41 protein-coding genes and 1 pseudogene (1 of these 42 running past the window's edge) are annotated in these 57,671 nt (G+C 39.4%); 21 read left to right on the forward strand and 21 right to left on the reverse strand.

Annotated elements, in window-relative coordinates:
• A pseudogene (locus tag HC176_RS19970) lies at positions 1 to 103 on the forward strand (ISAon1 family transposase); the annotation flags it as partial.
• Between the two features lie 27 nt (positions 104 to 130).
• Here HC176_RS19970 and HC176_RS07805 read toward each other — a convergent pair.
• The 8 genes from HC176_RS07805 to uvrA form a co-directional block, all read right to left on the reverse strand.
• On the reverse strand, positions 131 to 1,075 hold the full coding sequence (locus HC176_RS07805) for a hypothetical protein (RefSeq protein WP_167917637.1): 945 nt from the start codon (positions 1,073 to 1,075) through the stop codon (positions 131 to 133).
• 169 nt (positions 1,076 to 1,244) lie between these two features.
• The gene (locus tag HC176_RS07810) at positions 1,245 to 1,715 is read right to left on the reverse strand and encodes a hypothetical protein (protein WP_167917638.1); all 471 of its coding nucleotides are present in this window, start codon (positions 1,713 to 1,715) and stop codon (positions 1,245 to 1,247) included.
• The gene (locus tag HC176_RS07815) at positions 1,712 to 2,113 is read right to left on the reverse strand and encodes a DoxX family protein (RefSeq protein ID WP_167917639.1); all 402 of its coding nucleotides are present in this window, start codon (positions 2,111 to 2,113) and stop codon (positions 1,712 to 1,714) included. The genes HC176_RS07810 and HC176_RS07815 overlap by 4 nt, the downstream gene beginning before the upstream one ends.
• 5 nt (positions 2,114 to 2,118) lie before the next feature.
• Complete coding sequence (locus HC176_RS07820; protein WP_167917756.1) at positions 2,119 to 4,530, reverse strand: alpha-ketoacid dehydrogenase subunit alpha/beta; 2,412 nt, start codon at positions 4,528 to 4,530, stop codon at positions 2,119 to 2,121.
• A gap of 164 nt (positions 4,531 to 4,694) precedes the next feature.
• Positions 4,695 to 7,433 carry a gluzincin family metallopeptidase gene (locus HC176_RS07825; protein ID WP_342448675.1) on the reverse strand — a complete coding sequence of 913 codons (2,739 nt, stop codon included), beginning with the start codon at positions 7,431 to 7,433 and terminating at the stop codon, positions 4,695 to 4,697.
• A gap of 226 nt (positions 7,434 to 7,659) precedes the next feature.
• The gene (locus HC176_RS07830) at positions 7,660 to 8,349 is read right to left on the reverse strand and encodes an LOG family protein (RefSeq protein WP_167917641.1); all 690 of its coding nucleotides are present in this window, start codon (positions 8,347 to 8,349) and stop codon (positions 7,660 to 7,662) included.
• A 160-nt stretch (positions 8,350 to 8,509) separates the two neighbouring features.
• Positions 8,510 to 8,677, reverse strand: coding sequence for a lmo0937 family membrane protein (locus tag HC176_RS07835; RefSeq protein WP_167917642.1), 168 nt, complete (start codon positions 8,675 to 8,677; stop codon positions 8,510 to 8,512).
• Positions 8,678 to 8,801: 124 nt separating this feature from the next.
• A complete protein-coding gene (gene uvrA, locus HC176_RS07840; RefSeq protein WP_167917643.1) occupies positions 8,802 to 11,633 on the reverse strand; it encodes an excinuclease ABC subunit UvrA in 2,832 nt (943 codons plus the stop codon).
• A gap of 112 nt (positions 11,634 to 11,745) precedes the next feature.
• Between uvrA and HC176_RS07845 the strand changes: the two genes are divergently transcribed.
• The 3 genes from HC176_RS07845 to HC176_RS07855 all read left to right on the forward strand — a co-directional run bounded on the left by HC176_RS07845 (position 11,746) and on the right by HC176_RS07855 (position 12,926).
• Positions 11,746 to 12,270 (forward strand): hypothetical protein, encoded by a 525-nt coding sequence (locus tag HC176_RS07845; protein ID WP_167917644.1) that lies wholly within the window; start codon positions 11,746 to 11,748, stop codon positions 12,268 to 12,270.
• 144 nt (positions 12,271 to 12,414) lie between these two features.
• Positions 12,415 to 12,642 (forward strand): hypothetical protein, encoded by a 228-nt coding sequence (locus tag HC176_RS07850; RefSeq protein ID WP_167917645.1) that lies wholly within the window; start codon positions 12,415 to 12,417, stop codon positions 12,640 to 12,642.
• Positions 12,633 to 12,926: a type II toxin-antitoxin system RelE/ParE family toxin gene (locus HC176_RS07855; RefSeq protein ID WP_167917646.1), complete on the forward strand. Its 294-nt coding sequence runs from the start codon at positions 12,633 to 12,635 to the stop codon at positions 12,924 to 12,926. Before HC176_RS07850 ends, HC176_RS07855 begins: the two co-directional genes overlap by 10 nt.
• Before the next feature lie 5 nt (positions 12,927 to 12,931).
• Here HC176_RS07855 and HC176_RS07860 read toward each other — a convergent pair whose 3' ends face one another.
• From HC176_RS07860 to HC176_RS07870, 3 genes are all read right to left on the reverse strand, one after another.
• A complete protein-coding gene (locus HC176_RS07860; RefSeq protein WP_167917647.1) occupies positions 12,932 to 13,654 on the reverse strand; it encodes a hypothetical protein in 723 nt (240 codons plus the stop codon).
• Between the two features lie 72 nt (positions 13,655 to 13,726).
• Positions 13,727 to 15,421 carry a gamma-glutamyltransferase gene (ggt, locus tag HC176_RS07865; protein ID WP_167917648.1) on the reverse strand — a complete coding sequence of 565 codons (1,695 nt, stop codon included), beginning with the start codon at positions 15,419 to 15,421 and terminating at the stop codon, positions 13,727 to 13,729.
• Complete coding sequence (locus HC176_RS07870) at positions 15,418 to 16,014, reverse strand: acyl carrier protein phosphodiesterase (protein ID WP_167917649.1); 597 nt, start codon at positions 16,012 to 16,014, stop codon at positions 15,418 to 15,420. Before HC176_RS07870 ends, ggt begins: the two co-directional genes overlap by 4 nt.
• 86 nt (positions 16,015 to 16,100) lie before the next feature.
• On the opposite strand from HC176_RS07870, the gene glmM reads away from it, so the two are divergent.
• From glmM to HC176_RS07890, 4 genes are all read left to right on the forward strand, one after another.
• On the forward strand, positions 16,101 to 17,489 hold the full coding sequence (gene glmM, locus HC176_RS07875) for a phosphoglucosamine mutase (RefSeq protein WP_167917650.1): 1,389 nt from the start codon (positions 16,101 to 16,103) through the stop codon (positions 17,487 to 17,489).
• A gap of 191 nt (positions 17,490 to 17,680) precedes the next feature.
• Positions 17,681 to 19,006 (forward strand): dicarboxylate/amino acid:cation symporter, encoded by a 1,326-nt coding sequence (locus HC176_RS07880; protein WP_167917651.1) that lies wholly within the window; start codon positions 17,681 to 17,683, stop codon positions 19,004 to 19,006.
• Between the two features lie 138 nt (positions 19,007 to 19,144).
• Entirely contained in the window at positions 19,145 to 19,957 is an 813-nt protein-coding gene (locus tag HC176_RS07885; RefSeq protein ID WP_167917652.1) for a sulfurtransferase, read from the forward strand.
• 21 nt (positions 19,958 to 19,978) lie between these two features.
• Positions 19,979 to 20,596: a YiiX/YebB-like N1pC/P60 family cysteine hydrolase gene (locus tag HC176_RS07890; RefSeq protein WP_167917653.1), complete on the forward strand. Its 618-nt coding sequence runs from the start codon at positions 19,979 to 19,981 to the stop codon at positions 20,594 to 20,596.
• A gap of 2 nt (positions 20,597 to 20,598) precedes the next feature.
• Here the strand turns inward: HC176_RS07890 and HC176_RS07895 are convergent, their stop codons facing one another.
• Together HC176_RS07895 and HC176_RS07900 are read right to left on the reverse strand one after the other, a co-directional pair.
• Positions 20,599 to 21,015: a thiol-disulfide oxidoreductase DCC family protein gene (locus HC176_RS07895; RefSeq protein ID WP_167917654.1), complete on the reverse strand. Its 417-nt coding sequence runs from the start codon at positions 21,013 to 21,015 to the stop codon at positions 20,599 to 20,601.
• A gap of 114 nt (positions 21,016 to 21,129) precedes the next feature.
• Positions 21,130 to 23,010 (reverse strand): tetratricopeptide repeat protein, encoded by a 1,881-nt coding sequence (locus tag HC176_RS07900; protein ID WP_167917655.1) that lies wholly within the window; start codon positions 23,008 to 23,010, stop codon positions 21,130 to 21,132.
• A gap of 309 nt (positions 23,011 to 23,319) precedes the next feature.
• Between HC176_RS07900 and HC176_RS07905 the strand changes: the two genes are divergently transcribed.
• Positions 23,320 to 24,861, forward strand: a complete 1,542-nt coding sequence (locus tag HC176_RS07905; protein ID WP_167917656.1) for a thiol-activated cytolysin family protein — start codon at positions 23,320 to 23,322, stop codon at positions 24,859 to 24,861.
• A 73-nt stretch (positions 24,862 to 24,934) separates the two neighbouring features.
• Here the strand turns inward: HC176_RS07905 and HC176_RS07910 are convergent, their stop codons facing one another.
• Together HC176_RS07910 and HC176_RS07915 are read right to left on the reverse strand one after the other, a co-directional pair.
• Positions 24,935 to 27,109, reverse strand: a complete 2,175-nt coding sequence (locus HC176_RS07910; RefSeq protein ID WP_167917657.1) for an endonuclease MutS2 — start codon at positions 27,107 to 27,109, stop codon at positions 24,935 to 24,937.
• Between the two features lie 228 nt (positions 27,110 to 27,337).
• Positions 27,338 to 29,890 (reverse strand): DUF559 domain-containing protein, encoded by a 2,553-nt coding sequence (locus tag HC176_RS07915; RefSeq protein ID WP_167917658.1) that lies wholly within the window; start codon positions 29,888 to 29,890, stop codon positions 27,338 to 27,340.
• Between the two features lie 153 nt (positions 29,891 to 30,043).
• On the opposite strand from HC176_RS07915, the gene HC176_RS07920 reads away from it, so the two are divergent.
• Both HC176_RS07920 and HC176_RS07925 read left to right on the forward strand, forming a co-directional pair.
• Positions 30,044 to 31,732 carry a histidinol-phosphatase HisJ family protein gene (locus HC176_RS07920; protein ID WP_167917659.1) on the forward strand — a complete coding sequence of 563 codons (1,689 nt, stop codon included), beginning with the start codon at positions 30,044 to 30,046 and terminating at the stop codon, positions 31,730 to 31,732.
• 46 nt (positions 31,733 to 31,778) lie between these two features.
• Entirely contained in the window at positions 31,779 to 33,749 is a 1,971-nt protein-coding gene (locus HC176_RS07925; RefSeq protein ID WP_167917660.1) for a M1 family metallopeptidase, read from the forward strand.
• A gap of 31 nt (positions 33,750 to 33,780) precedes the next feature.
• Here the strand turns inward: HC176_RS07925 and HC176_RS07930 are convergent, their stop codons facing one another.
• Positions 33,781 to 34,776 (reverse strand): PorP/SprF family type IX secretion system membrane protein, encoded by a 996-nt coding sequence (locus tag HC176_RS07930; RefSeq protein ID WP_167917661.1) that lies wholly within the window; start codon positions 34,774 to 34,776, stop codon positions 33,781 to 33,783.
• Positions 34,777 to 34,786: 10 nt separating this feature from the next.
• A complete protein-coding gene (locus tag HC176_RS07935; RefSeq protein WP_167917662.1) occupies positions 34,787 to 40,603 on the reverse strand; it encodes a PKD domain-containing protein in 5,817 nt (1,938 codons plus the stop codon).
• Between the two features lie 210 nt (positions 40,604 to 40,813).
• On the opposite strand from HC176_RS07935, the gene HC176_RS07940 reads away from it, so the two are divergent.
• Complete coding sequence (locus HC176_RS07940; protein WP_167917663.1) at positions 40,814 to 41,725, forward strand: patatin-like phospholipase family protein; 912 nt, start codon at positions 40,814 to 40,816, stop codon at positions 41,723 to 41,725.
• A gap of 3 nt (positions 41,726 to 41,728) precedes the next feature.
• On the opposite strand, the gene HC176_RS07945 is transcribed toward HC176_RS07940, so the two are convergent.
• Positions 41,729 to 42,250: a DUF7935 family protein gene (locus tag HC176_RS07945; protein WP_167917664.1), complete on the reverse strand. Its 522-nt coding sequence runs from the start codon at positions 42,248 to 42,250 to the stop codon at positions 41,729 to 41,731.
• A gap of 6 nt (positions 42,251 to 42,256) precedes the next feature.
• On the reverse strand, positions 42,257 to 43,837 hold the full coding sequence (locus HC176_RS07950) for an FMN-binding glutamate synthase family protein (protein WP_167917665.1): 1,581 nt from the start codon (positions 43,835 to 43,837) through the stop codon (positions 42,257 to 42,259).
• A gap of 83 nt (positions 43,838 to 43,920) precedes the next feature.
• On the opposite strand from HC176_RS07950, the gene HC176_RS07955 reads away from it, so the two are divergent.
• The 4 genes from HC176_RS07955 to HC176_RS07970 all read left to right on the forward strand — a co-directional run bounded on the left by HC176_RS07955 (position 43,921) and on the right by HC176_RS07970 (position 49,890).
• Positions 43,921 to 45,480: an AsmA family protein gene (locus HC176_RS07955; RefSeq protein WP_167917666.1), complete on the forward strand. Its 1,560-nt coding sequence runs from the start codon at positions 43,921 to 43,923 to the stop codon at positions 45,478 to 45,480.
• A gap of 114 nt (positions 45,481 to 45,594) precedes the next feature.
• Positions 45,595 to 47,958 (forward strand): ATP-dependent helicase, encoded by a 2,364-nt coding sequence (locus HC176_RS07960; protein ID WP_167917667.1) that lies wholly within the window; start codon positions 45,595 to 45,597, stop codon positions 47,956 to 47,958.
• A gap of 582 nt (positions 47,959 to 48,540) precedes the next feature.
• Complete coding sequence (locus HC176_RS07965; RefSeq protein WP_167917668.1) at positions 48,541 to 48,996, forward strand: pyridoxamine 5'-phosphate oxidase family protein; 456 nt, start codon at positions 48,541 to 48,543, stop codon at positions 48,994 to 48,996.
• A 15-nt stretch (positions 48,997 to 49,011) separates the two neighbouring features.
• A complete protein-coding gene (locus tag HC176_RS07970; protein WP_167917669.1) occupies positions 49,012 to 49,890 on the forward strand; it encodes an RsiV family protein in 879 nt (292 codons plus the stop codon).
• A gap of 45 nt (positions 49,891 to 49,935) precedes the next feature.
• Here the strand turns inward: HC176_RS07970 and HC176_RS07975 are convergent, their stop codons facing one another.
• Together HC176_RS07975 and HC176_RS07980 are read right to left on the reverse strand one after the other, a co-directional pair.
• Positions 49,936 to 50,316 (reverse strand): RidA family protein, encoded by a 381-nt coding sequence (locus HC176_RS07975; RefSeq protein ID WP_167917670.1) that lies wholly within the window; start codon positions 50,314 to 50,316, stop codon positions 49,936 to 49,938.
• A 30-nt stretch (positions 50,317 to 50,346) separates the two neighbouring features.
• A complete protein-coding gene (locus HC176_RS07980; RefSeq protein WP_167917671.1) occupies positions 50,347 to 53,106 on the reverse strand; it encodes a putative LPS assembly protein LptD in 2,760 nt (919 codons plus the stop codon).
• Positions 53,107 to 53,269: 163 nt separating this feature from the next.
• Between HC176_RS07980 and HC176_RS07985 the strand changes: the two genes are divergently transcribed.
• The 5 genes in view from HC176_RS07985 to HC176_RS08005 are tightly spaced (at most 51 nt apart) and all read left to right on the forward strand, a layout consistent with a single transcriptional unit that may run on beyond the window.
• Entirely contained in the window at positions 53,270 to 54,367 is a 1,098-nt protein-coding gene (locus HC176_RS07985) for an N-acetylmuramoyl-L-alanine amidase (RefSeq protein ID WP_167917757.1), read from the forward strand.
• A 51-nt stretch (positions 54,368 to 54,418) separates the two neighbouring features.
• Positions 54,419 to 55,381, forward strand: a complete 963-nt coding sequence (locus HC176_RS07990) for an MlaD family protein (protein WP_167917672.1) — start codon at positions 54,419 to 54,421, stop codon at positions 55,379 to 55,381.
• Positions 55,382 to 55,393: 12 nt separating this feature from the next.
• On the forward strand, positions 55,394 to 56,707 hold the full coding sequence (locus HC176_RS07995; RefSeq protein ID WP_167917673.1) for a 4Fe-4S dicluster domain-containing protein: 1,314 nt from the start codon (positions 55,394 to 55,396) through the stop codon (positions 56,705 to 56,707).
• 45 nt (positions 56,708 to 56,752) lie between these two features.
• The gene (locus HC176_RS08000) at positions 56,753 to 57,547 is read left to right on the forward strand and encodes a (Fe-S)-binding protein (RefSeq protein ID WP_167917674.1); all 795 of its coding nucleotides are present in this window, start codon (positions 56,753 to 56,755) and stop codon (positions 57,545 to 57,547) included.
• 25 nt (positions 57,548 to 57,572) lie between these two features.
• A protein-coding gene (locus HC176_RS08005) for an ABC transporter ATPase (protein WP_167917675.1) crosses the window boundary here: on the forward strand, positions 57,573 to 57,671 show its start. It continues 387 nt past the right edge of the window; the window shows 99 of its 486 coding nt (coding positions 1–99); it begins with the start codon at positions 57,573 to 57,575; its stop codon lies beyond the right edge, outside the window.

The following is a 57,671-nucleotide window of genomic DNA, read 5'->3' on the forward strand; positions in this document are numbered from 1 at the left end:
AGCGGAATCCTTTAATGCCAAAATTAAAGCGTTTAGAATGCAACTTAGAGGTGTAAGAAATAAAGAGTTCTTCCTGTTCAGATTAACTCAAGTTTATGCTTAGTCCCCAACTTTTGTACTTGATCCTTTGTTAGCATAAGCTGCTCCCTTTTATTAATTTTGAGTTAAAATTCAAATCTTGTATTTTCACGTTATGTTTAATTGAGTCTTCTATATTCTCTTTGTTAAACATCACAATTGCTATTTTTTCATTAGGTGTTTTTTGTCTACGGTCTCCAAAAACAATACTTCTTAATTCAAACATGTTGAAAATTAAACGGCTGCATATTTCAGTCATTTTGAAGTCTCTTTCGGGGGCAAACAATTTAGTTTTAACAATCGTTTCTTTTTCTTTGTCATTATAGATTTGGTAGGAAGCAGAATTAGATATGTCAAAGCTTAATTCTTCTTTTAATTTTTTTGAATTTAAAATATGAATTGATTCAAAAGTGGGGAAAACTCTCATGGTATGTTTGTAGGCGTTATACTCATCTCTTTTTGAAAAATCAATCGCTAAAGTCTTTATTAATTTTTTTATAGATTCAATGCTATCTCTAACAGACTTTTGATATTTTTCGTTGAATTTATCTTTTGAAGAAGTTCCCAAATAAATTAGATATTGTCCCGTACTCACTTCAAAATTAAGAAAGTCAATTATTTCGTCAAGTAGGCTTAGTTTTAATTTTCCATTTGCTATATATTCTATCTTTTTGTAGTTCTGCCTCCAGTTTGATTTTACTAATATTCTTAAAATTTCTGTGTTGTCCGGAACTTTTCCATTTTTTGGAAGAAAGGCGAAGAATAATTCAAAAAAGGTTTCAATCGAATGAAAATAATTCTGTCTTAAGTCAGCCTGAAGTATAAATTTTGTATTTTTTGTCAAAGAAATATTTACATCTTTAGTTCTAAGTTCGTTCTTTTGGATTGTCGAATTAATACTATCAATATTTGAAAGTAAATGTTTTAGGTAAATTGCCCGAACTTCATGATACTCTTTTAGATATGAACTGTAAAAAGTTTTGTAATCAGTTTCCAATATTGTAGATTTTTAAAGGATGAAGTCAACTTTAATGAAGTCAATCGTTTTAATACTAAAATAACTGCAGTAAAGGTGACTTATATTTATCACAAATTAAATTCAGCAGAAAAAAACTTCAAATTTAAACGAGAAGACAGAAAAGTTGTTAAAAAATTATCAATAGAAACTACAATTCTTCAACTATCAAATTAAAGTCATACTGCAAGTCTTCGTGCAGTTTTTCAATGGTTTTTTTAGCCAAAAGGAGTTGGCGGTCGTAAGTGTTTTGTAGTTGGGTGCTGCGTTTAATACTGGGTTTAAAATCGCGTAGTTTTTGGCAAAAGTAGAGGAGGAGTTCTACTTCGGTTTCTTTTTTTAAGGAGTAACGGATGTATTTTTTAACGTTGCGTAAAATTTTACGAACGCTCTTTCTAATATAAAAAATGCTTTTGGTGTTAATTAGCTCGAATTCGGCATCCATGTAGGTTTTTATGCTTTCCACATAGCCGGTTTCGTCTTCCGATTCAAACAATAAATAGGTAAGGAGTTCTTTGTTTTCCTTCTTGAATTTAGCTAGCCGCAGGCAAATATCGAGCAGTTCTTCCCTCGATTTGTATTTCAGTTCTTTTTTTATGCTTACTACCGATGCTGTTTTCAATTGAGGTGCTTTTTAATACCGTCGTATGAGTAGTGGCCGGGGCCAGCAATAAGAATGGCCAAAAATGCGAATAGGTACAGCAGGGCTTTTTCCTTTGTGCCGAAGGGGTCGCTTAAATGCACCACAAAAGCTGCGACCAACATAGTAATAATTACAGGAATGGTGGCCCATTTGGTTTTAAAGCCCACAAGAACCAAGATAGGGGCAAGCACTTCGCCAATTAAAGTGAGGATAAGCGATGTGGTTTCGCCCAACCCGATGGGGTCGGCAAATTTTATGGGACTTTGAAAAAACATGTTTATTTTTGGAATGCCATGGCTAAGCATCATACCCGAAAAGCCCACACGCAAAATGAGCAGGCCTAAATCGGTAGGTTTTTTTATGAGATTCAATGCCATTAATCTTATCTTAATTTAGGGAATTCTGAAGGGGTGTATTCGTGCATTACAGCGTAAACGGCTTCGAAAATATCTTCGGCCGAGGGTTTTGAAAAATAATCGCCATCGTTGCCGTAGGCCGGACGGTGCGGTTTTGCCGATAGGGTTTTCGGTGCGCTGTCCAAATATTGGAAAGCATTTTGTTCATTCAAAATATGGTCTAAAATGTATGCCGAAGCACCGCCAGGAACATCTTCATCAATCACCATTACTTTATTGGTTTTAGCAATGCTTTTAACAATGTCGTGGTTTAAATCGAATGGCATTAATGATTGCACATCGATAATTTCGACATTTATACCAACAGCCAATAAATCTTTGGCCGTTTGTTCCACAATACGCAACGTAGAACCGTAAGACACTAAAGTGATATCGGTACCTTCTTTTAAGGTTTCTACCACGCCAATTGGGGTTTTTAGAGCACCCAAATTGTTTGGCATTTTTTCTTTTAATCGGTAGCCGTTTAGGCATTCTACCACAATGGCCGGGTCGTCGCCCAACAACAGGGTGTTGTAAAATCCAGCGGCTTTTGTCATGTTTCGTGGTACGAGTAAATTAACACCTTTTGCCAAGTTTAGAATGCCGCCCATTTGCGAACCAGAGTGCCAAATACCTTCCAAACGGTGACCACGCGTTCTTATAATCAATGGGGCTTTTTGTTTCCCTTTGGTGCGGTAATGGGTGGTGGCCAAATCGTCACTGATAATTTGCAGGGCATACAGAATATAATCCAAATACTGAATTTCGGCAATGGGACGCAAGCCGCGCAATGCCATACCAATTCCTTGGCCAACAATAGTAGCTTCGCGAATACCAGCATCGGCAACGCGCAGTTCGCCGTGCTTTTCCTGCAAACCTTCCAAGCCTTGATTTACATCGCCAATATTACCGGTATCTTCACCAAAAACAAGCGCTTCGGGGTATCGGGTAAAAATGGCATCAAAATTATCACGAAGGATGATTCGGCCATCAACTTGCGGAGCATCATCGTTATATGTGGGTTTTATTTCTTGAATTCTGGTGTTCGACCCTTGGGTTTCAGAATATAAATGCGAACTGAATTTGGGTTGTACATTTTCAAAAACCGTATTGATCCAATCGGTGAGTTGGCGTTTTTCGGGGGTGGTTTCACCTAAAGTGTAACGCAGCGCCCTACGTCCATGCGATAAAATATCCTTGCGGGTGGGTTCGCTAATGTTCGATAGGTTTTCACGTATTTTTTGAATGAAAACACCGTTAGGACTTGTAGCTTCTGTTTGTTTTAACAAGGAAACCATTTCGTCCTGTTCGTTCTTTATGGGTTTTAAAAAGGTATTCCAAGCATTGTTTTTTGCTTGGCGTACATCGCGCTTTGCAGCACGTTCTATGTCTAAAAGGGTTTCGTTGGCGGCAATACCGTTTTCAATAATCCATTGGCGCATTTTGGCGTTGCAATCGCGCTGGGTTTCCCATTCCAATCTCTCAGGCGATTTGTATCTTTCGTGCGATCCAGAAGTGGAATGCCCTTGCGGTTGGGTGAGTTCGGTAACATGGATTAACACCGGTACATGTTCCTCGCGGGCAATAGCGCCGGCCTCTTGGTAGGTTTCCATTAAATTGGCATAATCCCATCCTTTTACGCGTAATATTTCGTAGCCTTGGCTGTTATCGTCGCGCTGAAAACCTTTTAAGATTTCTGAAATATTTTCTTTTGTGGTTTGGTGCTTGGCGTGTACCGAAATACCGTATTCATCGTCCCAGATGCTAATTACCATTGGCACCTGTAAAACACCGGCGGCATTTATAGTTTCAAAAAATAGGCCTTCACTGGTACTGGCATTGCCTATGGTACCCCAAGCCACTTCGTTTCCGTTTTCTGAAAACTTGGAGCTGTTTATCCCTTTTACATTCCTGAAAATTTTCGATGCCTGTGCTAAGCCCAAAAGCCTTGGCATTTGCCCAGCAGTGGGCGAAATATCGGCACTAGAGTTGTACTGCTTGGTGAGGTCTTTCCAACTGCCGTTGTCGTTTAAACTGTGCGTAACAAAGTGCCCGCCCATTTGGCGCCCGGCCGACATAGGTTCCAATTCAATATTGGTGTTGGCGTAAAGTCCTGCAAAAAACTGCTCTGGAGTCAATTCGCCCAAAGCCATCATAAAGGTTTGGTCGCGGTAATAGCCCGAGCGCCAATCGCCTTTTTTAAAGGCCTTAGCCATGGCCAATTGTGGAACTTCTTTGCCATCGCCAAAAATACCAAACTTTGCTTTTCCCGTTAATACTTCCCGACGGCCTAACAAACTACATTCTCTACTGATTACCGCTGTTTTATAGTCGTTGATGACTTCGGTTTTAAAATCTTCGAATGATAGGTTGTTTTCCAAATCGGTTAGCGTATGCATAGGGTCTAAGTTTAGCTTGCGCAAAAGTAGGCAAATTTTACCTTTTTTGCAATTTTAGAGGCTGTTAAACCTATGTGAAATATATAAAAAAAATGCTGATTCGATGTTTGTATTATTGAAAATTCATTTAAATCAATTAAAAAATAAGAATAATTCAAAATAATTTAAAACCAACGTCGCCTAAACAGCCCTAAAAGCGATTGTGGATCGAGCGTGAATTTGAAGCGTATTTTCTGACTATAATGCGGTTGACCAATTTCCCAACCCAAATTGGAGTAAATGGGAAAATAGATTTCGAAATAATCGGTCACTAAATTAACACGGATGCCCGAGTCGTACACAAATGTGGTGGGATTGTGCCTGCTTTTTACCAAACCTATGTCTCCATAGGCTAGAATGTAATTCCAAATGGTTGTACTGGCGTTTAGCGTAGTCATCCATTGGTTGGCAAACGGGGTTTCCAGTTTCGATTTAAAACCTCCTTCAGCAGTAATGTATTGTTGACTGAAAATACCCGTGGCTTCCGATCGCCCCAAATAATTATAATCGAACAAATAATCCGTTGGACGATCTAATGCGAAACTAAAATAATTAGAACTCGGGTCGGTATTATTCTTTAAAAATGCTCCGGCAAACACTCGTAAATTTAGCTGCCTATTGCTTTCAAACAGTTTTCGGTATTCGTAATTAAACGACACTTTACTGAACTTTTTTCCCAATTGGAAATCGGTGTACCAACTACTGAAATTGATAAGGTTGTCGTTAGAATTGATGTAGCGCGCGTTAAAAACACTATAGTTGGGTTCGGTGGAAGTAAAAATGTTGTTTTCGTCTTTATCCCTTTTGATGTTTACATACCTAAACCGTAGCATATCGCGTTTGTTGGAGCGCAGATCATCGCTTTCGCGGAACATAAATGTAAGCGACGGTGTAACCCGGGTAACGAATAAGTCTTCGGCATACGACGAATATCCGCCCACAATACCGTAATTCATATAATATAAATCGCTGTTTTCGAAATAATGGGTTTTTGATATCGAAGCCGAACCCGTCAACGATTTGGACCCAAAGGAATACACCGGAGTGATTTTATAGTTGAAAAGCTTTCTTAAAACGGTGGTGTTGTAGGCTTTTGCGCCCAAAGTAACTCCATCGTAAATGTTATTGAATTCCACAATAGGCATGAGAAACACCTGGTTGTAATACGGGTCTTCAATATCCTTAAACAACCTAAATTGTAAAGGTTTGTTGTTGAAAAAGAAGCCTTTTAGCGATTTCCAATTGTCACGTTGGTTAATTTCGGGTATGGTATTATCGTAATTTAAAACAAGTTTGTTGGCGCCCTCTCTGGGAAGGGTAATGGTTTTTTCTCCATCAATATTTTCAACCCAGGTTTTGTTTACTATTTGGTCGTTGTACAGGCTGTAAAGCGATACGGGCATATTGTTGTCCCGTTTGTTTTTGATAGTTACCGTAATGGAATCTTCGGTTTTTATAACATCCTTGATTTTGAAATCTATCTTTTTACGCGTTTTTAAATAATCGTTGAAAAACCAATCGATATTTTTATCGGTTTTCGATTTCATGTAACTTTCGAAAGCTTCAGCGGAAGTGTGTTCCAATTTGTTTTCAGCCAAAAAGGATTCTACACTTTGTTTTACAATATCTTGATTTACAAAATCGTCGAGGTATTTCAGTCCAACGCCGGCCTTGTACTTATTCGCGATATTATGGTTGAATTTTAACAGCGAATCTTTTTGCATGGCCAAAGGTTGGTCGCGATTGGTGCGCGCCATAAGCATAAAGGCCAGTATGTATTTGTCGTTGTACTTCATGTCGGCAGCATGAAAGGACCGAATACCCCAAATGTCAGCTATGTTACCTAAAAACTTCATATTTGGGTAGTGTTGATCTACATAATTCATTAAATAATAAATCTGGATGCCGTCGAGTAACCACTGTTCTTTTCTGGGGTTTATCAACAAAGTGTTTTCCAAATAATTATGCAATACAATTTTTAAAAGCTTTAGTTCGTATTGAAAATGGCTAGGATAGGATTTTATAAAACTGGGAAGAAAATTGAGTCCGTAAATGGGGTCTTTATCGTTGTCTATTTTTGTTGCCAAAAGCCGTTTGTGCGGGTATTTTCCAAAATTATCGAAAATAAAATTCTTTATTTTTTCTGTAATCAAAACCTTATCGATAACCTCTAGGTCGTTGTCTTCAAGGTTTGAAACGATAGCATAATCGTCGGCTTGGATGGTTTTAAATGTTGAATTCCGACTTAAAAACAGTTTGTTGTTCACCCAATCCTTACCTTCCAAAGATACAATTTGTCTGTTGGGCAGTTGTTCTATATGGCTGGTGTTGAGTTCGGTAGTTAAAACATAGCCGTTTGGGTGTTCAATTTCCAAAAACACATCCGCTTTCGGAATGTATAAATCATCCAAATCTTTGTTGCTATAATATTGCCATTCACCATCATAAATTGCTGGTGTTATGTACCAATACCTTAAATTAAAATCGCCATCATCCGTAACGCCATAACTGGTGAATTTTGAGCTGGGCACTTGTACGGTATATTCCAACTTGATGGTATACGAACCATCGGGTTTTAAGGGGTCGTTGAGTGCAACTTTTATAACGTCTATTTGATTTTTTAAGGGGTGAAAATGTAATTCTTCTCCATTTTGTTTAATAGATGCGAGCATCGAAAACCCCCGATCTTCATTTTTTGCTAAATGAAAATCGTTTTTGTATTCATCGGCCATCCTAATGGCTAACTGGGTCTTTTTTGTGGAATAGCTGTTGCTCCAGTCGTTCAGGTAAATGGTATCCAACGTTTGGTTGGTGGTATTGTGATAAACGATGGTTTGGGAAATCTTAATTTGCTTGTTGTCCACATCAAATACGGCTTTTAGGTCAATTTTATTTTGACTGAAAAAAATAAAGGGCATCAGCAAAAAAGAAACAAGACAAAAAAAGTGTATTTTCAATTTTTAAATAGCGTTAAAGGTTAGCAAATTCGCGCAAGGCGTTGCAAGATAATAAAATATATGTGGGCATAAGCAGTCCTATGTATTTATTATGCACGCATAAGTAAATAGTTCGGTAAAATTACTTTTAGGTTTAAAAATTCGGACTTAATCCCGAATGTTTGTAGAAATTATCAAGAATTTCAATCACTTCGTCTTCGGTATCCACTAAATGAACAAGGTCTAAATCTGTATCGCTAATATTAGCGAAGGTGTCTAACAGGGTGTTTTTAACCCAATCCATCAGCCCTTCCCAAAAATCGGTGCCGACCAAAATAATAGGAAACTTTCCAATTTTATGGGTTTGGATGAGCGTTAAGGCTTCAAAAAACTCATCTAAAGTGCCAAAACCACCTGGCATAACCACAAAACCTTGCGAGTATTTCACGAACATTACTTTCCTAACAAAAAAGTAATCGAAATCTAAACTTTTATCAGGGTCTATATAGGGATTGTCGTGCTGCTCAAAAGGGAGGTCGATGTTCAGCCCCACCGAGGTACCGCCGCCTAAATGAGCACCTTTGTTACCCGCCTCCATAATGCCAGGACCACCACCTGTTATTACGCCATAACCAGCTTCAACAATTTTTTTGGCAATGCTTTCGGCCAATTGGTAATATTTGTGGTCGGGTTTGGTTCGTGCCGAACCAAAAATAGATACACAGGGGCCTATTTTGCTCATTTTTTCGAATCCGTTAACGAATTCACCCATTATTTTAAAAATGGCCCAAGAGTCGTTTGTTTTTATTTCATTCCAACCTTTATGATGGTGTTCTTTTCTCATGTTTCTATTTTAAATAATTTCTTCTGAAAGGTGCAAAATAATATTAAAATATGAAACTTTTATTGTTGCGGTACTAATCAAATCGCTAAAAATGAGCGCAAATAAAAAAGGCAAACCATTTGGTTTGCCCGTTAGAACGTTTATTTTTTGAGTAAATACTTTATAAAGGTTTTCTGCCGCTTATAATATTATATAGAATAACAATGATTGCTATTACCAGCAAAATATGTATCAAACTACTGGTGCCAATGCCCGGAACAATGCCCAATAGGCCCAGTAACCAAGCTATAATACAAATTACAGCTACTAACCAAAGAATACCTTTCATAATTAAAAAAATTTATGGTTTATATATTTCTAAAGATACAAAAAAGCGCACAAATTTTTAAGAATAATATTAATCGGGTTAAAGTCTTTATGTTTTGAGCACATGGCACATTTTACCATTTTAGCTACTTTAATTCCTTTTTTAAGAATTTGGCCGTATAGCTTTTTTTGTTTTTAATAATTTCTTCGGGAGTGCCTTCTGCAACTACTTTTCCGCCACCTTTTCCGCCTTCATAGCCAATATCGATAATGTGGTCAACGGTTTTAATAACATCGAGGTTGTGCTCAATTATTAGAACCGTATTGCCTTTGTTTACCAGTTTGTTCAATACTTGCATGAGCACCCTGATATCTTCAAAATGGAGTCCAGTAGTAGGTTCGTCCAGAATATAAAACGTGTTTCCGGTATCGCGTTTGGAGAGTTCGGTGGCAAGCTTAATACGTTGGGCTTCACCACCTGAAAGCGTGGTGCTTTGTTGCCCCAATGTGATATACCCCAAACCAACGTCCTTGATGGTTTTTAGTTTTTTATGGATTTTCGGGATGTGCTCAAAAAAGTCAACCGCCTCATTAATGGTCATATCCAAAACATCACTAATGGATTTGCCTTTGTAGCGTATTTCTAGCGTTTCTCGATTAAAACGTTTGCCTTGGCAGGTTTCGCAATCCACATAAACATCGGGCAGAAAATTCATTTCAATAACCCGTAAACCTGCCCCTTGACAAGTTTCACACCGACCACCTTTTACGTTAAAACTAAAGCGCCCAGGTTTGTAGCCGCGAATCATGGCCTCGGGTATTTTGGCGAATAGGCTACGGATTTCATCAAAAGTTTTGGTGTAAGTAGCCGGATTGCTTCGCGGCGTCCTGCCAATGGGCGATTGGTTAATGTCAATCACTTTGTCGATATGCTCTAAACCTTTTATGCTTTTGTAGGGCATCGGTTTTTTAACGCCATTGAAATAATGGGCGTTTAAAATGGGGTAGAGGGTTTCGTTGATTAATGTGGATTTACCACTGCCCGAAACGCCAGTAACACCAATCATTTTGCCCAAAGGGAATTTTACCGACACATTTTTTAGGTTATTCCCCGTACAGCCTTTCAGTTCCAAAAACTTGCCGTTGCCTTCGCGTCGCTTTTTGGGCACTTCAATTTCTTTGTTGCCGTTTAAATAATCGGCCGTAAGGGTGTTGTGTTTTTTTAGCTCGTCTGGATTTCCGATACTGATAATATCGCCACCGTGCTTTCCGGCTTTGGGGCCGATATCAATCACGTAATCGGCACGTTCAATCATGTCTTTGTCGTGCTCCACAACAATTACCGAATTGCCAATATCGCGAAGCGACACCAACGAATTTATCAGCTTTTCATTGTCGCGTTGGTGCAAGCCAATACTCGGTTCATCCAAAATATAAAGTACACCAACCAATTGCGAACCAATTTGGGTGGCCAACCGAATGCGCTGTGCCTCACCACCCGAAAGGGATTTGGAGCTTCGGTTTAAGGATAGGTAGTCCAAGCCTACGTCCAATAAAAACTGTAAACGTGCTTTGATTTCTTTTAAAATTTCTTCGGCAATTTTAAGTTGCTTTTCCGAAAGGTGCTGGTGTAAATTATTGAACCAATCGGCTAGTTCAACAACATCGGTATTGGCCAATTCGGCAATATTTTTTTCGTTGACTTTAAAGTACAACGATTCTTTTCTTAAGCGGGAACCTTGACATACAGGGCATTTCACCTTATCCATGTAATCTTTTGCCCAACGCTTAAGTGAGGTGGATTCTGCCGTTTTATATTGGTTTTCAATAAAGTTGGCTACGCCTTCAAAGTCTATTTTATAATCGCGCGTAACGCCCAAGGTTTTGCTTTCTACAGAAAATTTTTCGTTCCCGCCATAAAGAATCATCTGTTTGGCTTCTTTGGGAATATCTTTGTAAGCATCCGAAAGACTGAAGTTAAAACGCTGTGCAATGGTGTTTAATTGCTTGAAAATCCAACTATTCTTTTCTGGCCCGTGGGGTGCCAAAGCACCATTTTTTATAGATAAGTTTTCGTTCGGAACAATTTTGCTTTCGTTGATTTGATAAAGTGTACCAATGCCGTTACAATTGGGGCAAGCACCTTTTGGTGAGTTGAACGAAAAGTTGTTTGGCTCTGGATTGGGGTATGAAATTCCGCTTGACGGACACATCAAATTCCGGCTGAAATAACGTGCTTCGTTCGTATCTTGATCAATTACTAACAGCACATCGTCGCCGTGGTACATGGCTGTGTTGATGGTTTCGGTAAGGCGTTTGTCGTTATCTACGTCGTCGTTGATTACCAAACGGTCAATTACAATTTCTATGTCGTGGGTTTTGTAACGGTCCAGCTTCATGCCCTTAACAATATCACGGATTTCGCCATCGGTACGCACCTTTACAAAGCCTTGTTTGCCGATTTGCTCGAACATTTCGCGGTAATGCCCTTTACGCGAGCGCACAACAGGCGCCAAAACATTTATGCGTTTACCCTTAAAATCGCTTATTATGAGTTCCTTTATTTGCTCATCGCTGTAGCTTACCATTTTTTCGCCAGTATTGTAACTATAAGCATCGCTGGCACGGGCAAAGAGCAGGCGCATAAAATCGTAAATCTCGGTAATGGTGCCTACCGTGGAGCGTGGCGATTTACTGGTGGTTTTTTGCTCGATGGCAATTACGGGCGAAAGTCCGTCGATTTTATCCACATCTGGGCGTTCCAATCCGCCCAAAAATTGTCGCGCATAGGCCGAAAACGTTTCAATGTAACGGCGCTGCCCTTCAGCATAAATGGTATCGAAGGCCAATGATGATTTTCCGCTGCCCGAAAGCCCCGTTATCACCACCAGTTTCTCACGCGGAATAGATACATCAATGTTTTTTAAGTTGTGCGCCCGTGCACCCTTAACTTCAATAAAATCGGTAAATTCACTCATAAAATGGCAAAAGTGCAAAGGTACAATATTAGTTGTTAAATTGTTGTGAAGTTTTATTTCTGATTTCTTATAATTGTAGAAGAAACAACCATTTGAACTAAAAAGAATAAAGATGAAAATATTAGGCATAGGCTCAAGAATTAACCATCCAGAATACGGAAAAGGTGTAGTAACCAATGTAACTTCACAGCATTATTGGGTCACTTTTATAGAAAGTGGATTGGAAACTATTGATTTAGATAGCGACTTTGAAGTTATTGAAGCGGCCGATGGCGATGTGGATACCATTAGTTTTGCTGAAGTAGAAAGTAGTTTAGTGCAAATTCTAAAGCGATGGAGCGATGTAAGCGAGGTGGTACCTATTGCTGATAAATATAAAGGCGGGAAGCTTATCCTTCAGCCAGCAGATGAAAGTTTAAAACCTTACGAATTGCCCATTGATAAGTTTTTCAATAAAATTATTATGGTGCGTGACCGACTGCGTGTTATGGAACAACGCATAAACACCAGTGATTTGGATGAGCAGCAAAAGGTAGATTTGCAGCAATACATCACCCGAATTTATGGCAGTTTAACCAGTTTTAATGTACTGTTTAAATCGAAAAGCCATCAGTTTGTGGGGCAACGAGGAAAATAGATTTGTTTTGGGATTTTCTTTGTAAAATTTTGAAAGCCCAAAAGATGCCAAAACTTTACAAGTGAAAACACATTATTGGTGAGTTCAGTTAGTAACAAAGTTTGTGTATAAAAAGTTATCTTTGTTATAGTAAAAGTTAATATTATGAATATTGAAGCCACAAAATTAGAGTTGATGCATCTTTTACTGCAAACGCAAAAAGAAAGCCTGCTAAAAAAGCTAAAAGCCGTTTTTGAAGAAGAACAAGTGGATTGGTGGAATGATTTGTCCGAGCATGAACAAAAAGAAGTTGAAACAGGTTTGAAGCAAGCAGAAAAAGGTAATTATGCCAAAAACGAAACTGTAATGAAACGGTTCGAGAAATGGCGATAAGAATTGTTTGGACACCCCAAGCAGAAAAAGGGTTGGACACTGTATTAGAATATTTGGAAGAAGAATGGACAATAAATGAAATTCTAAATTTAGAGAAAAATTTAAAGGATCTTTTAGACCGAATAAGCAAATATCCTAAAATTTGTCCGCAAACATCAAAGTTTCAAAATGTACATAAAGGGTTGGTCGATAAGAATAATTATATCGTTTATAGAATTCAGCCACAAAAACAATTGATAGAAATTATCAATTTTAGAGGAACAAAACAAAAACCTTTAGAGTAGGTGTTCTATTCTTTCCCCTTAACCCCATCAAGCTCCAACCCAAAAAACAAAAACTTATGGAACGTTGGGAGTTGCGCACCGCTTTCGGTGGTAATCCAATCGCTCCAAGTAGCGCTAAGGCCGTCAATGGGCAAGATATCTACCCACATTTGAAAATGGGTGGGCATACCGTTGTCATCCAAATGCCATAAATACGAATCACCAGGTGTGGAGCCGCCCGAAGTGTAGGTGACTAACAATGCTTCTTTGTTGTTTTCGGTTTTTACAATGGCGCGTTTGGTGCCTTTATCGAAGACTTTGTAAGGTGCCACAAGCCAAAACGAATCGTTTTCAAAATAGCCAATGGCTTTATTGCGTAGGTCGGCCACCATATCGTTTTCACTTCTAAAATTATGGATAAAAACTTCGCTTTTAAAGTAGTCGCTCAAATTAAGAACTACTTTATATTCTTTCCAAAACACAGTACAGGTGTTTTTTTCTTTGTTCCATTCGTAGTGCCTCCGTTTTTTAAAAGTCCATTCCAAATAGTTGGTGTTTTGGTAAGCTTCAGAATTTAAGGCATCCAGCATTTTGTTTGCTAAGGCATCAGCTTGCGGTCCTTCAATTCCATTTGGTAAAGGTTCGTTGTATTTAAAGTATAAAAAGCCAAAAAGCAACATACTGGGCAGTGTGAAAAAGATAACAACGCCAGTAATAATTTTAAATATTTTTTTGGTTTTTTTTCCCATTAAAATTATGAAGTGATACAAAGACTGAACGCCTAAATTATTAAATATGATACGTTAAGAAAAAGAAAATCGTTAAAAACCGATGGCTGTATCATCCCCTCGATAATCGGCACCCCCCTCATACGTATCGTCCTCTAAAACCAGTATTCCATCGACACGGCCAATTACGGGTGCGTGTTCTTCTTTAATGGAATACCCTCTTTCTTTGAGTTGTTCAATGATATTTTTGCTGAACGAATAGGGCTCCATCCGAATATAATAGGGCAGCCATTGGTGATGGAATCGCGGTGCATTAACGGCCTCCTGCATGCCCATGCCAAATTCGTGGACATTTAAAATGGTCTGCAACACCGAAGTGATGATGGTGGAGCCTCCAGGTGTGCCTACCGACATGTAAAACTTTCCGTTTTTTTCAACTATTGTGGGTGTCATCGCGCTGAGCATGCGCTTTTCGGGAGCAATACTATTGGCTTCGGCACCAATTAACCCAAACATATTGGGGTGGCCCGGCTTGCTGCTAAAATCGTCCATTTCGTTATTGAGAAAAAAACCGAGTTTGGGGCAATAGAGTTTCGAACCGTAGGCTCCATTTAGGGTTGTGGTTGCAGCTATGGCGTTTCCAAAGGGGTCAACGATGGAGTAATGGGTGGTTTCATCACTTTCAATAATTTCGATGTTTCCATGTGAAATCGCTTTGGAATCGGTTGCCTTTTCAAATGAAAAATTAGCCATACGATTTCTTAAATACGTTTGGTCTATCAAAGTTTTTTCTGGAATATCAACAAAATCGGGGTCGCCCAAATAAAAGCTACGGTCGGCAAATGCGCGTCTTTCCGCTTCGGTAATAACTTGAATGTATTTTAGTGAATTGTGACCGTATTCATCCAAGGGAAAAGGTTCAACCATTTTCATAATTTGGCCTAAACAAATCCCGCCACTGGAGGGCGGGGGCACCGAATAAATGGTTAAATCGTAATAAGTAAAACGAATACAGTTCCGCCATTTGGCTTCATATTTTTCTAGGTCATCTAAGGTGATGATACCTCCGTTTTTTTTAATAAAACGGACTAAAGTTTTGGCCGTTTCTCCTTTATAGAATTCATCCCGACCGTTTTTTAAAATCCGTTTTAAAGTTTGAGCTAAAATTGGATACTTGATGGTGTCGTTAACTTTCCAATGGATATCAAACGGAATGGAATCTTTATTTACTTTTCTAAAAAACGGTTGGTATTTTTTTATTCTTTTGGATTGTTTCAAGGTAACCACAACGCCTTTATATGCAAGGTCGATAACAGGTTTTAATATGGTTTCCATGGGTAGTGACCCGAATTTTTCATGAACGGCAAACACTCCAGCTACCGTCCCGGGAACCCCGATTGCCGTAGCGCCCAAAGTACTTTTTTCGGGAATAACATTGCCGTCTTTATCTAAGTACATATCTTTTGTAGCAGCCAAAGGTGCTTTTTCGCGATAGTCTAAAACGCCTGTTTCTCCATTGGCCTTGCGGTACACCAAAAAACCACCACCACCTAGGTTGCCAGCGTAGGGGTATGCTACTGCTAAGGCCAGCTCGGTGGCTATCATGGCATCAAAAGCATTGCCGCCTTGCCGTAAAATTTCAATACCAATTTTAGAAGCTTCAGCCCGTGCCGATACCACCATAGCTTGTTTCGCAATGACTCCTTTTTGGGGCAGGGTTTTAGGTTTGTTTTTACAGGAAAGTAAACAGCCTAAAATGAACAGAATCAGAAAATAATGTCTGGTCATAACAACTGGTTTAATTCTAGTAGTTTTTCGTTTGAAAAAAGAATGAGTTCTTCAAAAAATGTAGAGAATTCGCATTCAAATTCATTGTAAAATTCTTCCAGCTCTACCACCGCTTCATTCATGCCCGAACGGTGTTTGGTGCGTCTGTTCATACCGTCTAAAACTGTTGCTATGCCTTCAATAGACCTATAATTCAGTAGCCAATTATCGGCCAGCATGTACGGCATCATTTTTTGGATTCGAAGCGGAAGGATTTCATAATAGGTTTCCAAAGATTCGTAAAACGTATCCACATATTCTGCCAATGGAACGGACGAATATTTATGCCAATTTTTGGCCAAAAAATGGTCGTACAGAATGTCTACAATAATCCCCGAGTAATGTCCGTATTTACTGTGCAATCGCTTGGTGCTCAGTCTTACCGTTTCGTGGGCATCGGTGTAAGTGTCTATAAAACGGTGCAGCAAAATGCCCACTTGAATGTTTTTGGGGTACTTTTTGTATTTTTTTCCTTTTATGCCATCTGCCATAAAATTTCCAATAGTCACTAAATCATTGTCACCAGAAAGATAAATGTGGGCGAGGTAATTCATGGTTGAAATTTACGAATTCCATTTTAAGAAAACCCGTTTTGAAATACTATATTTGTCTGCAAATTTTATAAACTAAAACTGACTTTATGACTCTTATAAAATCTATTTCGGGAATTCGAGGTACTATTGGCGGACTGGCCGGAGAAAACTTAACGCCCATTGATGCGGTAAAATTTGCTTCGGCGTATGGCGTTTGGCTGAAACAGCAGCGCGAAAAGGACAACCATAAAGTGGTGGTAGGCCGCGATGCCCGTATTTCAGGAAAAATGATTCAAAACTTGGTGATGAACACTTTGGTGGGAATGGGCATTGATGTGGTGGATGTAGGTCTTTCTACAACCCCAACCGTTGAAGTGGCCGTACCTATGGAGCATGCCGATGGCGGAATTATTCTAACGGCCAGTCACAACCCAAAACAGTGGAACGCCCTGAAACTTTTAAATGCAAAGGGGGAGTTTTTGGATGCGGTTGAAGGTGGAAAAATCCTTGAAATAGCTGAAAGTGGTGCTATAGATTTTGCCGATGTGGATAGTTTAGGAAAGATTACCAAAAATAAAGCTTACATCGATTTGCATATTATTGAAGTGCTCGATTTGGATTTGGTAAGCGTAAAGGCTATTGAAGAAGCCAATTTCAGAGTGGTGGTTGATGGTGTAAATTCTACAGGAGGCATCGCTATTCCGTTATTATTGGAGCGTTTAGGTGTGGAAGTGGTTAAAATCCACTGCGAGCCCAATGGGCACTTTCCACATAATCCAGAGCCTTTAAAGGAACATCTAACGGATTTATCGGAAGCCGTGAAAAAACATAAAGCCGATTTCGGTATTGTGGTCGATCCCGATGTAGACCGTTTGGCTTTTATGGATGAAAATGGTGAAATGTTTGGCGAAGAATATACCTTAGTGGCCTGTGCCGATTATGTTTTAAGCCGTACACCGGGCAATACGGTCAGCAATATGAGCTCCACGCGTGCCCTTCGCGACGTTACAGAAAAGCACGGTGGCACTTACGAAGCTAGTGCCGTTGGGGAGGTTAACGTAGTTAAGTTGATGAAGAAAAACAATGTGGTTATTGGTGGTGAAGGCAATGGTGGCATCATATATCCAGCATCCCACTATGGGCGAGATGCCTTGGTAGGCGTGGCTTTGTTTTTAAGCCTTTTGGCCGAAAAAAATATGAGTGTTAGCGAACTTAGAAAAACCTACCCAAGCTATTTTATGGGTAAAAAGAAGATTGAGCTGACTCCTGGTTTGGATGTTGACGGTATTTTAAAAACCATTGAAGAACGTTACCAAAACGAAAAACTCACCACAATTGACGGCGTAAAAATCGATTTTGCCGAAAGTTGGGTGCATCTGCGAAAAAGTAACACCGAGCCCATCATTAGAATTTATACTGAAGCGAAATCGCAAGACGAGGCCGATGCTTTAGCAGATAAATTTATTGCAGAGCTTGGAGAAATAGCCAATATTTAGAATAATATCTACAAGACTTGTTTAAAACAATATCTATAAAATCTGTTATTGTTTTTTGAAAATTAATGTCATCCCGAAGTTCTGTTTTATGGAATTCGGGATGATTTTTTTTACCAATTAGAAAAACTTATCTTCACAATCATAAAATGTGAAATTAAAAACTTCATTCTTTTTTGAAGTTGAATATGCCTATGAAAAAACTAGCTTTACACTGGAAAATTATTATAGGAATGGTTCTCGGAATCATTTTTGGTTTTATCATGAATACCGTTGATGGAGGGAAAGGTTTTGTAACCGATTGGATATCACCTTTCGGAACCATTTTTATCAACCTTTTAAAGCTCATCGCCGTGCCATTGATATTGGCCTCATTAATTAAAGGAATCTCAGATTTAAAAGATATTTCAAAAATAAAATCTATGGGATTACGTACCATAGGAATTTATGTTTGTACTACAGTTGTGGCTATAATTATAGGGCTCGGTATTGTAAATTTCATAAAACCGGGAGTGGGGATGCCCCAAGATACCATCGAAAAAATAAAACTCAAATACGAAAATGATGCTGGGGTTACCGACAAATTGGTCAAGGCTACCGCACAAAAGGATGCCGGACCACTTCAGGCACTGGTAGATATTTTCCCGAGTAACATATTCCAATCGTTTGCAGATGCTTCTATGCTCCAGGTGATATTTTTTGCTTTATTTGTGGGGATTTCTTTGTTGTTGATTGGCGAAAAGAAAGCCAAACCCTTAATCGATTTTTTCGATTCACTTAATGAAGTGGTTATGAAAATGGTCGATTTAATTATGCTTTTTGCGCCTTATGCTGTTTTCGCTCTGTTGGCCAACGTTATTATAGCGTTTGACGATACCGAAATTTTAATCAAACTGCTTTATTATGCGTTGTGCGTTTTTGGCGGACTCATTTTAATGATTTGCTTTTACTTGGTTATGGTGAGTGTTTACACGAAAAAATCGCCATTATGGTTTTTACAACAGTTAAGTCCTGCTCAATTATTGGCGTTTTCAACCAGTAGTAGTGCGGCCACATTGCCCGTTACCATGGAGCGCGTTGAGGAACATATTGGTGTCGATAAAGAAGTGTCTGGTTTTGTGTTGCCCGTAGGCGCTACGGTAAATATGGACGGTACTAGTTTGTATCAAGCTATTGCTGCGGTTTTTATTATGCAGGTTATTTGGCCAGAAGGTTTAACTTTTACTAATCAAATGGTTATTGTTCTAACCGCGTTATTGGCCTCTATTGGTAGTGCGGCGGTACCGAGTGCGGGTATGGTGATGCTCGTTATCGTGTTGGAATCGATTGGTTTTCCGGCGGAATTGTTGCCGATAGGCTTGGCACTTATTTTTGCCGTCGATAGGCCGTTGGATATGTGCCGCACCGTAGTAAATGTAACCGGTGATGCCACTGTATCGATGATGGTGGCCAAATCGTTGGATAAATTGCACGAACCAAAACCCAAGGAATGGGACGATAATTACGAGGAAGTGAAATAAACAGAGAACAAGTTTTTATAGAAAACTTTGTGAATCTTGTACCCTAAGCATTGATTAAAAGGGAACTATGTTTTCTTTGATACCAGTTTGTAAAGCAAATCCAATCCAAGGGTCTCTTAAACTATTAATTTTTGAAATATGAAATTAAAATCGCCCATAGTTTCCGTTGAATGGCTGAAAGAAAATTTGGAGGCCGAAAATTTGATTGTCTTGGACGGCACCATCAACAAAACCTTTGATGCTTCTCAAAAACAGATTTTGAATGCTCGTTTTTTTGACATCAAACAAAAGTTCAGTAATACAAACGATCCGTTTCCAAGCGCGTTTCCTTCTACCGAACAATTTCAAAAGGAAGCTAGAAAGTTGGGGATAAACAATAACAGTGCGATTGTGGTTTATGACGACAAAGGAATTTATTCGAGTGCACGGGTTTGGTGGTTGTTCAAAGCTTTTGGTTTTGAGAATATAGCCGTGCTTAATGGCGGGTTTCCGGCTTGGAAGGAAGCGAACGGGCCTGTTGAAAGTATGAGTGCCTATAAAGGTGAAAATGGCGATTTTACATCCAGTCTTCAGCCAGAAAAGATGCTGTTTTTTGAAGGTATGAAACAAGTAGCAAAAGCAAAAACGCATACAATAATAGATGCACGCTCAGCGGGACGATTTAACTGTGTGGAACCCGAACCTCGCGAAGGCTTGCGTATGGGAACCATTCCTAATTCGGTAAACCTTCCATATACAGATTTGTTAGACAACGGATTGTTAAAACCCAAAAAAGACTTGGAAAAAGCCTTCTCTAATTTGGCCAAAGGAAAAGAAACGGCTATTGTTTTTTCCTGCGGTTCGGGTATTACGGCTTGCGTTTTGGCTTTGGGCGCGGAAGTTGCCGGTTATAAAAATAAAGCTGTATATGATGGCTCATGGACCGAATGGGGCAGCTTAATTCCCGAATAGATTCCAATTAACTTTTTATTGATGAAATTTTCAATTTTACCACTTGTATTACTTTTAGCGCTTCAAATTCATGCACAAGATTTTGAATTGAAACCGGGCGATTTAATTTTTCAAACCATAGATTGCGGTCCGTTGTGTAATGCTATTAATGAAGTGACGGAAGGCTACAAAGGTAACGATTTTAACCATGTAGGTATGGTAGTGGGCCAAAGCGGCAAACTTTTAATTTTGGAGGCTAGTGGAGCTGAAGTAAAGCTCACTGAGTTTAATGATTTTGCAAAAAAGAGCCATGCGCCTATGTATTTGGGGAGGTTAAAAAAACGGTTTCGGAAATTCATTCCAGCGGCCATATCATTTGGATTGGAGCAGCTAGGAACGCCCTATGATGATGCCTATGTTTACAACAATGGGAAGTATTATTGCTCAGAGCTCATTTACGATTGTTTTCTGGATGCCAAAGGAAAACCGTTGTTTAAGTTGTATCCTATGACGTATAAAAGTCCAGATTCTGATGAGTTTTTTCAGGTATGGGAAGATTATTTCAATGACAGAAACTTAGAAATCCCGGAAGGACAACCGGGATGCAATCCCGGTGGCATGTCGTTGTCCAATAAAATTAAAATTTTAGGAACAATTTAGGCTTAATCTAAAAATTTGCTTTTCAATTCTGGGGTCGGGATCATGCAGGCTTCTTGTTTGCCATACCATTTGTATCGGTTTTTGGCAATAAAATCGTAAACCCAATTTCTAATAAAGGTAGGTACAATGAAAAATACACCCATTAAATTTCTGGGGAAGCCTAATTTCAAGGCAATTATTAATGCTGCAGTGCTTTTGTAGTCAATGCCTTTTTCGGGACTGTAAAGTAAAACAGAATCGGTTTTTGAGGTATCGATGTTGAATTTTTTAATAATTTCTTTACCGGTATCGCTTTGTAATGCTGTAAACAAAAATAAATTGTTTTTGTCGTATTTTATAACATACTGAACACTGCTGTTGCACAGGTTGCAAACACCATCAAAAAGGATTAGGTTCTTGTTTTTTGGGATGTTTATCATAGTAATATGTCATTTACGAGGGATGAATGACCGAAATGTTTTTTTGAATTATAACTGAAATTAAACAGATTGTCACGCCTATAAGGCTCGCAATGAACATACAAATATACAGCATTACAAATTATTTAAAAAGCTCGTTAAGTCGGTTTTCTTGTCGAGTTTAAGTTTCTTCTTCAATCGGTATTTGCTTTTTAAAACACTGTCGGGCAGTACGTTTAGCATTGATGCGATTTCCTTTGTGGATAGGTTCATCCGTAAAAAGGAGGCCAGCCTGATTTCCTTTTCAGAAATTTCGGGATAAACCTCTTTTAGCTTCATGTCGAAATTATTGTGCACCTCGGTAAAGTACGATTTGAAAACTTCCCAATCTTTGTCCTCGGCACTTTCCTTTTTCAGAAGCATTACCAGTCGCTTAAATTCAATTTTGAACAGTTCGGGCGATTTTTTAATTTTTTCGAGATTGTCTTTCAGTTCTTGGATAAAGGTGTTCTTTTGCACCAAATGAAGCGTCTGTGAGGCCAATTCCTTCTTTTTGAAGGCTATTTCCTGTTTGTAGATTTCTTCCTGTTTTTCACGTTCAACCTGGTTCTTTTTAATACGTTGTTTAAAGCCGAAAAACAAGAGTGCCGATACGGTCACAAAGGTGAACATGCCGCCAGCATAAAGCCCTTTTCTTAAATTTTCGATTTTTATGTTTTGGTTCAGGGTCTTGATTTCCTCTTTCTGCAAAGCGATTTCTGCTTCTTTTTTTTCAGTTTCGTAAATGGTTTTTAGTTCTTCAATTTGTAAAGCTTTTTGTTTTGTAAAAATGCTGTCATTAATTTCGTTGTAGTTTTTGGTATCTAACAGTGCGTTTTTATAGTTTCTTTGTTTTTCGAAGGTTTCAGCTCTGTAGGCTAATGCCATGGATTTTAAACTTATCAACCCTGTAGAATCAGCTAGTTTTATAGCTTGATTAAAGTAGGACATGGCTTTGTTGAAGTCGCCTTTTGCACTGTAAGCATTACCCATTTCGCCTAATGATGATACTAAGTTAGATATTGAATTGTTGGTTTTGTTCAGGGCAATTGCTTTTTTTAAATGGGTTATAGCTTGATTATAATTTCCAAGTTTGGTGTGGCTCATACCCATATTGGAGAGTGCGTTGGCTTGCATGTCTATGACGCCGATTTCTAAGCCAATATCATAAGATTTTTGATAGAGTTCTAAGGCCTTTTTATGATTTTTTAGCTCGTGATGTACATTACCTATATCGACAATAGTATGGCCTTGGTAAATTTTGTCGTTGGTGATATTATATGTTTCGAGAGCTTTTTCTAGAAATTTTAAAGCTTCATTATAATTACCACGATTGGTTTCTATATTTCCTATTTGACGTTGCACATCAGCATCGCGCCATGGCTCTTCTTCAATAGTATCAAGCACCCGTAAGCCTTCAATTGATTTTTCGTATGCTAATTTGTAATTTCCAATTATGCGGTATAAATCTCCAAGACTCGAGAGCCCATTTCCATAGTTTAACCAAAACCCATTCTCTCTATTAATTTTATTGGTTTCTTTGGTTATTTGTATGGCTTTTAAAAAATTACCTTTTTCCTGTTCTAATCCTGCAATAGACGATAGAGTAGAGGCTTTTCGTTGTAAATCTGGATGTTTGTTCCAAACCTCTAAGGATTTGTTATAATAATGATAGGCTGAATCGATATTAAAAGTGAGTTTATGGTAAACCCCAACATGGTAGTATGCAACTCCAACACCCGACCAATATTCTTTTTCCATAGAGAGCATTAAAGCTTTCTGTGCATATTCCAAGCCTTTTTTTGGAGTTGTGTAGATTTCGGCGTAGTATAATTCTTCCAGTATTTTCACCTTAGAAATGCCGTCATCTAATTTTTCGAAGGCGTTTTTTAAACTATCAACTTTCTGTTGATTCTGCGAAATTGAAAATTGAAAACATATCAAAATCAAAATATTGAGAGGGTGTTTGGCTTTCATATATCACGGTTTTAATCTTTACTAATTTAGCTATAAATGCTTTTCCGTGAAAGCTTTATGGAATGCTCAAAATGTTAATTGTCTATAGGTTGTCCATGCTGTTTTTTGAAGTTAGTAAATAATTCACGTTGTTAACATTCTGAAAATCAATTCTTTGTTTTGGTGGTGTTAATTTGTGCAGATACTGAAGTCCATGGTAGAAATGTGTTGGTTCTTAAGGTGTTGTCCATGGTTTGTCCATGCTAAAAATTAGTTTTCGGCTGGGTTTGCCATTAATTTTATCATGTTGAATCACAAAAAACACAAATTATGAAAACACAGCTATTAACAAGCAAAACTGTTTTTAAAGTGATTGCTCTAATCATTTTAACAACATATTACGGATGCAGTAAAGATGAAGTATCTGATCCGGGACCAGTAACAAATCCAGAGGCCACAGAAATTGTAGATTTAATTACAAATTTAAGTTACGATGCCAATGCTTTATTAAATGTAAAGGATACTGGCGGGGCGCCTTCCGAACGTACATTAACACGGGATAATATGACAACAACCTCACCGAGTTTGGGACGTTACCAATCGTGCGAAACCAAAGAATACAATTTAGAATCGAATTTTGATGACGTAGCGATACTTCGGCCAACAAACGGTATTATTTGGCCTGGCGCTTTGGTGGTGGGTAACCAAGGTATGCTTGATGGTATGCCAGACCCCATAACTTTGGGGCGTGCACCTGTTAAACTTCGTATTGATTTGCCCGGCATGGGGGCGCAAGGAAATATTGAGGTGGAAGATCCTAAAAACTCCAGCGTGCAAGCCAGTATTGATGATGCTCTGGAGTGGTGGAATGCTAATGCCTACCAAGAGGGTTACGTAAATGCTTCAAATTCTACATATCAATCCAATACATCGTATTCTTCGAAGCAATTGAGTTTGGATGTGGGGTTGAATATTGAATGGGCCAATGGTTCGGTAGCATCTCAGTTGGAGTACAAGAGTAGCACTACCAAGCGTGTTGCCGCCATGGTTTACAAACAGGTGTTTTATACCGTAACGATGGATACGCCGTCTTCTCCAGCTAGTGTTTTTGGATCCAATGTGACTTTAAACCAAGTGGGGTCGGCCATTAATAACGATACGCCACCTGCGTATATCAATTCGGTATCGTATGGGCGAATTATCATGTTTAGAATGGAATCCACCAATATGGATAAATCCATTGATTTGGATTTGGTTTTGGAATATGCCACCGGAGCAGCGAGTGGTTCGGGTACGGTAAATTCAAAGTATGATGAAGTTTTAAAAACATCGAGTATCACGGTAGTGACCATTGGCGGTAATGCCGAAGTGGCTTCGGAAGCTGTTAACGCCACGGGTTTTGCTTCATTAAAAAATATCATTACGGGTGAAAATGCAGTGTATAGTCGAAACAATCCAGGGGTGCCCATTGCTTATACGGTAAGGTATTTAAAGGATAATACGTTTGCTAAAATGGGGTACACCACAGATTATACCATTGAAGATTGCAGCACAAAAGATTATGTGCACAAAAACGTGTATTTGGATAATAATTATGGTACTGATGCCCGGTTCCGATTGGCCTATAAAGAAAAGGGAACACAAAATTTAAAATACACTAGTTGGAAAAAGTTGAGTAGAAATGATACCAAAATAGGAATAAAGCCACCAAACGGTGCGCATGGTGTAAAAGTGCAGTTTGAGTTTTGGGACTTTGTTTGGAAATCTTTGGGAGAGTATAGCTTGGGTTATGTCAGCAAAGAAAGGACATACGAGGTGTATTGCTCTAAAACAGTCATTGTGTGTACTCAAGTTTCGGTAAGGGAAAAATAACGATTCTTTAGGTTCTCAAAGTATTTTTGCAGTCGGCATCTTAAGTTGTGGTTCATCAACTTGGTGCTGGCTGTTATTTTTTTACGGCTTCCACCAGCTCCAATTGGTCTAAACTCACGTTTGTGGTGAACATGCCGTAATTGACCACGGCTTTGTTTTTTTCAATTTTATCGATGCTGCCAATGGCGCGCCCGTCTTCCATGCGCACACGGTCTCCCACTTTTAAAATGTGTCTGGGCTTTTCGCTTTTGTTGTGCTCAGTGGCCGATTTTTCGGCTTTTTTCTTCTTGCGGATAACTTCAACCTTCTTTTTTACTTCTTGCTGGACTTGCTTCTCTTTGGCTTTTTCAACGCGTTTTTGTTTGGCTGAAACCCGTTTGCGTTTAGAGTTTTCAATTTGTACCAATTTGAAAAGCTCGGACATTAATGGTTTTTTTTGCTTGTTCTCAAAATACTTTTCAGCCAGGTCGTTTACCTTTTGTCCCAAGTAAATAAGGCGCTGGTTGCTATCGTATAATTCTTGGTAGCTTTCCAGTTTCTTTTGAATTCTGTTGTTGATTTCCTCAAGTTTGTCGGCTTCCTCAATTTTTTTCTTTTCGTTGGCTTTTAGTGACTGGCCTGTTTTTTCAAGTTTGGAACGTTCTTTTTGAAGCTTTGCAATGGTAGCATCAAAACGTACCTTACTGCGCTCAATTTTCTTCTTAGCCCTGTTGATTAAGCTGTACGGAATACCGTTTTTCTGTGCCACTTCAAAGGTGAAGCTACTTCCGGCCTGACCGATAACGAGTTTGAACAAAGGTTCCAAAGTGCGCTCATCGAACAACATATTGGCGTTGAGCATGTGCGGCATTTCATTGGCCAATATTTTTAAGTTGGAGTAATGGGTGGTAATAATACCGAAGGCTTCACGATGGTAAAATTCCTCTAAAAAGGTTTCGGCCAAAGCACCACCCAATTCGGGGTCACTCCCCGTACCAAATTCATCGATTAAAAACAGCGTGTTTTTATTGCACTTTTTCAGGAAATAATTCATCTGTTTTAAGCGGTAGCTGTAGGTGCTCAAATGGTTTTCGATGGATTGGTTGTCGCCGATATCACTCAGCACCCTATCGAACAAACACACCTTGCTACGCTCGTGTACAGGAATAAGCATGCCGCTTTGCAGCATCACCTGAAGCAGCCCAACCGTTTTTAAAGTGATACTTTTTCCGCCGGCATTTGGCCCCGAAATCACAATAATCCGACTATCGTTTTCTAGGGTAACCGTTTGCGGAAAGGTTTTTTCGTGCTTTTTTAAGTTGTTCAAATACAATAACGGATGGTACGCATCGCGCAGATACATGCTTCGGTCTTCCGAAATTTCAGGAAGAATAGCATCCATCGATTGGGCGTATTTCGCTTTCGCGGAAATCACATCGATGTTGATTAAAAACTCCTGATAATCTTTCAAAAGCGGTGTAAACGGACGGATAAAATTGGTGACTTCCTTTAAAATCCTAACGATTTCCTCGCTTTCTTCGTATTCTAAATTGTTGAGTTCGCGGGTGTGCTGTATCGTGGCTTCGGGTTCAATATATACAATGCTGCCCGTTTTGCTGCCGCCCATTATCGAGCCTTTTACCTTTCGGCGGTACATGGCTTTTACGGCCAAAACACGCTTGTTGTCCACCACCGTTTCGCGAATGTCGTCCAAATATTCCAGTCCGTGGTACATATTGAGTGCCGTTGCGAAACTGGCGTTTATTTTTCCTTTTACCTTGTTGATGGATTGGCGCAGTTCGTAAAGCAGTTCGGAGGCATTGTCTTTTATATCGCCAAAGCGGTCGATAATAGCATTGATTTTCTCAATAAAAACCTTGGTGACTTCAATATGCGAGGCGAAGTCGTTTAGATGTGGATAGTATTCTTCAAACTTTTTTAGAAAAGTGACCAACTCATTAACAGTGGCCGACATGGCTGTAATTTTTTTTAAACCATGCACATCCAAAAAAGTGTTTTCAATCTTTAATAGCTTGATTTCTTTTGAAATAGTATCGAAACTGTGGTTGGGAATACGGTTGTCGTTATAGAAAGACGATACGTAATCGTTGGTTAAATTCAACGAAAAAAGGAGTTGTTCCTTGGTTTTATAGGGTTCAATTTCAAGCGCTTTTTCATTTCCAAGTGGGGTAATGCAGTGCTCGCTAACCTGTTGTAAAACGGTTGGGAATTCTAAATCCTGTAATGTTTTTTCGTGAATGTTAATCATGGTTTCTTCGTCCTCAACGTACGTAAAGGTTGCAAAGTTAATTAATCTCGCCGAGATGTTTGTCCATAAAAATTATTCTTAATAAACCGTTAATTAACAGTGCTGTACGTTTCTTTAACATAACGATAACATCCAAGTAGCGGTTTTCTCCATAACTTCAACACTATCAATCAACAAACAACAGTAATATTTAAGCTCAACCAGAAATGGTTGGGTTTTTTTCTGGAATTAGCTTATGTAATTCCAAATATTTTTGAATTTGCTGAGTTGCTTGTAAGTGTGCAAAATCACTCGGTTTTCGTCTTTTGAAAGGCTTGGGTCTTCGTTAATGGTCTTTTTGGCGAAATGTCTGGCAGCCTGCAAAATGTGTTTGTCTTTTACGATATCGGCAATTTTGAGATTGAGCACGCCACTTTGTTGGGTGCCCATAATATCGCCGGGGCCACGGAGCTTCAAATCCACTTCGGCAATTTCAAAGCCATCGCTGGTGTTCACCATAGTTTGTAATCGGGTTTTGCTATCGTCGCTCAGTTTGTGTCCGGTCATTAGAATACAATAGCTTTGTTCTGCACCACGGCCCACACGGCCGCGCAATTGGTGGAGTTGCGACAGCCCAAAACGCTCGGCACTTTCAATAATCATTACTGAGGCATTCGGTACGTTAACACCCACTTCAATTACCGTTGTGGCGACCATAATTTGATTTTCGCCCTTAATAAACCGTTGCATTTCATAATCTTTATCTTCGGGTTTCATTTTACCATGAACGATGGAAATTTGATAATCAGGCATGGGGAAATCTCTCGAAATACTTTCGTAGCCGTCCATTAAATCTTTATAATCCATAGATTCGCTTTCCTGAATCAGTGGATAAACAATATAAACTTGCCGGCCTTTGGCGATTTCATCTTTTACAAAGCGGAATACATTCAAACGGTTTTTGTCGAAACGATGCACCGTTTTTATGGGTTTTCGTCCTGCCGGCAATTCATCGATGACCGAAATATCCAAATCGCCGTAAACCGACATGGCTAATGTTCGTGGAATGGGTGTCGCCGTCATCACCAAAATATGGGGCGGGATGGGAGCAGAAGCCCCTCCAACCTCCCCAGAAGGGAGGCTTTTCAATGCTTTCTCAATATAGCTTAAAACATTGTCAATGTCTCCAATGACTTGTTCGTTGGTAAAACGAATAACTTTAAAGCCGATTTCATTGAGTATTTTGGTTCGTAAATTATCAGCTTCTTTTTGTTCTATGGTGTTGTGGTAGCCGCCATCAACTTCAATGATTAAGTTTTTTTCAAGGCAAACAAAATCCACGATGAATTCGTCAATAATATGTTGCCTTCTAAACTTAAATCCAAGTTTTTTAGTTTTTAAATGCTCCCATAAAATACGCTCGGCTTCGGTAGTGTTTTTTTTCTTTTCTACTTGTAAATCCTTTAATAAACTATAAGTTGATGGCCGTGCCGTCATGTATTTTTGGCGTACCGTTTTAGCTTCCTCCCTTTGGGAGGATTGAGGTGGGCTTTGCGGTCCTTTATGCCACAATTTGCTCCTTTGGGCGACTCCAAAACGATGTTGTTCATCAATAATGGCGAGCCCTAAATTATGGAATTTCACCTTATCTTCAAGCAGGGCATGGGTGCCCACAATAATCTGTAAATCGCCATTTTCTAAATTTTCATGAATAATTTTTCGTTCTGAAGTTTTAGTTGAACCTGTTAATAGCGAAATATTGATATTTAATGGTTTACATAATTCATATAATCCATTGTAGTGTTGAACTGACAAAATTTCAGTCGGTGCCATTAAACACGCTTGAAAACCATTGTCAAGGGCCATGAGCATTGACATGAATGCTACTATGGTCTTTCCGGAACCCACATCGCCTTGCAAAAGCCGATTCATTTGTGCCTGACTGCCTAAATCTGACCGAATTTCTTTTAAAACCCGTTTTTGTGCATTGGTTAAATTAAAGGGTAAATGCTCCTTGAAAAAGGTGTTAAAATAGTGTCCCACGCTTTCAAAAGGCAAACCTTTTATTTTGCTTTTGTGCAATCGGTTTTTAATAATCAATTGCAGTTGAATGTAAAATAACTCTTCAAATTTTAACCGGAATTGTGCCTTAGCGAGTAGCTCTTGACTTTTTGGAAAATGCACATTAAAAAGCGCTTCACTTTTCGATATTAATTTTAATTCTTTTCGAATAGGTTCCGATAAGGTTTCATAAAAACGGCCCTTGCTTTCAATAAAGAACTGTTGAATTATTTTTACAATTACCCGATTGCTAATGCCTCTGTTAGACAATTTTTCGGTTGAAGGATAAACCGGCTGCATGGCCGAGCGGATGTTTTTTTCATGCTCTTCCAACGATTCCATTTCGGGGTGCGGCATACTAAATTTGCCATTAAACCAGTTGGTTTTCCCGAAGGCTACATAAGGTTTGTTCAACTTTAAACTTTCCCGAATCCATTTATGTCCGCGAAACCAAACCAGTTCCATGGTGCCTGTATCGTCCTGAAAGGTCGCTACCAAACGCTTTCCGCGTTTTTGGGCCACTTCCTTAAAGCTAGTGATTCTCCCAATGACCTGAACATCGGCGTTGCTTTGCTGTAATTGATTGGTTTTGTAATATCGCGTTCGGTCGATATATCGGTTGGGAAACAGATTGATTAAATCTTGATAAGTATGTATGCCAAGCTCCTTGCGCAACAAATCGGCGCGGTTGGGGCCAACCCCTTTTAGATAATCAATGGGCGTTTGAAGGTTAACAGACATGAGGGCGAATTTACGTAATTCAAATAAAATATTTTAAACCTCCATTTGTTCATTTCAAGGTGTTCTAGCTTAAAAACCGAAACATTTTAGCCAATATTTCTTTTTCATTGGTTAAATTTGGCGTCTTTAAAGGATATTTAAGTTTATTGACCAATGAGAAAGCTGAACGAATTTATTTGGGAAACACACGGTATTCATGCGGGAACGGAGCAGGATCACGTTAAACACGGTATTGATAAGTTAGAGGATATTATCGATAAAGCCATTGAAGCTGGCAATCCAAGCATCACGTTTATTATACATTCGCCGCGATTGACCAACTTTAGGTACATTGCCGAGCGCGATACCAATGTGAAGTTTATCCGCGGAAACCGTTCTTACTTAAATTATCCGAAGCGCATTGCCAATCTGCGTAAAAAATACGCTGGACGTATTAACATCAAATACGGTGTGGAGTTGGAGTGGATGGGCCCCGATTTGGGCTTGCAATGGAGCCGTTCTAAAATTTTTCAGGCTGAAGATGCCGATTATGTAATCGGCTCGGTGCATTTTGCACCAGAGGGCTTGCCTTATGACGGGTCGAAGGAAGAAGCCGAAGAATTGCTGAAAATGCGCGGCAGCCTTGAAGCTTATTGGGAAGGTTATTTTGATGAAATGATTCAAATGATTGAATGTTTTGGGGATATGATCCAAATTATCGGTCACATCGATTTGCCAAAACTGAATGTGGATATGCCCGAATCTTTGGTGAATTTTGAAACCAGTGCACATCCGTTGGCCAATAAATTCCGTACCCTTTTGGAATTGATTGCCGATAGAAATTTATCACTCGATGTAAACATGGCCGGAAAATTTAAAGGGGTGGGCGTGTACCCAACCCAGAGTATTTTACGCCGTGCAAGAGAGCTTCAAATACCAGTTTGTGTGGGTACAGACACCCATCACGTGCGTTATTATGGTTTGAATTACAAAGAAAGTTTGGAGTATATCCAAGAGGCGGGTTACGAAAGCTATGTGAGCTATTCGAAGTTGATTCCCGAAAACCGAACTATTTATGACGACCACGAGTTAAAAGTAAAATATACCATTTTAAATAAAGGGATTGAGTTGTTAAACCAAAGGTTGGACGATACCCATCGAAGAATCATACCCGATTTTTCTTTTGGAGGCTCATTTACCGAGTTTTTAGATCTGTATAAGAATTCAACCGGAATGGGCGATTATAACGCCATTAGAATCCGGAAATGGGGCAAATCCATCACGGTTACCGATGAGGCTCCAAAACGGCCAGAAAGAAAGGTTAACGGACTGTTTTCTGAGCATTTGGATATGCCGGGTGTAATTTCTTCGTTATTTAATACTTTGGCTTCCGAAGGCATTAACGTTGAAACGGCTCGCTTAAAATCCAATCATGATGGTACTGCCGAAGCTTTCCTTTCTATTGATAATAAAAATGGAAACATTCAAAGTGCCATTGACTTCATAAACGGCACCGATTCAGGGTTGTTCAAAAAACTGACTTATAAAGAAGACGCTTTATTGCCGCAATATAACAACGGTGGTGTTTATTTGTTGGAAATGGACGGTGTACGCTTGAATTTAGGACTGAGCGAAAAGGTCATTTTAACCAAGCACCACAATGCTCCGGGGGTATTGCTGATTTTATTGTCGGCCTTAGCTTCAAAAAACATCAACATTAAAGATTTAAGGTTGGGAAAAATGAACGATGTGGGCTATTCTGCCATTGCTATTGATGGCGATAGCAATGTGGTTAGAAACCTGCTCACCAAATTGGGCGACCAATACTGCGAAGCAAACTTAATAGAGTTTCATAGTTTCTAGTCGGGAATTTTTCTTTTTTGGACTAATCTTTGCTATCTTGAAACGCATGAAACGTTTTGGTTTTTTGCTGAACTTTTTTGTGGCCTGTTCTTGGGGACAACAGGTTGATATTGTTGATTTTAAATCGGCTTATGTAAAGATTTCATTTGCACCTGATTCTTCACGTGTAAATGGAATTGTTAACTATCGGTTTGAGGTTTTAAAGCCGATAGATTCCATTTTTTTGGATGCGATTAACATGAGGTTTTCTGAGGTTTCTTTGGATGGAGACCTCGTTAGGTACAGCAACAACGGAGCGCAAGTTTGGTTTAAAAATCATTTCGAAGCAGATAAATTCTATCAGCTCAGTTTTAAATATGTTGCCCAACCTAAAAAAGCCTTGTATTTTATCGATTGGGACACTTCGAGTGAGCCTAACGTAACGAATAACAACAAGCAAATTTGGACTCAAGGCCAAGGCAAATATACTAGCAATTGGTTGCCCTCCATTGACGATATGAACGATAAAATCGAGTTCGATTTATCCATCAATTTTGAAAAAGATTTTGAAGTTGTCGCGAATGGCAAATTAACTTCTAAACAATTAAACGACTCAACAGCAGTTTGGCATTACGATATGAAACACCCCATGAGCAGCTATTTGGTGGCTTTGGCTATTGGCAAATACCATAAAAAGGTGGAATATTCAAAAAGCGGCATCCCGCTGGAAATGTATTATTACCCTGAAGATTCGCTTAAAGTGGAGCCCACTTACCGATACACCAAACAAATGTTCGATTTTTTGGAAGAAGAAATTGGTGTGCCGTACCCTTGGCAAAATTACAAGCAAGTTCCGGTTAAGGATTTTCTGTACGCCGGTATGGAAAACACAAGCTGCACTATTTTTTCGGATGCTTTTGTGATTGATTCCGTTGCATTTGCCGATAAAAACTATGTAAACGTCAACGCCCACGAATTGGCGCACCAATGGTTTGGTAATTTGGTGACCGAAACGTCCGGAACGCACCATTGGCTTCAAGAGGGTTTCGCCACGTATTACGCTTTGCTGGCCGAACGCGACGTATTCGGCAAAGATTATTACTATTGGCAACTTTATGAATACGCCCAAGAATTATTGGAGCAGGATAAAGCGGGAGGAAGTACCTCATTGTTAGATCCCAAATCGAGCAGTACCACGTTCTATAAAAAAGGGGCCTGGGTGTTACATTTACTCCGTGAAAAAGTGGGAGATGGGGTGTTTAAAGCAGCAGTAAAAAATTATTTGAAAAAGCATCAGTTTAAGAATGTAGAGACTGATGATTTTATAGGCGAAGTTGAAAAGGCTAGTGGTAAAGATTTGGATGGGTTTGTTGATAAATGGTTAATCTCAAAAAAGCTGAATTATGTTGAAATGGAAGAACAGCTTGAACGGAAATCGAAATATATACGAGATTATTTAAGTATCGATTGTGAATTAAACTGTTACAAGTTTATACGAAAATCTAAACATGAAAAACTAAGGATTAAAATGGTCACTCAATCCATGCACCCACCTTATAAAGAACTAAAGAATATTGAAAACCTAAAAGTGCGACAAGCTATAGCACAGACTAACTCTAATTGGTTAAAAGGATATAAAGAAGATTACGAAACTCTTTTAAATGACAAATCATACATCACCATTGAAGCGGCCTTGTTCAACCTTTGGAAAAACTTTCCGCAGGAGCGTGCTAAATATTTAAACCAAACCAAGGGCATCATTGGGTTCAATGATAAAAATGTGAGGATTCTTTGGCTCACATTAGCTTTACTCACCGATGATTTTGAGCCCGAAAACCAATCAAAATACTTAAAAGAGCTGACAGACTACACCAGTCCCAATTACGGATTTGAAACGCGGATTAATGCTTTTCAATATTTAATCCAAATTCAAGCCTGCAACGACAAATGTAAAGCACATTTGCAACAGGCTACAACACATCACAATTGGCGTATGGTGAAGTTTTCAAAATCGCTTCAAAGTGAAATAGAGCAATAATTGTTCTATGGGATTTAAAAGAGAATTCTTTCTATTTCCTACGTTCCAATCGCGCCGGATCTCTACAAATCAAACAACCCGCCAAATAGGTAATCGAAAGCTCGTAAACGCCATCGGTTCTTCCTATTTTCGTCGTGTTAATATCATATGAAAATCCGAAACGCAATTGGTCAAATTCCAAGCCCACGAAAGCATTCACCGAAGTGAGTAAATGGCTATTGCCTTCGTTTTTCGCGGGATTGGTAACGGCCATAAGTCCTAACATTAATTTTTCTAATTGAGCGGTAACACTGAGGTCCAACCGGTTGTAGAGGCCTTGCTGCATGTAATTGGCCGAGAGCAGCAGGTCGTTATAATCATAATACGGAAACTTATAATTGGCATGTATCGAATAAAAAATATCCAACGGCACATTGCCATTTTCCACAAACGAAATATTGGGTTTGTTAAGGTGTTTTATAGAAGCCCCGAGCCATATTTCGCTATCGTTGTATATATTCTTTTTGTCGAAAACAAAGCCCGTTGTAAAATCCAAAAAGTTGATTTTTCGATTGGCATTCATGGCATAAGGGTCAGAGGTACTGCCGCTTACCGTTCCGGCATTGATATTAATCTGGTCGGCCAAAACCAAATTGCTAAAGTTGAACGATTTCGACCCGAAACCCACTTCAATAGCCGGACGAAAATACCAATCGTTAGCTAATTTCACATGATAGGCAAAATTAACGTTGCCTTGTAAATGGTTGTATTTTGAATTGTTTTCGTGCTGATTTAGTATACTGAATCCAATGCCACCCACATTTTCCACCCAAGTGTTATAAAAGGCGTAATCAGTATCTACCCGCAAATCGAGGCTGGGCCATTGCGTGCGGTGTATCAAACCAAAATACGACGCTTCCTCAAAACCCGAAAAACTTGGGTTTAAAGTTTCGGGCACCAAAAAATATTGGGAAAATAAGGGGTCTTGGGCATGGGCTTTTATAAAAAAGCAACAAAGTAGGAGTAGGGTGTGTGGTTTTAAAATCATTTGTGGTTGCTTATTTAATGGATACAAAGGCGCCTTTTTGGGTAATGGTTTTTCCGTAAAACGTTTGTCCGCTAAAGGTGAAATAATAATTACCGTTTTCGGCCTCATTGTCGTTCACTTTGCCGTCCCAACCTTTTATGCTGTCGCCTTTTTCAGAATAAATTAAACTGCCCCAAGTGTCGTAAATATTAAATTCCATGTTACTTAATGCAATGGATTCTGGTGCAAAAAAAGCATTCATATTATCGTTGTTAGGAGTGAAGGCATTGGGCATAATCAGGCTGTATCCTTTTTCAATAACCAAAGTGCTCTGTTTGGTGTACACGCAGCCAAAAGGGTAGGTAACGGTTTGCATCACCTCGTAACTCCCCTCGTTAATGTAGGTGTGGCTAGGGTTTTCTTCGGAAGAGAAGCCTCCATCGCCAAAATCCCAGGCTACGGAAATATAGTCGCCATCGGCTTGGTTCGAGAACATTATCGGGTCTTCAATAGAGTAAAACCCGAAGGAACTATAAGCACTCGAAGTGATGTTGAAATCGGCATCGCCCAGTTCGGGAATATCAACGTTATAAGAAAAATTGGCCATGCAGCCCAAGCTGTCGGTAACATCAATAGAAACCAAGCCGTTTGTTGAGGTACTCATCCGTTCTCCGTTGGTACCGCTCACCGTTCCGCTGGACCATTGGATGCTGTATGGCGGAACACCTCCAGAAACTTGGGCGATAAACGATTGGTTCACTTCGCGGGTGTCGCAGTTGAAATCCGTTTCGGTATCGACATTCAAAGTTATCGGCTCAAAACGATTGATGTCCCAATCACCAGAAATCTGACAATTATTGGCATCGGTTACCGTAACGGCGTAATTGCCCGGTGGGATGTTGTTTAAATCTTCGGAAGTCGCTCCGTTAGACCATGAATAGGTAAACGGCAAAGAACCACCCGTAACGATTAAATTGATGCTTCCGGAGTTGGCTTCGTCGCAGTCCAAAGCGTCGGTAGTGTTGGCCGAAAGGTTTAATGCCGCCGGTTCGGTAATGGTGAAGGTTTCGGTGATTTCGCAGGGCGTACCGTCGGTAATGGTAACGGTGTAGGTGCCCGGGCCAATATTGTTGCGTTCCACTCCCGCCGTTGAATCGTCGTCCCAAACAAGATTTACGGGGTCTATGCCGCCTTCCAAATTCAAAATAATGCGTCCGTCGTTTTCACCAAAACAGGATACGTTTTCAACCATGGGCGAAATCCTAAAAATGGGCGCTTCGTCAATAATGATTACGGCTTTTTTTTCGCAATTGGTATCGTCGGTTACGGTTATGGTGTATGTGCCGGCCGAGAGATTGGTTTGCGACATGCCCGATCCCAAATTGCTCCAGGCCACTTGGTACGGTGGGTTACCGCCAGAAATGTTGTTGATGGTAATCGAGGCATTGTTGTCGCCGTAACATTCAATTTCGGTGGTGCTGTAATCAATTATGATTTCATCGGTTTGGGTTAAAATCACTTCTAGAGTATCGATACAGCCCGACCTGTCGGTTACTGTTACATTATAGGTTCCGGCAAACAAAGCGGTTAAATTCTGAAGGTTGCTGGTGAAACCGTTCGGACCTGTCCACGAATAGGAATAATCAAAATTGCCGGGAGATGTTTCAATCGTTCTTCCGCCAGTAACCGAAATGTTGATTTCGCCAGTAGCCTCTCCAAAGCAAATAATATCGACTTGATTTACTAAACTGACACTTAATTCCGAAGGTTCAATAATTGAAAAACTTTGGGTAATGGGCGTACAGTTATTTGCATCGGAGACAGTAATCTCATAAGTTCCCGGAGCCAGGTTCGTTAAATCTTCCAAGTTTGAAAAGGCACTACCGTTTCTGGTCCAATTGTAGGTGTACGGTGGTGTGCCTCCCGAAATGTCGATACCAATGCTGCCATCATTCGCTCCAAAACAGGAAATGGTTTCGGGGTCGAAATCAATATTGCTGAAAATAAGTTCGTCGGGTTCAGTAATGGTAAAGGTTTCCGTGAACGGGCAACCACCATCATCTAAAATATCAACCGTATAATTACCCGGTGCTAAGTTTAAAATATCTTCATCGGTGCTTGAAAAACCATTTGATCCACTCCAAGTAATTTGATACGGATTTCCGGCAGAAAACTGTACACCTCCAGTAATTTCGATTTCCAAAGCACCTGAATTTGCCAAATAACAATCGCTGTTGGTTTGCGTGGAAGTAATGCTAATAGAGGGATTGACGGTAATGGTAACATCAAAAGTGTTGCCCACACAGTTGCCCGAAGTGGGCGTAACGGTGTAAGTAATCGTTGATGGCGAGGTAGTTGTGTTTGTCAGCGTTTGACTGATACTGCTTTGCGGATTGCTTTCAGCTGAAGCACCAGTAATAGTGCCAGCGGGTGAAATCACTGGGGCAGTCCATGTATAAGTAGTGCCTGCCGGTGTAATATCGCCGTTGGTATTGTCGGGTGAAATATTGAAAGCGTTTCCGCTGCAAATGGTTGCTGATTTCGGACTGATATTCGGCGTTTGGTTGATGGTGATTTCTGCCGTGTTTGAGGTGATTTCGGTACAGCCACCCGATGAAAAGGTAACAACAGCATAATAATAAACCGTTCCAATTGTTGCTGAAGGCGGAGTGAAACTGGTGGCGTTTTCCCCAGAAATGGCCGTTCCCGTAGTGTTGTCGTCCACCGTGTTTTTATACCATTGAATAGCCGGTGTGCCCACACCGTTTGCATAAGAAAAGGAAAGCGGATTGATGGTTTCGCCAAAACAATACACCTCTGAAACGGGTTGCGAGGTGATGTTTGGGGCAGCGTTAACGTTTACTTCGGCCACATCGCTCACAATACCACATCCGGCAACGGGTTGGGTGATTTCAACATAATAATAATAGCTGCCAACGGTATCGGTCGGTGGGATAAAACTGCTGTTCATTTCCCCAGAAATAACCGAACCGCCCGTATTGTTGTTGTTGGTATTGCTGTACCATTGATAATTATAACTGCTACCTAATCCGCCGGAAACTACAGCTTCGAGAGTTTGGGGCGTAATACCTTGACAAAGGGTTTGCGTGGCCAATGGCTGTGTGGTAATAACCGGGTCGTCCACGACTGTAATTTCAGCGACATCGCTGGTAATACCGCTGCAGCCACTTCCGTTTAAGGAAATTTCAAGGTAATAAAAATAGGTGCCCGAGGTGGTGAAGGTTGGTGGTGTGTAATCTATATTTGTCGCTCCGGTAATGGCCGTGCCGCCCGTGTTGCTGTTTGTTGTGTTTGAAAACCATTGATACGAAATGGTGCCTGTACCTCCCGAATGGCTTACGGTTAAAGGGTTTGGTAAATTGCCGCCAACACATAATCGTTGCGTAGGTGTGGGGTGGGTGTCGATTTGAATACCTTCTACAACCTCTATTTGAGCTACGTTTGAGGTGATTTCGTCACAACCAGCTCCTGAACTAAACGAAACTACAGCATAGTAATAGTTTGTACCAGTTGGCGTATTTGGCGGAGTATACGTTGGATTGGTTTCCCCAGTAATTAGGGTGCCTCCAGTATTGGAGTTTGAAGTGCTTTTATACCATTGATATGTGGGGGATCCGGAGCCACTAACGCTGACCGATAGTAGTGTAATGGTGCCATTTTCGCAAACCGATTCCGATTGTGGTTGACTGGTAAATTCTGGTGCCGGGTTTACGGTTAATGTAAAAATTACCGGAGCACCATCGCAGCCATTTAACGAAGGGGTTGCAGTATAAGTAACATCTTCTGAATTTGTATTGCTATTGGTTATGGTTTGAACAGGAATAGTGTTGGAGTTGCCTGAAGTGATAAAACCCGTAACTCCAGTTGGGGCCGATGCCGTCCACGAAAACGTAGTGCCGCTAAGGTCGGCAGTTAAATTGATTTCTGTAGTATCGGTACCCGAACAAATGGTTTGATTTAAATCGGTATTGGTAATCGTGGGAACGGGGTTTACCACAAAATTTTCAGTTGAAGTGGTAGAACCACAGCTGGTGGTGACTTCAAGCGAAACCTGATAATTGCCCGGAGTAGCATAGCTTATAATGCCGGGGTTAAGCGTATTGGACGTAGCTGGTGTACCTCCGGGAAAACTCCAAATGTAAGTGGGTGTTTCAGTACTAGGTGCACAACTATTAACAGTGGCCGTAGGGTTAATAGATACAGAGCCACAAGCATCATCAATAGAAGCTAAAGTTACCGTTGGCGGCTGTTTTACTTCAATAGTTTGCGAAGTACTGTTGCTTCCGCAGGAATTGGTAACGGTTTGTGTAATGGTATAGGTTCCCGATGTTTCAAAATTAAAAGAAGGTTCGGTGGAGTTTTCATCTGTTCCGTTGGTAAAACTCCATTGAGCAGGGGCGGTGCCACATAAATCGGAAGTATAGCTAACATTCCAAAGATACGTTTCATTTCCGCAGCTATTGGTCAAATCGACCGTGTTTGTAGTTGTAACGGCTAAAGGCGAGCAGCCATTAGTAGTGTTTACATTAAAACTTGGGTTGATTTCTGGTTCGATGCAAATCGTGTTCGTTATGGTGTTAGTGGTGCCACAAAAGTTTTGTGAATATAAGGATATGGTATAAGTGCCGGGAGCAGTATAAGTATGCGAGGGGTCTCTTAAATTAGAGGTATTCCCATCGCCAAAATCCCAATAGTATCCTGCATTTGTATCGCAATTTTGGTTATAACCAGCCGTAGAGGTGTTGTTGAATTGAACGGCTCTGTTTACACACCCTGTCGGTGGGTTTTCAAATGCCACATCTGGTTTTTTTAGTATAATTATGGGACCTGCAGTTAAATTGGTTTCCCCACAAGAGGTGGTAATGTATAATACTACGGTATAGCTATAATTTGGACAATTGGATTCGGTGTAAACATGAGGTATTGGAAAATTTTGTGAGTTTGCCGGGTCTGAACTATTATAATAAGGAGAAGCTTCCAGTTGTTGCTGAGAATAATTAACTGTTGTGCCATCGCCGTAATCTACAAAATAATTGGTGTCTGGTGGGTTGGAGCCCCAAGAGCCAATAGCAAATTCTAAAGGGGCGATTGGTGTACAGAGGTTTACGGTGTTACCGGGGCTGATGATGGCGCCCGTTGGGTTACTTGAATTTTTTATTAAATAGGTTACAGTATTGTCACAATTAGAGCCATTACCTGTAATGCTCATGTTGTAGGAGCCCAGTTGGGCGTAGGTATGGCTAAGTGGAAATGTTACATTGGTTTCTGTATTACCGTCACCCCAGTCAATATCATAAGAGGTTATGCAGTTTCCAGTGGATCTGTTACCAACGTTTATAGTATAGGCAGGGTTCGAAGTGTTGTTTCCGCAGTTATCAAAAGGAGGTGTAAAATTAGCTTCGGCATCAATATCGTAAAAACTTAAATTCGGTTTTTCTTGTACAGGTACGGTTTTGGTTACGGTTGTGCTTTCATTGTTAGCATCGGTTACTGTTAATGAGACGTTAATATCTCGCGTACCACAGCCTAATGCATTAAATCTATGTGATGGGTTTTCGCTCGCACTGGTGCTTCCGTCATCTGCAAACGTCCATAAATATTTAAAGGGCCCATCTCCACTTACTGTAGGCGAAAAGTTTACTTGGGTTCCAGAGCAGGCACCGGTATTGTTAAACGTAAAATCTACTACGGGTGGAGCAAAAGGTGCTGAGTTGCTTCGGTGTGTTTTTTCTAAGTTATCAATATTAATAATGCTGTAAGCATAGATCGAGGTGGTTATTATGACGGTAAAAAACAAAAAGGCTGAAAGAAAAGGATGCTTCTTCATGTAAAAGAAATATAGTTAATAGCAAAGACTAAAATAAATATTCTTTTTAAAGGCTTGTTAAAATTTATCAATTAATGGTTAAACGGGAAGAAAAATACCGTGTAATGGTCATTAGCTAAGTCAGTTGACTCAAGTTAGAAGTATTTGTGTTGAAATTCATAAGAAAATAATATATTTAAGGTGTAACTAAACCAATTTGACCCAAATTTAATGAGAGCATTAGTGATTTCCGGAGGGGGTAGTAAAGGCGCTTATGCCGGGGGCGTTGCCCAGTATTTGATTCAGGAAGAGGGCAGGGATTACGATTTGTTTTTGGGTACTTCAACAGGCAGTTTGCTCGTTCCGCACTTGGCAGCTGGTAAAATTGATAAAATTCACCAAGTTTTTACCAACGTAAACCAGAACAATATTTTTAGTGTGAACCCATTTGTGATAAGGAAAAAAGGAGATAGGGAGTTTGTTTCCATTGATTTTTTTAACTCACTCTGGCAATTTATTAAAATGAAGCGCACGTTTGGCGAAAGCAAGGCCTTACGGAAATACATCAGAAAGCATTTTACTTACGAAGAGTTCAATTTGATCAAGGAAACGAAGGAAGATGTGGTGGTTACCGTTTCCAATCTTTCTAAAAACGGCGTGGAGTACAAATCGATAAAAGATTTTGATTACGAAGAGTTTTGCGATTGGATTTGGATCTCCTGCAATTATATTCCGTTTATGTCGTTGGTCACCAAAAACGGATTTGAGTATGCCGATGGCGGATTGGGCTGCGTAGTGCCCATTCGTGAAGCGATTTTAAGGGGCGCTACCGAAGTTGATGCTGTGATTTTAGAATCAGAAAACATGGCGTACAATAAGGTGTTGGGTAAAAATCCTTATTCGTTAATGATTAACTTATTTGGGCATTTGTTGGATCAAGTGGAGCGCAGCGATATCATTATCGGTAAATTGGCAGCCAAAAATAAAGGTGTAGACCTAAATCTTTACTACACGCCCTCTAAACTCACCGAAAACTCATTGATTTTCAATAAAAAATTAATGACCGAGTGGTGGCAGCAAGGTTATTTTAATGCCAAGAAAAAGTGCCAAGAGGCACGTTCTAACGAATTAAGAATAGGCTAATAGTTACCATAGTTCGGCCACCTCTTCCTTAACAAAAGAAAGCGCGGCTTCGCTGGGCGAACGGCGTTCCATCATTTCGGTTAAAACCACCTCACGGAGTTTGTTGGCCGTATCGGTCTTTTCCAGCATTGCGGCTTTTCTTATGAGCTGAATAGTAGCGTTTTTTGCCGTGGTAATGATGTTCCAACATTTGTCGCTTATGTAGATTTGCTGCGATAAATTATGTTCAAATTCTTGTTCGATATTTTGAATCAATAAAGACTCATAATCTTCTTTGCTGGAGGAAGTTGGTTGTACACGAATTAATAATTTAGACGGCGATATACGCTCCAAAAAAAGAGCCATGCGTTCGTAGGCTTGTAATCGCAGCGGCATGGCATTAACCTGTAAATCCTTTTTGAGTAAAAATCGTCTGCGACCATCTTCGTTTTTGGTATGTTCCCTAAAAAAATAATAGGCTATTAATCCCGTGATTAATGTGGGAATGGCATATAAAAATAAATCTATAATTCGGCTGACTTCCATTTTCGGTTAAGTGTTTTTTGGTGGTGTTTCATATGGTTTTCCTCCCAAATATAAACAATCTTTTAAATTTTGCATGCCACTAAAAGGCACGGGTGTTTTCTCGTACATGTAGGTTTTTTGCAATTCTTTTGATAGGTTATGGTCATCTACATTCATTTCAATATCCCGCATGGTAAACTGGCAGGGGTGTTCGTAACCAGCAGCATGGGTAATCTCAATAAATTCCTTTCTAAAGGTTCTAAAATATTGTGCCAATCTGGCTGATTTCAAAGTGGGGTCAATACCACTTTGCAGCCATTTACTTTGTGTGGCCACACCGCTTGGGCAGCGGTTGGTATGGCAAATTTGTGCTTGTATGCAACCAATGCTCATCATGGCTTCACGGGCTACATTTATACAGTCGGCACCCATAGCAAACGCCATAGCGGCTTTGCCGGGAAACCCAAGTTTACCACTGCCAATAAAAACAATTCGTTCGGTTAAAGCATGGTTTTGGAACAGTTTATATAAATCACTAAACCCGTATACCCAAGGGAGCGAAACATGGTCGGCAAAACTAGGAGGGGCAGCCCCTGTACCGCCTTCACCACCATCAACGGTAATAAAATCCGGACCTTTTCCTGTTTTTAGCATGATTTGGGCCAGTTCTTCCCATTGCTCCAATTTTCCGATGGCGGCTTTTATGCCTACTGGAAGACCCGTGGCTTCGGCGATGTCTTCAATAAAATCGACCATTTCTTTTACATTAGAAAATGCCGAATGATTGGGTGGCGATAACACATCCTTGCCCATTTCAACACCTCTAATTTTAGCAATTTCATTAGATATTTTTGCGCCAGGCAAAACACCACCTTTTCCAGGTTTGGCACCTTGCGATAATTTGATTTCAATGGCACGGATAAAAGGATTATCTTCTACAAGTTTTACCATTTTGTCCATGGAGAAATTGCCGTTTTCGTCACGTACCCCAAAATAACCTGTACCAAAATGAAAAATAACATCGCCGCCATAACTATGGTAGGGCGATAGGCCGCCTTCGCCCGTACTATGGTATGCGCCAGCCATTTTTACGCCTTTATTTAAAGACTCTACGGCTTTTGCGGATAGTGATCCAAAACTCATGGCCGAAACGTTAATAATCGAAGCCGGGCGATAGGGCTTTTTCCGTTTGTTAAATTCACCCATAACTTTGGCACAGGGTAAAAAGGTTTTATCGATATGGTTGGGGTGGTCTTCTGTAATTTTAAAGGGCATCATGGCATTGTTGATGAAAATGTGCTGATGCTCGTAGATATCGCGGTCAGTGCCAAAACCTTCGTAATTATTTTCTTTTTTGGCTGAAGCATAAATCCATCCCCGTTCAATACGATTAAAAGGGAGTTCTTCGCGGTTATTGGCCACAAAATATTGGCGCATTTCAGGGCCAATGCTTTCCAAGAGATAGCGCAAGTGCCCAACAATGGGGAAATTGTGGCTAATGGTGTGCTTTTTCTGGAAAAACACATCCCTAATGGCTACTAAAGCCAAGGCAATTAGAATCCACATCCACCATGAAATTTCAGAAATAAATTGTAAAAAAGAATCCATATTATTGAACGGTAATCAAGTTTGAGAAGTAAAGATATTTAAATTTTATTGTTATTGAAGTTTTGAACGTATATCTTTACAATATGCAGAAAAAACACAAAATTCTATCTGTCGTATTGGTTTTCATTCTCGTAATTATTGTGGGATTTTTTGTTGCTCAATGGAAGATTGGGAAAAAGATTGAGCAGGCCTTGAGCGAATTCCCAAACCATATTCAAATGAGTTACTCCAACTTAGAGGTTAATATTTTATTGGGAAATGTGGACTTAAAATCTTCCAAATGGAAAGTGTATGGGAAAACCACTGGCGAGCTTATTACGCAAGGGCATATTGGCCAAATATCGATTGAAAACCTAAGTTATTGGGATTGTCTTTTTAATGAAAAAATTGCAGTTGAAACACTCCTGATTCAAAATCCGGTGATAAAATATGTTCAAAATAACAAAGTTAAGCAAGCTGATTTTGAACAAAAAACATGGGGCTCATTAACGCAAAAGGTTGAGTTGGGGGAGGTTTTGGTGTCGAAAGCCGATGTTTTGGTGGTAAAAAAAGACAATGATTCTTTGTTGTTCAGTTCACCGAATGTCAATTTGAAAGTGGACGGTTTGAAGTTCCATAAAAATGAAAACAAACCAGTTGAATTTGATGGCTTTTCGGTGGATGCAAAAAACATAAAATACGCTTTGAATGATTATGATGATGTATTCGTTGATTCGTTATCGGTAACAAAAACAGCTTCATTTTTGAACAATGTAAAAATAAAAACCAAGTTCGATAAAGCTGCTTTTAGCCAAGTTGTTGAAACGGAACGCGACCATGTTGATATTCATTTTAAATCGGTTAGCGTAACGGGGCAGGATTTGAAATTGTTGAATTCCTCGGTAGTAGGTATAAATGCAGAACGGGTTAGTGTTGACAAGCCTCATTTTGAAATTTACAGAGACAAATTGGTAGCCGATGATTTAGAGCCAAAACCATTATATGGTAAAATGCTACGGAATTTGAAGTTTAATTTGGGTATCGATACCCTTAACATTAACCAAGGCGCTATTGTTTATTCCGAAAAGGTGAAAAAAGACAATGGTGCGGGCCGCATAAACTTCACAAATTTTAATGCTACTATTGCCAATTTAGGAAATTCTTATAGTTCGGATACAGAAACCCTAATTGAAGTAAATACTGATTTTATGGAAGGGAGTCCGTTGCAAGTTCAATGGCATTTTAAAGTGCAGGACAGCACAGACCGTTTTGTGTTTAAAGCAGATTTGGGGCACATAACAGCAGCTAGCATGAACAGTTTTAGTGAGCCTAATTTAAATACCCGTTTTAATGGCGAGCTGTACCAAACCTTTTTTACTATTGACGGTAATCCCAAGCTGTCAAGCATAGATTTAAAAATAAAGTACGACAATTTTAAAGTGTCTATGCTAAAGGAAGACGGCTGGGAGAAAAAGAAATTTCTATCCGGATTGATCAATTGGTTCATTTCAAACGACAGTAAAGAAAACGAAGATGGCTACAGATATGGCCATGCAGAGCAAGTAGAGCGCGATAAAACCAAATCGGTTTTTAACTTTATATGGCTTAGTATAAGAAGCGGACTGCGTTCGGCCATTGCCAACGATGGTGAAAAGGAAAATTAGCGACTTCAGCAAAATCAAAATACCACATTGCATAATTGTTTATAATTATTAATAAATCTGTCGTTGTAAACGGGCAGCAATGGTTAATTTTAGCTTTTAAAAATAAAATTGATTTTGGAGAAGTATTTAAGCCAGTTGAACGATGCACAGTTAGAGCCCACCATACAAATTAATGGGCCCATGATAGTAATTGCGGGAGCGGGATCGGGGAAAACCCGTGTGCTCACTTACCGAATTGCTTATATGATGAGCAAAGGCATTGATCCTTTTAATATTTTGTCGCTAACCTTTACCAATAAAGCGGCGCGTGAGATGAAAGAGCGTATTTCGCAAATTGTGGGTGCCAGCGAAGCTAAAAACCTTTGGATGGGGACTTTCCACTCGGTGTTTGCCAAAATATTACGTATCGAAGCCGATAAATTGGGGTATCCCAGTAATTTTACGATTTATGATACCCAAGATTCCGATAGGTTGATTCGCGATATTATTAAGGAAATGAACCTCGATAAGGATATCTACAAATACAAGCAGATTCGTTCCAGAATTTCGTCGTACAAAAACAGTTTGATTACCGTTCGGGCGTATTTTCAAAATCAGGAATTAATAGAGGCCGATACCATGGCACGGCGTCCGCGCATGGGTGATATTTACAAAGAATATGTTGAGCGTTGCTTTAAAGCGGGTGCGATGGATTTTGATGATTTATTGTTGAAAACCAATGAGCTGCTCACCCGTTTTCCCGATGTGTTGGCCAAATATCAAAACAGATTTAAGTATATTTTGGTTGATGAGTACCAGGATACCAACCATTCACAATATTTAATTGTTCGCGCGCTTTCCGATAAATTTCAGAACATCTGCGTGGTAGGTGATGATGCCCAGAGTATCTATGCTTTCCGTGGAGCGAACATCAATAATATTCTGAATTTCCAAAAGGATTATGATGATGTAAAAGTGTTCCGATTAGAGCAAAACTATCGCTCAACCAAAAACATTGTTAATGCGGCGAATTCCATTATCGACAAAAACCAAACGAAACTTGAAAAAGTGGTTTGGACGGCGAATGACGACGGTCCGAAAATAAAAGTAAACCGTTCGTTGACCGACGCTGACGAAGGCCGTTATGTGGCCAGTACCATTTTTGATAACAAAATGAACTATCAGCTCAACAACAGCGATTTTGCCATTTTGTACCGTACCAATGCGCAGTCGCGTTCCATTGAAGATGCCTTGCGTAAACGCGATATTCCTTATCGAATTTATGGCGGACTTTCATTTTATCAGCGAAAGGAAATCAAAGATGTGCTGTCGTATTTACGTTTAATTATCAATCCGGCCGATGAGGAAGCTCTAAAACGTGTTATCAATTTTCCGCCACGGGGAATTGGCCAAACAACGGTTGACCGATTGATTGTTGCCGCCAATGGCTATAAGCGCAGCATTTTTGAAGTGATGAAAAATATCGATAAAACCGATATTAAAGTCAATTCCGGTATAAAAAACAAGCTTCAAAATTTTGTAACGCTTATTGAAAGTTATCAAGTGCTGAACCAAACCGCCGATGTTTTTGAACTCGCCGAACACGTTACGAGAACTAGCGGATTAATAAAGGAATTCAATAAAGACGGAACACCGGAAGGTGTTACCCGTATGGAAAATATCGAGGAACTTTTAAACGGTATGAAAGACTTTGTGGAGGGCCAAAAAGAACTGGCCGATGCCACAGGTTCGTTGGCCGAATTCCTTGAAGATGTGGCTTTGGCAACCGATTTGGATAATGAAAAGGAAGATGCCGACCAAGTAGCGCTTATGACCATACACTTGGCCAAAGGTCTGGAATTTCCGTATGTGTTTATAGTGGGCTTGGAGGAGGACTTGTTCCCCAGTGCCATGAGCATGAATACCCGAAGCGAGTTGGAGGAGGAGCGCAGGCTGTTTTATGTGGCCTTAACGCGTGCCGAAAAGCAGGCGTATTTAACCTATGCGCTTTCGCGATACCGTTGGGGAAAACTGGTCGATTCTGAACCGAGCCGTTTTATCGAGGAAATCGACGAGCAGTACCTCGATATTGTAACGCCTATTGAAGAACGCCGTTTCAACCCTATGCTCGATGCCGATATTTTTGGTGATGCGCCCGAACAAACCCGTAGGCCAGACCAAAGCCAAGTGCGCTACAAACCAGCAAAGCAACCGGTGTTTAAAAAGGGCAAAGCAAAAACGGAACCCGAAAAATATCAACCGTCTAAGCCTAAAAACCTAAAGCCTGTTGCGCAAGCCAATGGTAGTGGGCAACAGACCGTTAATTTATCCGATAGCAAATTGGTTGTTGGGAATACGGTTAAACACATCCGTTTTGGTACGGGAGAGGTTTTAAAAATTGAAGGCGCCGGTGCCGATACCAAAGCCGAAATTAAATTTCAGCACGGCGGTGTTAAAAAATTATTGTTACGCTTTGCTAAATTGGAGGTTGTGGGGTAGTGCTAGCTTTACTTAACTGGAGGTGTTGATTTTTTTAACATAAAGGTTTTAGGCTGGTCGCTAAGCAGCAATTTAACTATTAGAATTATTGGTTAAGGCTTGGTATATGGGTGTTGAGCTTTCAATATCATTTTGAACACATAGTTTCAGGTAATAAAGCAAGATTAAATGCCATGCACTTAAAGTACAGGCTACGAATTATCCAAAAACCAAAAAGAAAACAAGGCCAAATTAAAAATGTTGATAGGTACATTGGCGTTGCTGTTTCATTCCGTAAAGAGTATGGAAATTGCAAAAACCATAAATAGATTTTAGGTTAAGAATAAAATCAACCTATTGGCAACTATAAACAGTATACATTCTTTTTTTGAAAATTTATTCTTTAAGAATACTGTTAATCAAATTGGATTTCATTTAAAAGTACCATTTTTGGTTATTCCCAATAAAAAGCAACGGTATTTTCAATAGTTTAATTCTTTGATTAATTTAAGAGGAGAAATCACATTAACCTGATTTATGTCATAATATATGTGTTTAGTATCGAGTAACTTAACGGCAACAACTAACCTAAAAACTAAAGAAATGATTAAGACATTAGATAAAAGCGAATCGGTTGCCGTTTTGGCTTCAAATTATATAGGTAACCTATCCTATATTTACAGAGGCCGCCCCTTTGTTGTACCCATTACCTATTTTTATGATAAAAATACGGGAGTTATTATTAGTTATACCGGCGAAGGACACAAAGTCCGGGCCATGAGGCTCCATAGCCAAGTGTCTTTAGGGGTGTCTGAAATAAAGTCTGTAAATTCATGGAGCTCCATTTTAGCCCATGGTACTTTTAAAGAACTTTCTGGTGCCACAGCAAAGGCCCAATTGCACTTGTTTTCTTTGGGTGTTAAAGACCTTATAATTAATAAGGAACGCCGCAAATTGGATTTTATAAACGAGTTTAGTAGCAAAATTGAAAATGATGATTTGCCCATTGTTTTTGAAATAAAGATAGAAGAGCTAACAGGCAAAATGAGAAACAATTAATTAAACAAATGACCTATGAAATATGTTAGTTTAATCCTTGTGCTGATTGCCTTTATGAACTGTAAATCAGATAAAAAAGATGATTTACCAGTAACCTTTGATGATATAGATCCCCAAGAAAAAATATACATAGGGGACACCTTAAAGTTAGAGGATGCCGATTTGGAAACCAGTAAAGCTATTTCGATTGAGCGTAAACAAAAGCAATTTAGGGAGAAGAAAGACGATAAGGGAGTATTGGAAGGGTTGGTTTTAGAAAAAAACTACCAAGTGGACAAAGATGATTACGTAATTAATTTTAAGTATCCGCAGCTCAACGAATCCTTTAATAAAAAGTATAGTAGTTTTAACGATTTCATCAATAACTATTATGTAAATATTTCTAAAACGGAATCTGAAATTTTACAAGCCAAAGCCTTTTGCGATAGTGTTGGTTCTGTTAAATTTAAGGAAGAAAGGCTTATAGATTATAAAATTTATAGCCTAAACGACGAGCTAATAAGCGTACTGTTTTATAAGGAAAATTTCTATTCAGGCACCTTGTTTCCGAGTTATTCCTTCGATTGTTTTAACTATAATCTCAGTACAAGTGCGTTTATGGATTTCGAAGATTTTTTTGTAGAAGGTTCTGAAGAGGAACTCATTGAAAGCATTAATACATCCATTAAAAATAAAATAGCAAGTGGCGAGATGTACTATGAATGTTGGGAAATAGCTTTTGAGGATTTTATGGCCGCGAAGAATAATTTTGTAATCAACGATTCTATCGTGGAGTTCTATTTTGACGATTGCGTAATCTGCCCATCCTATACCGGAACGTATTCTATTGAAATGCCACTTTTAGAATTACTTCCTGTCCTTAAAAAATATGATACCAACCCGTTGATTCTGTAGCTGGAAATAGCGGAATGTAAAAAAGGGAAGAGGTGGGGTGATATTCTATTGCACCGCAATCATACTAATTTCAACATTCACATTTTTTGGCAGTTTGGCGACTTGTACCGTTTCTCGTGCGGGAGCAGTGGCTTCATCAAAAAAACTACCGTAAACGTTGTTAATTGATGAAAAGTCGTCCATATTTGAAATGAATATAGATGATTTTACCACATTTTCAAAAGTCATATCGGCTGCTTTTAAAATCGCTTTTAAATTCTGCATCACCTGTTGGGTTTCATCTTTAATATTATCTAAAACCAATTGACTTGTTTCAGGATTCAATGCAATTTGTCCCGAAATATAAAGTGTATTGCCAGTTAAAACAGCTTGGTTGTATGGCCCAATAGGAGCAGGGGCCTTTGCGGTAGTAATAATTCTTTTCATTTTCTGCCTTTTTGTAAAGATAAAACAATCCTACAATTGAATATCGGGCTGTCTACGTTTTTCGTATTTTAAGTCTTTTAGCAGACTGGATTTAATACCAATAAAGAAATTCCATGATTTGTAAGATCCGAACGGCGTCCAGCTAAAATTCATTCTCCAGCTCAACAAATCGCGTTCAAAACGGAGTTGGGTAGTGGTGAACCCCAAGTTTTTAAAATCGTAACCCGACGATGCGCCCACCGACCATTTCTCTGATAATTCAATATCGCCCGAAAACATGAGCGAGTGTGACGATATTTCATTCTGTCGCCTTGAATTGGAGTAGTTTACCGCGTAGGCCAACCTCAAGCTCCATGGGATTTTGAAGTTATAAAATTCACTCGGGGTTTTATCTTCGTCTTCCTCTTCGTCCTCATATTGTTGGTTGGAGAAATCTTCAGCGACTCCAAACAAATCATCTGCCCGGCCACCTCCACGAAGGTTTTCCTCAATGTTTTTGTCTTCTCGGCTGCCTGCGCCGTCTTTGCTTGAAAATGACCAACTGGCATTAATATTTCCATTGGTTAAACGGAAAAGGCTTCCACCATTGTTAATGTTGAATTTGTCAATTTTATTGTTATTGTTATCCAACGCGTAAGGGTCTAAAGTCGCACTAAAGTTTATGCTCAACTTGTTTTGGAACAATTGGGTGCCGCCATTCATTCTAACAGGGCTCCATTGCAAAGAATCCCCAGCAAAATTGTACGATGTGTTAAAGTTTAAGTTGTTGAAAATAACCACTTTTTTGGGTTCGGTGGCCGTACTGTCTTTATCTCGAACTTTAGCCTCTAAATTATTGGAAACCGAAATACCCATAGAGCTTGAAAAATTCTTTCCTGGAGTGTTAAAAAGACTCTGTTCAAAACGGGTGTATTCTAACAATTCACGTCTGGTGGTGCCATCGGCGTCAATAACTTCGTCGCCTAGATATGTATCGTAATATTGGTCAAAAGCCGGATTGATGTTGTAACTAATTGACGGACGGATAACATGCCTAATGGCTTTTATCTTTCGGTCTTCGCCTTCTTTTTCAAAGTTTTTGGTACCGTAAATAGTGGTTCCTAAACTGGTACTGAAATTATACGTTCTGAAGGAATCGAATCCGTTTACAGTCTCTATAACTTCGTCATCTTCTTCCAAATCGTAAGAACGATTGATGGTTTTAAAGGTCCACACTTCATTGAAATTGGTGCTGGCACTCATACTAAAATACTTGAACACCTTAAAATTGGTACTTAAGGGGATGGTGTGCTGGAAACCGGCTTTGGCCTCATCAAACATTTCTTTTTTAAAGAATAACGAATCGGTAGTCGATATTCTGTTTTCTCCCCTCAAATTATATTGCAGGTTAATGTTTTGTATCAGTCCTTTTTTGGTGCCTTCACTGGATGCAAAGGGATACATTCTGCCAACACTTCCCTGTAACGTGGGCAGCGTCATGTTTATGGATTGCGTTTGTGTGTTTTGTTGGTGGGTAGCCGTTAAGCTGACATTAACTTGCGGTTCACCCTGAAAGTTTTTTGAGTATGATACCGAAGACGATAGTGTATTGTTCAATCGGTTACTAACATTAACTTGGTTGTTCGATTGTTGGTAATAATTACTACTACCTAAGTTTACTGATGCTGAAAATCTAGAATTGGGACTGGCTTTGGCATCTTGGCTGTGCGACCACCTTAGGTTGTAAATCGTGCTCTTGCTGTAATCGGGAAAACCCCGTTCGCTGTTTATCAAGCTTTCAAACCTAAAACTGAAATTGCCATTAAATCGATAACGCTTTTTATAGGCACTTTCCATTCTTATACCGTAACTACCGTTGGTGTAATAATCGCCCAAAACAGCCAAATCAACATAATCACTAATAGCGAAATAGTAACCACCGTTTTGTAAAAAATAGCCTCGGTTATTTTGCTCACCAAAAGTTGGGATAATAACCCCCGATGTATGCTTTTCACTCTGCGGAAAAAAACCAAAAGGCAAACCCAGGGGAGTAGGTACATCGTAAATAAACAGGTTGGCCAATCCGGTTACAATTTTTTTACCGGGTACAACCTTGGCTTTTCTAAGTTTAATGTAATATTCGGGGTCGTCTAAATTTTCGGCCGTAGTGTATTTGGCATTTTTCAAAAAGTAAACAGAGTCGTTTTCCTTTTTGGTAACCGAAGCAATAACGGTGCCTTCGCCTTGTTCGGTCTTCGAATTATAAATCAGGGCTTTTTGGGTTTCGGTATTAAAAATAATGGAATCGGGCTCTACCACATTGCTGCCTTGTGTAAAAACGGGTTTTTGGGTGTATTCGCCAACACTATCTTTTACTCCTTTGGCGTAAACGGTATTTTTATTGTAATCAATGGTAATATCGCCAGCCGTTATGTTCATATCACCGTAATCGATTCTGGCATTGTTATAAAGGTACAGTTTCTGCTTTTTTTGGTCGAAACGCGTATAGTCATCGGCATGATAGGTTACCGTGTGTTCCAAAAGTTCTTTTTTGGGTTTTATGGAGTCGGTAACCGTGCTATCTTGCTCAATGGCAATTGTTTCTGTTATAGCTGTGCTGTCAGCTTTTATAACAAGTTTTTCTTCCACTACGGGCTTAATGGAATCCTGTTTGGGTTTTATATCTTGGGCGAAGCTTAACGTGTTGATAAACACTGTAAAACTTAATGCAAAAAGTATTTTAAAGTTGTTTGTACGCAACGCTTTTAAATGTATTTTTGTAAAAGTATGGCTCGGTTTTTGAAATGCCAAAATTACATATATTTTTCTGGGATTGATTTAATATTCAATTAAAAATTTAAAATTAAAAACCCCTTTAGTTTTATAGCGAAATAAAGCGGCATTAATGTCCGTTTTAATGATAGCGATACCAACAAAGTGGGTTGTTGAGCTGTTCAAAATGATGATGTACCAAATGAAAACGCACCACATATTACTTTTCGTATCTTTTATAATAGTATTAACATTTTCTTCATTTACCGACAACGGAATAAATGATGACAAAAAATTTGTTGTAGTGCTCGATGCCGGGCATGGCGGTAAGGATTCGGGCAACACGGGTAATGGCTATTTAGAAAAAGAGATTGCTTTAAAGGTGGTTTTGGCAGTGGGAAAAGAACTCGAGAAAAACCCCGATATTGAAGTGGTTTACACCCGAAAGACCGATAAGTTTGTCGATTTGTTTGTTAGAGGAAAAATAGCCAACAAAGCCAAAGCCGATTTGTTTGTTTCGGTACATTGTAACGCGCATGGTTCTTCGGCGCACGGCACAGAGACTTTCGTTTTGGGTACGCACAGAAACAAAACAAATTTTGAAGTCGCCAAAAAAGAAAACTCGGTTATTTTCATGGAAGACGACTATGAAAAAAACTACGAAGGTTTCGATCCTAATTCGCCAGAATCGGTGATGAGTATTCTTTTGAGCCAAGAGGAGTATTTAGATCAAAGTATCTTATTGGCCAGCATTATTCAGGATCAATTCACTAACACTTTAAAGCGTAAAAACCGGGGTGTAAAACAGGCAGGTTTTATTGTATTGCACCAAACGGTTATGCCTAGTGTTTTAATTGAAATTGGTTTTTTAACTTACAAGCAAGAGGGCGCTTATTTAAATTCAAAAAAGGGGCAAAATGAAATTTCTAAAGCTATAATAGGAGCTATTTTGGATTACAAAAACAGCCTCGATAAAAATATAGACCATTTTGAGGTGGTTGATAATTCGCCAGGCGCAGCTGAAACCACCTCGAGTGATATTACTTTTAAAGTGCAAATTGCGGCCAGTTCAAAGTCTTTGGAAACCAAACCCTATAATTTTAAAGGTTTGACTCAAATTTCAAAAACAAAAGAAGGTGGGTTGTACAAGTATTTCTATGGACAATCATCCAGCTACAGCGAAGCGCAACAATTTGAAAATGAGGCCAGAAATAAAGGCTGCGGTTCCTGCTTTATTGTAGCGTTTAAAAACGGAGATAAGATTGCCTTGGTCGATGCACTAAAATCAACCGCAAATTAAAGCCTGTTCTTTTTAAATTTATATTAAATTTGTTTACCAAACACATTTACCTTGAAAATAACAAAAGAAGTCAAAACAGGCATACTCGTAGTTTTAGGAATTTTACTCTTCGTTTTTGGGTTTAATTATCTCAAAGGTCAAAATTTATTCGACAACTCTAAAACTCTTTACACCTCGTATGATAACGTTGAGGGCTTAACGCCTTCAATGCCGGTTACTATCAACGGATTGAGCGTTGGTAAAGTTTCAAATATTAGTTTTAAAGAGGACGGCTCTGGCAAATTGAAGGTGGAATTACTAGTAAGCACAGATTTTCCATTTTCAAAAAACAGTACGGCCGAATTGTATGAAACCGGTCTTATTGGTGGAAAGGCCATAGCTATTGTGCCAGCTTTTGATGGTGCTGAAGAAGCCAAAACAGGAGATGTTTTAGTGGGAAAAACCAAAGACGGCCTATCGGAATTAGTGAATCAAAGGTTGACGCCATTACAGGAAAAAATTGAAAAAATGATGGTAAGTGCCGATGGTTTACTGACCAATATGAATGATGTTTTTGATGAAAAAACCAAAGAAAATTTAAAAACCAGTATTTCTGAATTGAGTTTAACCATTCAATCATTTAAAAGCACGTCAAATGCTTTAAATCAAATAATTGACTCAAATAAAGAAGGTATTTATAGTGTGCTTTCCAATGCCAATAAATTAACCGGAGATTTAGCTATTGTAACGGATAAATTGTCCAATTCCAATTTAGATAAAACCATTTCCGATTTAGAATCTACGTTGTCAAACTTCAACCAGATTATGGAGGGGATGCAAGACGGCGAAGGCACTTTTGGTAAGTTTTTAAAAGACGAGGGACTTTACGATAATTTAGAGGGCGCCACACTGCAATTGGAGCAACTTTTACAGGATATGAAGTTGAATCCAAAGCGCTACGTGCATTTCTCTTTATTTGGGAAAAAGCCTAAACGATACGATGCCGAAGGAAATGAAATTAGGGACGATAATTAACCAACCGTAAATATGAATTATTTGCCTAACATCATTTTTGCAATTTTACTAATACTTGGTATTGGTTATTTTGTCAAAAATGTTAAAAAGCTAATCCGTAACATCAAGCTGGGTAGAGATGTAGATGTTAGCGATAACAAATCAGAGCGCTTTAAAAACATGGCCCGTATTGCATTGGGGCAAAGCAAAATGGTGCGCCGCCCCATTTCGGGAGTTTTGCACGTTATTGTTTATATCGGTTTTATTGTCATTAATTTAGAGGTTTTAGAAATTATTATCGACGGTATTTTTGGCACACACCGAATTGGTTTGCAAATTTTACCTGTTTCGGTTTACGGTACACTGATTGGAATCTTCGAGATTTTGGCCATTTTGGTATTTGTAGCGGTGGTTATTTTTTGGGTGCGCAGAAATATTATAAAACTGGCACGTTTTTGGAAAAGTGAAATGACCACTTGGCCTAAAAACGATGGAAATTTCATTCTCTATTTTGAGATGGTCTTGATGATGCTTTTCTTGGTGATGAATGCCACCGATACCGCATTTCAGGAACTCAATTCAGGTAATGTGGTGAGCCAGTTTATAGCGCCTTGGTTTGGTGGGTTGCCAGAATCTACGTTGCACTTTATCGAACGAGCCGCTTGGTGGTTGCACATCGTTGGTATCCTTGTTTTTTTGAATTACCTGTATTTTTCAAAGCATTTACATATTTTATTGGCATTCCCCAATACGTACTACGGAAAATTACAACCCAAAGGACAACTTAATAATTTAGAGGCTGTAACCAACGAGGTTAAAATGATGATGGATCCCAATGCCGATCCGTTTGCTGCGCCAGCGGAAGGAGAAGAAGACGATGTGCCAGAAAAGTTTGGAGCCAGCGATGTGCAGGATTTAAATTGGGTGCAATTGTTAAACGCCTACACGTGTACGGAATGCGGGCGCTGTACTAGTGAATGTCCAGCAAACTTAACCGGAAAGAAGCTGTCGCCACGAAAGATAATGATGGATACCCGCGATCGATTGGAAGAAGTGGGGAAAAATATCGATGCCAATAACGGTGAGTTTAAAGACGACGGCAAGCAGCTTTTAGATGATTATATTACACGAGAGGAACTTTGGGCTTGTACTACCTGTAATGCCTGTGTAGAGGCTTGTCCTGTTAGTATTGATCCCTTATCTATTATTTTAGAGATGCGTCGCTATTTGGTGATGGAACAGAGTGCTGCTCCAGCCGAATTAAATAATATGATGACCAATATTGAAAACAATGGCGCGCCGTGGCCTTATAACCAAATGGATCGATTAAAGTGGAAGGATGAATAAGGTCATTCCCTTAAAAATTGAATAGTTTTAATTAAGCAAACGATTATGAGCGATACACTTAAAGTACCCACAATGGCCGAATGTATGGCAGAAGGGAGAAAACCTGAAATATTATTTTGGGTGGGTTCCGCAGGTAGTTATGATGATCGGGCAAAAAAAATAACTAGGGCTTTCGTAAAAATTTTGAACAAAGCCAATGTCGATTTTGCCGTTTTGGGCAGCGAAGAAAGCTCGACAGGCGATGTTGCCAAACGTGCTGGCAATGAATTTTTATTCCAAATGCAGGCTGTTGCCAATATCGAAATACTAAATGCTTACGAGGTAAAGCGTATTGTTACGGCTTGTCCACATTCATATAATACAATAAAAAACGAATACCCGGGTTTGGGTGGCGTTTACCAAGTGCAACACCATACACAATTTATTGAAAAACTCATTCAAACAGGTAAATTAAAAGTTGAAAGCGATAGTGCGTTCAAGGGCAAACGCATTACGTTCCACGACCCCTGTTATTTAGGGCGTGCCAATGAGGTTTACGAAGCGCCAAGGGAGTTGCTTAAAATGTTAGGTGTGGAATTAACCGAGATGAAACGCAATAGACGCACAGCTTTGTGTTGTGGTGCCGGTGGTGCTCAAATGTTTAAAGAACCCGAAAAAGGTGATAAGGATGTTAACGTGTTGCGAACCGAAGACGCCTTAGAAACTAACCCCGGAATTATTGCTACAGGATGTCCGTACTGCAACACGATGATGACCGATGGCGTGAAAGCTAAGGAGAAAGAAAGCGACATAAGTGTTATGGATGTGGCTGAGATTATTGCCCAGTCGCAAAACTTATAAATGCCAGTTCGAAAATAAGAAAAAAATGTTAGTAGATTTTAATATATTACCGGAAGAATCACGAATTTGGATTTACCAAGCGAACCGGTCATTCACTCCAGAGGAAATTCAAGAAATTGAAGAG

The sequence above is a fragment of the Tamlana crocina genome, from assembly GCF_012037625.1.

What these genes read in the sequence shown, in the direction of transcription:
- HC176_RS07955 (WP_167917666.1), top strand. Translation starts at nt 43,921, where the DNA reads ATGCAGAAAAAACACAAAATTCTATCTGTCGTATTGGTTTTCATTCTC.
- HC176_RS07885 (WP_167917652.1), top strand. Translation starts at nt 19,145, where the DNA reads ATGAAATTAAAATCGCCCATAGTTTCCGTTGAATGGCTGAAAGAAAAT.
- HC176_RS07945 (WP_167917664.1), bottom strand. Translation starts at nt 42,250, where the DNA reads ATGGAAGTCAGCCGAATTATAGATTTATTTTTATATGCCATTCCCACA.
- HC176_RS07975 (WP_167917670.1), bottom strand. Translation starts at nt 50,316, where the DNA reads ATGAAAAGAATTATTACTACCGCAAAGGCCCCTGCTCCTATTGGGCCA.
- HC176_RS07965 (WP_167917668.1), top strand. Translation starts at nt 48,541, where the DNA reads ATGATTAAGACATTAGATAAAAGCGAATCGGTTGCCGTTTTGGCTTCA.
- HC176_RS07860 (WP_167917647.1), bottom strand. Translation starts at nt 13,654, where the DNA reads ATGGGAAAAAAAACCAAAAAAATATTTAAAATTATTACTGGCGTTGTT.
- uvrA (WP_167917643.1), bottom strand. Translation starts at nt 11,633, where the DNA reads ATGAGTGAATTTACCGATTTTATTGAAGTTAAGGGTGCACGGGCGCAC.
- HC176_RS07870 (WP_167917649.1), bottom strand. Translation starts at nt 16,014, where the DNA reads ATGAATTACCTCGCCCACATTTATCTTTCTGGTGACAATGATTTAGTG.
- HC176_RS07880 (WP_167917651.1), top strand. Translation starts at nt 17,681, where the DNA reads ATGAAAAAACTAGCTTTACACTGGAAAATTATTATAGGAATGGTTCTC.
- HC176_RS07905 (WP_167917656.1), top strand. Translation starts at nt 23,320, where the DNA reads ATGAAAACACAGCTATTAACAAGCAAAACTGTTTTTAAAGTGATTGCT.
- HC176_RS07995 (WP_167917673.1), top strand. Translation starts at nt 55,394, where the DNA reads ATGAATTATTTGCCTAACATCATTTTTGCAATTTTACTAATACTTGGT.
- HC176_RS08000 (WP_167917674.1), top strand. Translation starts at nt 56,753, where the DNA reads ATGAGCGATACACTTAAAGTACCCACAATGGCCGAATGTATGGCAGAA.
- HC176_RS07830 (WP_167917641.1), bottom strand. Translation starts at nt 8,349, where the DNA reads ATGAGAAAAGAACACCATCATAAAGGTTGGAATGAAATAAAAACAAAC.
- HC176_RS07820 (WP_167917756.1), bottom strand. Translation starts at nt 4,530, where the DNA reads ATGCATACGCTAACCGATTTGGAAAACAACCTATCATTCGAAGATTTT.
- HC176_RS07835 (WP_167917642.1), bottom strand. Translation starts at nt 8,677, where the DNA reads ATGAAAGGTATTCTTTGGTTAGTAGCTGTAATTTGTATTATAGCTTGG.
- HC176_RS07890 (WP_167917653.1), top strand. Translation starts at nt 19,979, where the DNA reads ATGAAATTTTCAATTTTACCACTTGTATTACTTTTAGCGCTTCAAATT.
- HC176_RS07985 (WP_167917757.1), top strand. Translation starts at nt 53,270, where the DNA reads ATGAAAACGCACCACATATTACTTTTCGTATCTTTTATAATAGTATTA.
- HC176_RS07930 (WP_167917661.1), bottom strand. Translation starts at nt 34,776, where the DNA reads ATGATTTTAAAACCACACACCCTACTCCTACTTTGTTGCTTTTTTATA.
- HC176_RS07910 (WP_167917657.1), bottom strand. Translation starts at nt 27,109, where the DNA reads ATGATTAACATTCACGAAAAAACATTACAGGATTTAGAATTCCCAACC.
- HC176_RS07850 (WP_167917645.1), top strand. Translation starts at nt 12,415, where the DNA reads ATGAATATTGAAGCCACAAAATTAGAGTTGATGCATCTTTTACTGCAA.
- HC176_RS07855 (WP_167917646.1), top strand. Translation starts at nt 12,633, where the DNA reads ATGGCGATAAGAATTGTTTGGACACCCCAAGCAGAAAAAGGGTTGGAC.
- HC176_RS07815 (WP_167917639.1), bottom strand. Translation starts at nt 2,113, where the DNA reads ATGGCATTGAATCTCATAAAAAAACCTACCGATTTAGGCCTGCTCATT.
- HC176_RS07915 (WP_167917658.1), bottom strand. Translation starts at nt 29,890, where the DNA reads ATGTCTGTTAACCTTCAAACGCCCATTGATTATCTAAAAGGGGTTGGC.
- HC176_RS07940 (WP_167917663.1), top strand. Translation starts at nt 40,814, where the DNA reads ATGAGAGCATTAGTGATTTCCGGAGGGGGTAGTAAAGGCGCTTATGCC.
- HC176_RS07970 (WP_167917669.1), top strand. Translation starts at nt 49,012, where the DNA reads ATGAAATATGTTAGTTTAATCCTTGTGCTGATTGCCTTTATGAACTGT.
- HC176_RS07900 (WP_167917655.1), bottom strand. Translation starts at nt 23,010, where the DNA reads ATGAAAGCCAAACACCCTCTCAATATTTTGATTTTGATATGTTTTCAA.
- ggt (WP_167917648.1), bottom strand. Translation starts at nt 15,421, where the DNA reads ATGACCAGACATTATTTTCTGATTCTGTTCATTTTAGGCTGTTTACTT.
- HC176_RS07845 (WP_167917644.1), top strand. Translation starts at nt 11,746, where the DNA reads ATGAAAATATTAGGCATAGGCTCAAGAATTAACCATCCAGAATACGGA.
- HC176_RS07895 (WP_167917654.1), bottom strand. Translation starts at nt 21,015, where the DNA reads ATGATAAACATCCCAAAAAACAAGAACCTAATCCTTTTTGATGGTGTT.
- glmM (WP_167917650.1), top strand. Translation starts at nt 16,101, where the DNA reads ATGACTCTTATAAAATCTATTTCGGGAATTCGAGGTACTATTGGCGGA.
- HC176_RS07950 (WP_167917665.1), bottom strand. Translation starts at nt 43,837, where the DNA reads ATGGATTCTTTTTTACAATTTATTTCTGAAATTTCATGGTGGATGTGG.
- HC176_RS07920 (WP_167917659.1), top strand. Translation starts at nt 30,044, where the DNA reads ATGAGAAAGCTGAACGAATTTATTTGGGAAACACACGGTATTCATGCG.
- HC176_RS07925 (WP_167917660.1), top strand. Translation starts at nt 31,779, where the DNA reads ATGAAACGTTTTGGTTTTTTGCTGAACTTTTTTGTGGCCTGTTCTTGG.
- HC176_RS07935 (WP_167917662.1), bottom strand. Translation starts at nt 40,603, where the DNA reads ATGAAGAAGCATCCTTTTCTTTCAGCCTTTTTGTTTTTTACCGTCATA.